50 protein-coding genes (1 of these 50 cut by a window edge) are annotated in these 57,133 nt (G+C 70.5%); 35 read left to right on the forward strand and 15 right to left on the reverse strand.

The window, feature by feature from the left end; translation table 11 throughout:
* Positions 1 to 173 precede the first annotated feature (173 nt).
* The 4 genes from ABZU72_RS22110 to ABZU72_RS22125 are packed head-to-tail and all read left to right on the forward strand — an operon-like array spanning position 174 to position 4,361.
* Positions 174 to 794, forward strand: coding sequence for a hypothetical protein (locus tag ABZU72_RS22110; RefSeq protein WP_355020954.1), 621 nt, complete (start codon positions 174 to 176; stop codon positions 792 to 794).
* Positions 795 to 821: 27 nt separating this feature from the next.
* Positions 822 to 1,760, forward strand: coding sequence for an LLM class F420-dependent oxidoreductase (locus tag ABZU72_RS22115; protein ID WP_355020955.1), 939 nt, complete (start codon positions 822 to 824; stop codon positions 1,758 to 1,760).
* 16 nt (positions 1,761 to 1,776) lie between these two features.
* Positions 1,777 to 2,664, forward strand: coding sequence for a 4-hydroxy-tetrahydrodipicolinate synthase (gene dapA, locus ABZU72_RS22120; protein ID WP_355020956.1), 888 nt, complete (start codon positions 1,777 to 1,779; stop codon positions 2,662 to 2,664).
* Between the two features lie 11 nt (positions 2,665 to 2,675).
* Positions 2,676 to 4,361, forward strand: a complete 1,686-nt coding sequence (locus ABZU72_RS22125; RefSeq protein WP_355020957.1) for a ribonuclease J — start codon at positions 2,676 to 2,678, stop codon at positions 4,359 to 4,361.
* Here ABZU72_RS22125 and ABZU72_RS22130 read toward each other — a convergent pair.
* A complete protein-coding gene (locus tag ABZU72_RS22130) occupies positions 4,358 to 5,014 on the reverse strand; it encodes a lysoplasmalogenase (protein WP_355020958.1) in 657 nt (218 codons plus the stop codon). The two genes, ABZU72_RS22125 and ABZU72_RS22130, sit on opposite strands and share 4 nt — an antisense overlap.
* A 76-nt stretch (positions 5,015 to 5,090) precedes the next feature.
* On the opposite strand from ABZU72_RS22130, the gene ABZU72_RS22135 reads away from it, so the two are divergent.
* From ABZU72_RS22135 to ABZU72_RS22150, 4 genes are all read left to right on the forward strand, one after another.
* Positions 5,091 to 7,763: a DNA translocase FtsK 4TM domain-containing protein gene (locus tag ABZU72_RS22135; protein ID WP_355020959.1), complete on the forward strand. Its 2,673-nt coding sequence runs from the start codon at positions 5,091 to 5,093 to the stop codon at positions 7,761 to 7,763.
* Positions 7,760 to 9,634 (forward strand): helix-turn-helix domain-containing protein, encoded by a 1,875-nt coding sequence (locus ABZU72_RS22140; RefSeq protein ID WP_355020960.1) that lies wholly within the window; start codon positions 7,760 to 7,762, stop codon positions 9,632 to 9,634. Before ABZU72_RS22135 ends, ABZU72_RS22140 begins: the two co-directional genes overlap by 4 nt.
* 199 nt (positions 9,635 to 9,833) lie before the next feature.
* Positions 9,834 to 11,204 (forward strand): glycoside hydrolase family 16 protein, encoded by a 1,371-nt coding sequence (locus ABZU72_RS22145; RefSeq protein ID WP_355020961.1) that lies wholly within the window; start codon positions 9,834 to 9,836, stop codon positions 11,202 to 11,204.
* Positions 11,205 to 11,227: 23 nt separating this feature from the next.
* Positions 11,228 to 12,244 carry a LacI family DNA-binding transcriptional regulator gene (locus tag ABZU72_RS22150; protein ID WP_355020962.1) on the forward strand — a complete coding sequence of 339 codons (1,017 nt, stop codon included), beginning with the start codon at positions 11,228 to 11,230 and terminating at the stop codon, positions 12,242 to 12,244.
* 10 nt (positions 12,245 to 12,254) lie between these two features.
* Here the strand turns inward: ABZU72_RS22150 and ABZU72_RS22155 are convergent, their stop codons facing one another.
* Positions 12,255 to 12,980, reverse strand: a complete 726-nt coding sequence (locus tag ABZU72_RS22155) for a response regulator (protein WP_355020963.1) — start codon at positions 12,978 to 12,980, stop codon at positions 12,255 to 12,257.
* Entirely contained in the window at positions 12,977 to 14,647 is a 1,671-nt protein-coding gene (locus ABZU72_RS22160) for an ATP-binding protein (RefSeq protein WP_355020964.1), read from the reverse strand. Before ABZU72_RS22160 ends, ABZU72_RS22155 begins: the two co-directional genes overlap by 4 nt.
* Before the next feature lie 101 nt (positions 14,648 to 14,748).
* Here ABZU72_RS22160 and ABZU72_RS22165 point away from each other — a divergent pair, with 101 nt between their 5' ends.
* The 10 genes from ABZU72_RS22165 to ABZU72_RS22210 all read left to right on the forward strand — a co-directional run bounded on the left by ABZU72_RS22165 (position 14,749) and on the right by ABZU72_RS22210 (position 26,621).
* The gene (locus ABZU72_RS22165; protein WP_355020965.1) at positions 14,749 to 15,798 is read left to right on the forward strand and encodes a tripartite tricarboxylate transporter substrate-binding protein; all 1,050 of its coding nucleotides are present in this window, start codon (positions 14,749 to 14,751) and stop codon (positions 15,796 to 15,798) included.
* Positions 15,795 to 16,325, forward strand: coding sequence for a tripartite tricarboxylate transporter TctB family protein (locus ABZU72_RS22170; RefSeq protein ID WP_355020966.1), 531 nt, complete (start codon positions 15,795 to 15,797; stop codon positions 16,323 to 16,325). The genes ABZU72_RS22165 and ABZU72_RS22170 overlap by 4 nt, the downstream gene beginning before the upstream one ends.
* A 10-nt stretch (positions 16,326 to 16,335) precedes the next feature.
* On the forward strand, positions 16,336 to 17,859 hold the full coding sequence (locus ABZU72_RS22175) for a tripartite tricarboxylate transporter permease (RefSeq protein ID WP_355020967.1): 1,524 nt from the start codon (positions 16,336 to 16,338) through the stop codon (positions 17,857 to 17,859).
* A complete protein-coding gene (locus tag ABZU72_RS22180) occupies positions 17,859 to 18,281 on the forward strand; it encodes a universal stress protein (protein ID WP_355020968.1) in 423 nt (140 codons plus the stop codon). The genes ABZU72_RS22175 and ABZU72_RS22180 overlap by 1 nt, the downstream gene beginning before the upstream one ends.
* 106 nt (positions 18,282 to 18,387) lie before the next feature.
* Positions 18,388 to 19,791: a 30S ribosomal protein S12 methylthiotransferase RimO gene (rimO, locus tag ABZU72_RS22185; protein ID WP_355021003.1), complete on the forward strand. Its 1,404-nt coding sequence runs from the start codon at positions 18,388 to 18,390 to the stop codon at positions 19,789 to 19,791.
* A 10-nt stretch (positions 19,792 to 19,801) separates the two neighbouring features.
* Complete coding sequence (gene pgsA / locus ABZU72_RS22190; RefSeq protein ID WP_355020969.1) at positions 19,802 to 20,449, forward strand: CDP-diacylglycerol--glycerol-3-phosphate 3-phosphatidyltransferase; 648 nt, start codon at positions 19,802 to 19,804, stop codon at positions 20,447 to 20,449.
* Between the two features lie 186 nt (positions 20,450 to 20,635).
* Positions 20,636 to 25,369 (forward strand): ExeM/NucH family extracellular endonuclease, encoded by a 4,734-nt coding sequence (locus ABZU72_RS22195; RefSeq protein ID WP_355020970.1) that lies wholly within the window; start codon positions 20,636 to 20,638, stop codon positions 25,367 to 25,369.
* Between the two features lie 62 nt (positions 25,370 to 25,431).
* Positions 25,432 to 25,917 carry a CinA family protein gene (locus ABZU72_RS22200; RefSeq protein WP_355020971.1) on the forward strand — a complete coding sequence of 162 codons (486 nt, stop codon included), beginning with the start codon at positions 25,432 to 25,434 and terminating at the stop codon, positions 25,915 to 25,917.
* 60 nt (positions 25,918 to 25,977) lie between these two features.
* The gene (locus tag ABZU72_RS22205) at positions 25,978 to 26,265 is read left to right on the forward strand and encodes a helix-turn-helix transcriptional regulator (protein ID WP_040754988.1); all 288 of its coding nucleotides are present in this window, start codon (positions 25,978 to 25,980) and stop codon (positions 26,263 to 26,265) included.
* A 113-nt stretch (positions 26,266 to 26,378) separates the two neighbouring features.
* Positions 26,379 to 26,621, forward strand: coding sequence for a hypothetical protein (locus tag ABZU72_RS22210; RefSeq protein ID WP_355020972.1), 243 nt, complete (start codon positions 26,379 to 26,381; stop codon positions 26,619 to 26,621).
* Positions 26,622 to 26,624: 3 nt separating this feature from the next.
* Here ABZU72_RS22210 and ABZU72_RS22215 read toward each other — a convergent pair whose 3' ends face one another.
* Together ABZU72_RS22215 and ABZU72_RS22220 are read right to left on the reverse strand one after the other, a co-directional pair.
* Complete coding sequence (locus ABZU72_RS22215; RefSeq protein ID WP_355020973.1) at positions 26,625 to 27,377, reverse strand: DNA-formamidopyrimidine glycosylase family protein; 753 nt, start codon at positions 27,375 to 27,377, stop codon at positions 26,625 to 26,627.
* 4 nt (positions 27,378 to 27,381) lie between these two features.
* The gene (locus ABZU72_RS22220; protein WP_355020974.1) at positions 27,382 to 32,019 is read right to left on the reverse strand and encodes a DEAD/DEAH box helicase; all 4,638 of its coding nucleotides are present in this window, start codon (positions 32,017 to 32,019) and stop codon (positions 27,382 to 27,384) included.
* Positions 32,020 to 32,069: 50 nt separating this feature from the next.
* Here ABZU72_RS22220 and ABZU72_RS22225 point away from each other — a divergent pair, with 50 nt between their 5' ends.
* Positions 32,070 to 32,648, forward strand: coding sequence for an AAA family ATPase (locus ABZU72_RS22225; RefSeq protein ID WP_355020975.1), 579 nt, complete (start codon positions 32,070 to 32,072; stop codon positions 32,646 to 32,648).
* A gap of 62 nt (positions 32,649 to 32,710) precedes the next feature.
* Complete coding sequence (locus tag ABZU72_RS22230; RefSeq protein ID WP_355020976.1) at positions 32,711 to 34,102, forward strand: PLP-dependent aminotransferase family protein; 1,392 nt, start codon at positions 32,711 to 32,713, stop codon at positions 34,100 to 34,102.
* Here ABZU72_RS22230 and ABZU72_RS22235 read toward each other — a convergent pair.
* The 5 genes from ABZU72_RS22235 to ABZU72_RS22255 all read right to left on the reverse strand — a co-directional run bounded on the left by ABZU72_RS22235 (position 34,025) and on the right by ABZU72_RS22255 (position 40,722).
* Positions 34,025 to 35,335: an amino acid permease gene (locus ABZU72_RS22235; RefSeq protein WP_355020977.1), complete on the reverse strand. Its 1,311-nt coding sequence runs from the start codon at positions 35,333 to 35,335 to the stop codon at positions 34,025 to 34,027. The genes ABZU72_RS22230 and ABZU72_RS22235 overlap by 78 nt on opposite strands.
* 86 nt (positions 35,336 to 35,421) lie before the next feature.
* The gene (locus tag ABZU72_RS22240; protein WP_355020978.1) at positions 35,422 to 36,252 is read right to left on the reverse strand and encodes an SDR family oxidoreductase; all 831 of its coding nucleotides are present in this window, start codon (positions 36,250 to 36,252) and stop codon (positions 35,422 to 35,424) included.
* On the reverse strand, positions 36,249 to 37,787 hold the full coding sequence (locus tag ABZU72_RS22245; RefSeq protein ID WP_355020979.1) for an AMP-binding protein: 1,539 nt from the start codon (positions 37,785 to 37,787) through the stop codon (positions 36,249 to 36,251). The genes ABZU72_RS22240 and ABZU72_RS22245 overlap by 4 nt, the downstream gene beginning before the upstream one ends.
* Positions 37,784 to 39,373 carry a succinic semialdehyde dehydrogenase gene (locus ABZU72_RS22250; protein ID WP_355020980.1) on the reverse strand — a complete coding sequence of 530 codons (1,590 nt, stop codon included), beginning with the start codon at positions 39,371 to 39,373 and terminating at the stop codon, positions 37,784 to 37,786. Before ABZU72_RS22250 ends, ABZU72_RS22245 begins: the two co-directional genes overlap by 4 nt.
* A gap of 8 nt (positions 39,374 to 39,381) precedes the next feature.
* A complete protein-coding gene (locus ABZU72_RS22255) occupies positions 39,382 to 40,722 on the reverse strand; it encodes a cytochrome P450 (protein ID WP_355020981.1) in 1,341 nt (446 codons plus the stop codon).
* A 124-nt stretch (positions 40,723 to 40,846) separates the two neighbouring features.
* Between ABZU72_RS22255 and ABZU72_RS22260 the strand changes: the two genes are divergently transcribed.
* The gene (locus ABZU72_RS22260) at positions 40,847 to 41,926 is read left to right on the forward strand and encodes an NAD(P)-binding domain-containing protein (protein ID WP_355020982.1); all 1,080 of its coding nucleotides are present in this window, start codon (positions 40,847 to 40,849) and stop codon (positions 41,924 to 41,926) included.
* Between the two features lie 18 nt (positions 41,927 to 41,944).
* Here ABZU72_RS22260 and ABZU72_RS22265 read toward each other — a convergent pair whose 3' ends face one another.
* A complete protein-coding gene (locus ABZU72_RS22265; protein WP_355020983.1) occupies positions 41,945 to 42,364 on the reverse strand; it encodes a pyridoxamine 5'-phosphate oxidase family protein in 420 nt (139 codons plus the stop codon).
* Positions 42,365 to 42,596: 232 nt separating this feature from the next.
* Between ABZU72_RS22265 and ABZU72_RS22270 the strand changes: the two genes are divergently transcribed.
* Positions 42,597 to 43,331: an aspartate/glutamate racemase family protein gene (locus tag ABZU72_RS22270; protein WP_355020984.1), complete on the forward strand. Its 735-nt coding sequence runs from the start codon at positions 42,597 to 42,599 to the stop codon at positions 43,329 to 43,331.
* Here ABZU72_RS22270 and ABZU72_RS22275 read toward each other — a convergent pair.
* Positions 43,295 to 43,879 (reverse strand): GNAT family N-acetyltransferase, encoded by a 585-nt coding sequence (locus ABZU72_RS22275; RefSeq protein WP_355020985.1) that lies wholly within the window; start codon positions 43,877 to 43,879, stop codon positions 43,295 to 43,297. The genes ABZU72_RS22270 and ABZU72_RS22275 overlap by 37 nt on opposite strands.
* On the reverse strand, positions 43,876 to 45,927 hold the full coding sequence (locus tag ABZU72_RS22280) for an AAA family ATPase (RefSeq protein WP_355020986.1): 2,052 nt from the start codon (positions 45,925 to 45,927) through the stop codon (positions 43,876 to 43,878). The genes ABZU72_RS22275 and ABZU72_RS22280 overlap by 4 nt, the downstream gene beginning before the upstream one ends.
* Before the next feature lie 177 nt (positions 45,928 to 46,104).
* On the opposite strand from ABZU72_RS22280, the gene ABZU72_RS22285 reads away from it, so the two are divergent.
* From ABZU72_RS22285 to ABZU72_RS22315, 7 genes are all read left to right on the forward strand, one after another.
* A complete protein-coding gene (locus ABZU72_RS22285) occupies positions 46,105 to 46,422 on the forward strand; it encodes a hypothetical protein (protein ID WP_355020987.1) in 318 nt (105 codons plus the stop codon).
* Positions 46,423 to 46,453: 31 nt separating this feature from the next.
* Positions 46,454 to 47,368: an ABC transporter ATP-binding protein gene (locus ABZU72_RS22290; protein ID WP_091042336.1), complete on the forward strand. Its 915-nt coding sequence runs from the start codon at positions 46,454 to 46,456 to the stop codon at positions 47,366 to 47,368.
* Positions 47,368 to 48,198 carry an ABC transporter permease gene (locus tag ABZU72_RS22295; RefSeq protein WP_355020988.1) on the forward strand — a complete coding sequence of 277 codons (831 nt, stop codon included), beginning with the start codon at positions 47,368 to 47,370 and terminating at the stop codon, positions 48,196 to 48,198. The genes ABZU72_RS22290 and ABZU72_RS22295 overlap by 1 nt, the downstream gene beginning before the upstream one ends.
* Before the next feature lies 1 nt (position 48,199).
* A complete protein-coding gene (locus tag ABZU72_RS22300) occupies positions 48,200 to 49,012 on the forward strand; it encodes an ABC transporter permease (RefSeq protein WP_355020989.1) in 813 nt (270 codons plus the stop codon).
* A 72-nt stretch (positions 49,013 to 49,084) separates the two neighbouring features.
* Positions 49,085 to 50,227 carry a methyltransferase domain-containing protein gene (locus tag ABZU72_RS22305; protein ID WP_355020990.1) on the forward strand — a complete coding sequence of 381 codons (1,143 nt, stop codon included), beginning with the start codon at positions 49,085 to 49,087 and terminating at the stop codon, positions 50,225 to 50,227.
* Between the two features lie 15 nt (positions 50,228 to 50,242).
* On the forward strand, positions 50,243 to 50,437 hold the full coding sequence (locus ABZU72_RS22310; protein ID WP_355020991.1) for a DUF3046 domain-containing protein: 195 nt from the start codon (positions 50,243 to 50,245) through the stop codon (positions 50,435 to 50,437).
* Positions 50,434 to 51,672: an MFS transporter gene (locus tag ABZU72_RS22315; protein ID WP_355020992.1), complete on the forward strand. Its 1,239-nt coding sequence runs from the start codon at positions 50,434 to 50,436 to the stop codon at positions 51,670 to 51,672. Before ABZU72_RS22310 ends, ABZU72_RS22315 begins: the two co-directional genes overlap by 4 nt.
* Before the next feature lie 41 nt (positions 51,673 to 51,713).
* Here the strand turns inward: ABZU72_RS22315 and ABZU72_RS22320 are convergent, their stop codons facing one another.
* Together ABZU72_RS22320 and ABZU72_RS22325 are read right to left on the reverse strand one after the other, a co-directional pair.
* Positions 51,714 to 52,364 carry a DUF305 domain-containing protein gene (locus tag ABZU72_RS22320; protein ID WP_355020993.1) on the reverse strand — a complete coding sequence of 217 codons (651 nt, stop codon included), beginning with the start codon at positions 52,362 to 52,364 and terminating at the stop codon, positions 51,714 to 51,716.
* A gap of 95 nt (positions 52,365 to 52,459) precedes the next feature.
* Entirely contained in the window at positions 52,460 to 52,903 is a 444-nt protein-coding gene (locus ABZU72_RS22325; RefSeq protein WP_355020994.1) for a DUF6153 family protein, read from the reverse strand.
* A 132-nt stretch (positions 52,904 to 53,035) separates the two neighbouring features.
* Between ABZU72_RS22325 and ABZU72_RS22330 the strand changes: the two genes are divergently transcribed.
* The 6 genes from ABZU72_RS22330 to ABZU72_RS22355 form a co-directional block, all read left to right on the forward strand.
* Positions 53,036 to 53,746 carry a DUF4396 domain-containing protein gene (locus tag ABZU72_RS22330; RefSeq protein WP_355020995.1) on the forward strand — a complete coding sequence of 237 codons (711 nt, stop codon included), beginning with the start codon at positions 53,036 to 53,038 and terminating at the stop codon, positions 53,744 to 53,746.
* Positions 53,747 to 53,835: 89 nt separating this feature from the next.
* Entirely contained in the window at positions 53,836 to 54,297 is a 462-nt protein-coding gene (locus tag ABZU72_RS22335; protein WP_355020996.1) for a VOC family protein, read from the forward strand.
* A 257-nt stretch (positions 54,298 to 54,554) separates the two neighbouring features.
* Positions 54,555 to 55,613 (forward strand): recombinase RecA, encoded by a 1,059-nt coding sequence (gene recA / locus ABZU72_RS22340; RefSeq protein ID WP_350659050.1) that lies wholly within the window; start codon positions 54,555 to 54,557, stop codon positions 55,611 to 55,613.
* Positions 55,614 to 55,818: 205 nt separating this feature from the next.
* Positions 55,819 to 56,400: a regulatory protein RecX gene (locus ABZU72_RS22345; protein ID WP_355020997.1), complete on the forward strand. Its 582-nt coding sequence runs from the start codon at positions 55,819 to 55,821 to the stop codon at positions 56,398 to 56,400.
* Positions 56,397 to 56,897 (forward strand): phosphoribosyltransferase, encoded by a 501-nt coding sequence (locus ABZU72_RS22350; RefSeq protein ID WP_355020998.1) that lies wholly within the window; start codon positions 56,397 to 56,399, stop codon positions 56,895 to 56,897. Before ABZU72_RS22345 ends, ABZU72_RS22350 begins: the two co-directional genes overlap by 4 nt.
* Positions 56,898 to 56,920: 23 nt before the next feature.
* On the forward strand, positions 56,921 to 57,133 hold the 5' end (the start) of the coding sequence (locus tag ABZU72_RS22355; protein ID WP_355020999.1) for a GNAT family N-acetyltransferase. Its footprint extends 483 nt past the window's final position; the window shows 213 of its 696 coding nt (coding positions 1–213); it begins with the start codon at positions 56,921 to 56,923; the stop codon falls past the right edge of the window.

A 57,133-nucleotide genomic window follows, 5' to 3' on the forward strand; every position in this document is an offset into this window, starting at 1 on the left:
GCTCGACCGACTCTGGCAGGAAGAGGAAGAGGCGGGCTTCCCTATGGCCGTCACGCTCGGCCGCTTCCACACCGACCCCGCCGTACTCGGACCCTCTGTCATAGCGAAGATCGGCGAGCTTTCGTCGAGCTCCACCACCCAGAACTGTCGGTGCTCACGCATACGTTCGTTCCATGTGGCTCTCCACTCCCGACGCCGTGGCCCGGCTCGCCGAGGTTCATCTTCTCGGCGAGAACCAGGCGAAGCGCGTGCTGCGCGCCGGGCTGGCCGGACCCCGCCATCGGGTCGGGTCAGCGTACTTCTATGACGCCGAGCTGCTCGAGGAGCTGCTGGCCCGGCCGCGGTGCGCGGAGGAGTCGCTGAACCGCTGGCAGCCGTTCATCGCCCGTGTCGGGAGGCAGCGAGCGCTCGATCTGAGCGCCACGTGGGAGGAGCAGGCCGCTGTGATCGCGACCGGCTGGCACCTGCCGCTGCTGACCGCGTTCCAGATCGGTGCCCGCAGACCTCTTCCCATGGTGGCCACACTCGGCGCCTGGGCGGTCTTCACCGCCGACCTCGTCGGCCTCGACAGGGCCGACCTACGCCTCGAACCGCCCAGGGACTGGGCAGCCGACTTCGCCGACACCTGGCTCCCGATCGAGAACGGCCCGACCTGGACGATCTGGGGAGCGCCGGTGACGACATCGCCGCGCGCCGACCCGTTGAGCGTCCACTATCAGGCGCAGGTGGCAGCAGATCGCGAGCGTCGCGAACTGGGCTCCATGGCCCTGCTCCGCTCCCTGACGCGCGAGTAGGTGTCTCGCCCCTCTAAGGTAAACGGCATGGAGCTACGCATCTTCACCGAGCCCCAGCAGGGGGCGTCCTACGCCGACATCCTCGCTGTCGCCCAGAAGGCCGAGGAGCTGGGGTTCGGGGCGTTCTTCCGCTCCGACCACTACCTGAAGATGGGCTCGGTCGACGGACTGCCCGGTCCGAGCGACGCGTGGACGACGCTCGCCGGCCTGGCCCGCGACACGAGCACGATCCGGCTCGGCACACTGGTCACCTCGGCGACCTTCCGCCTCCCGGGCGTGCTGGCCATCCAGGCCGCCAACGTGGACGACATGTCCGAGGGCCGGGTCGAGCTCGGCCTGGGGGCGGGCTGGTTCGAGCAGGAGCACGAGGCGTACGGGATCCCGTTCCCCGCCCTGGGGGAGCGGTTCGACCGGCTGGAGGAGCAGCTCGAGATCATCACCGGGCTGTGGGCGACCGAGCCGGGGGAGACCTTCGACTTCAACGGGAAGCACTACACGATCAAGGAGAGCCCGGGCCTGCCGAAGCCGATCCAGACCCGTGGCCACGCCGGCTCGATCCCGGTGATCGTGGGCGGCGGCGGCAAGAAGCGTACGCCGACGCTGGCCGCGACGTTCGCCGACGAGTTCAACGCCGCCTTCGTCTCCGTCGAGGAGTCCCTGGCGCTGTTCGAGAACGTCGGGCGCTTCGTGGAGGCGGCCGGCCGGGACGACTCGATCATCTACTCCGCCGCCCAGGTGCTCTGCGTCGGCCGCGACGAGGACGAGATCGCCCGCCGTGCGCGGGCGATCGGCCGCGAGCCCGCCGAGCTGCGTGAGAACGGTCTGGCGGGCACTCCGGACGAGGTGGTCGCCAAGATCAAGCGGTTCGAGGACGTCGGCGCGGCCCGCATCTACCTTCAGGTGCTCGACCTGAGCGATCTCGACCATCTCGCACTCGTAGCCGACGAGGTCATGCCGCGCGTCTGACGATAGTCTGTACGCCATGACTGATGCTCCCTTCGGCACCGTGCTCTCAGCACTCGTCACGATGTTCAACGACGATGGCTCGGTCGACCTGGAGCAGACCCAGAAAGTCGCCAAGCACCTGGTCGACCACGGCCACGACGGCATCGTCGTCTCCGGCACCACCGGCGAGTCGCCGACCACCACTCCGGCCGAGGACGGCGAGATCCTGGCCGCGGTCAAGGACGCCGTCGGCGACCGCGCCAAGATCGTGGCCGGCATCGGCACCAACGACACCCGCAACACCGTCGAGCTCGCCAAGCAGGCGGCGTCGATCGGCGCCGACGGCCTGCTGCTGGTGACGCCCTATTACAACAAGCCGGGCGAGCGCGGCATCCGCGAGCACTTCCGCACCGTCGTCTCCGCGACCGACACCCCGGTCATCCTCTACGACGTTCCCGGCCGCACCGGCTCCCCGATCACCCTCGACACCTACCGCGAGGCGATCACCTGGGACACCGTCGTCGCGGTCAAGGAGGCCGCCGGCGACTTCCCGCGCGGCACCAGGCTGCTCGACCTCGGCTACTCGATCTACTCCGGTGACGACGCGCTCACCCTCGCCTGGCTGGCGCACGGCGCCGTCGGCGTGATCAGCGTCGCCGCCCACGTGCTTGGCGACCAGACGCGGACGATGATCGACGCCTTCGCGGCGAGCGACATCGAGACCGCCCGCAAGACTTATGCGCGGATGCTCCCCGCGATCGACGCCATCATGGGCGTCCCGAACTACGGAGCCACCACTGCCAAGGCCGCTCTCGAGCTGACCGGCGTGATCGACAACCGCAACGTACGAGGGCCCCTGGTGGCTCTCGACGATGACGAGGTCGAAGCGCTGCGAGCCGGGCTGGAGGCCTCTGGCCTTCTCTAGAAGGAATGCCTTTGTCTCACCCACACCCGGAGCTGACCGAACCCGGCAAGCTCCCCAAGGGCGGCCTGCGGGTCACCCCTCTCGGCGGCCTCGGCGAGGTCGGCCGCAACATGACCGTCTTCGAGTACGACGGCCGGCTGCTGATCGTCGACTGCGGCGTGCTCTTCCCCGAAGAGCAGCAGCCCGGGGTCGACCTGATCCTGCCCGACTTCGGACCGATCCGTGACCGGCTCGGCGACATCGAGGCGCTGGTCCTGACCCACGGTCACGAGGACCACATCGGCGCGACGCCCTACCTCCTCAGGGAGCGCCAGAACATCCCGCTGGTCGGCTCCGAGCTGACCCTGGCCTTTTTGAGTTCCAAGCTGCGCGAGCACCGCCTGCGCGAGACCGTCCAGCACAAGGTTAGCGAGGGCGACACGATCTCCTTCGGGCCGTTCGAGCTCGAGTTCGTCGCCGTCAACCACTCCATCCCCGACGCGCTCGCGGTCGCGATCCGCACCGGGGCCGGGCTCGTGCTCCACACCGGCGACTTCAAGATGGACCAGCTGCCGCTGGACGGCCGGATCACCGACCTGCGCGCGTTCGCCCGGCTCGGCGAGGAGGGTGTGGACCTGTTCCTCACCGACTCCACCAACGCCGAGGTCCCCGGCTTCACGACCGCCGAGAAGAAGATCGCGCCGGCGATCGAGCAGGTCTTCCGCGAGTCCGACCAGCGCATCATCGTGGCCTGCTTCGCCTCCCACGTGCACCGCGTCCAGCAGGTGCTCGACAGCGCTGTTGCGCACGGCCGCAAGGTGGCGTACGTCGGTCGGTCGATGGTCCGCAACATGCAGATCGCCTCCGACCTGGGCTACCTGCACGTGCCCGAGGACGTCATCGTGGACGCCAAGGAGCTCGCCGACCTGCCGCCGGAGAAGGTCGTCATGGTCTCGACCGGCTCCCAGGGCGAGCCGATGTCGGCGCTGTCCCGCATCGCCAACGGCACCCACAACTTCGTGCACATCGAGCCGGGCGACACCGTCCTGCTGGCCAGCAGCCTGATCCCGGGCAACGAGAACTCGATCTACCGGGTGATCAACGGGCTCGCCCGTCTGGGCGCCAACGTGGTCCACAAGGGCAACGCCCTCGTGCACGTCTCGGGCCACGCGAGCGCCGGCGAGCTGCTCTACTGCTACAACATCGTCCGCCCACGCAACGTGATGCCCGTCCACGGCGAGGTGCGTCACCTGCTCGCCAACGGTGACCTGGCCCGCCAGACCGGCGTCGAGAGCGTCGTCTACGCCGAGGACGGCGTCGTCGTCGACCTCATCGACGGCAAGGCCGAGATCGCGGGCAAGGTCGAGTGCGGCTACGTCTTCGTCGACGGCACCACCGTCGGGGACGTCACCGAGTCCGAGCTCAAGGACCGCCGGATCCTGTCCGAGGAGGGCTTCGTCTCGATCGTCGTCGTGGTCGACTCGGTCAAGGGCACCGTCGCCAGCGGCCCCGAGATCCACGCCCGCGGCCATGTGTGGCCCGACAACGCCTTCGAGCCGATCAAGCAGCCGATCGTCAAGGCGGTCAACCGGGCCATCTCGGAGGGTGCGACCGACACCTACCAGCTGCAGCAGGCCATCCGGCGTACGTTCGGGCGCTGGGTCTCCAGCACCCACCGTCGCCGTCCGATGATCGTTCCCGTAGTCATTGAGGCCTAGGCGAGCGCTAGAAGCACGCCAGCCGTGATCAGCGCCTGGCCGACGTGGTAGGTCACCATGATCTGCACGTTGGTCAGGCGCGGCGGCTCGTTGCCGTGCTCGGCGAGGTTGAGGCCGATCAGGGTGTCGCTGACGACGAAGATCGTCGCGCCCGCCGCGATCCACACGCTCCCGGTCAGCCAGCCCAGAACGAGCATGGTGGCGATCACCAGGGAGTACGCAGTCAGGGCCGCCGCCATCGGCGCGCCGCCCATCTCCCGGGCGCCCCGGAGCACTCGGCCCATCGGGATCGCCAGCACGACCGCGACCGCGATCCCGGCCCAGGACCACGCGGGGGTCTCCAGGCCGAGGGCGAGGAAGGTCACGGCGTACGCCAGGTGGCCGACGAAGAAGAGCGCCACGCCGCCGAGGAACCGCCGCGCCGAGGACCCGATCATCGAGATGTCGCCGAGCATCCCGAAGAAGAGCGCGACGATCAGCCACCACGCTGCCGGCTCGCCGTCGCCGACGAGTCCCACCAACACCATCAGCCCCACCATCACCAGGGGCTTGGTGACGTAGTGGATCCGCCTCCAACCGAACCACACACAGGTCCAGTCCGCCACGGCATCGGCGGCGGCGAGAAGGGCGATGAGGACTGCGAGGCTCTGCATGGCGGCAAACTACACCGATGCAACACACCCCCATGGGGTCCCGGAGCCAGGCCGCTCGGTCAAATACCCTGCTTGTATGGCGACCCGTACGTCTTCCCCGCCGGGTTCGCGGAGCTCGACCACCACCAAGAGCACCCGTCCCCGGAGTACGACCACGACAAAGCGAGCAACGGCCACGAGCCGGGCCCGCTCAAAGGCAGCGCCGAACAAGGGCCAGAACAAGCGCCGTCCCGCCGCAAAATCGACCAACCGGAAGACGACGAACCGTACGCCACCTCGTGCCGTACGCAACGGGCCCAGCCCGATCGCGGTCCTCTTCGACGCCATCTTCTCGACCATCGCGAGCCTGTGGCTGGCGATCGCCGGGGGAGTGGCGGCCATCTTCCGCGTCGGTGGCCAGGCCGCCAGTGACCTCGAGCCGGAGCACCGGCGTGACGGCGTCGGCCTGTTCCTGATCGGCCTCTCCGTCCTCGTCGCCGCCGGCGTCTGGTTCCAGCTCGGCGGGCAGTTCTTCGACGTGGTACGCATCGCCGTGGCCGGCGTCGTCGGCAAGGTCGGCTGGCTGGTGCCGGTCGCGCTCGTCGTCGCCGGTGCCCGGCTGATGCGCGACCCGGTCAACGCCGCCCCGGTCGGCCGGCTCGCGATCGGCTGGGCCGCGTTCCTGATGGCCACGCTCGGCATCATCCAGATCGCCAACGGCAACCCGCAGCCCACCTCGGGCGACAGCACCGAGCTGCAGTGGGCCGGTGGCGCGATCGGCTACGTCGTGGCCAGCCTGCTGCTCGACGTCATGCGCTCGACGGCCGTGGTCGTCGTACTCCTGTCCCTTCTCGTCGTCTTCGGGATCCTGGTGATCACCGGGACCCCGCTCTACCAGGTCCCGAGCCGCCTGGTGGGGCTGCGCGACCGGGCGCTGGGCCTGACCCCGGCCGAGGAGATGAGCGAGAGCGGCACCAACCTCCGGCGGGTGCGCCGGGGCAACAAGCTCTTCGCCGACGACGACACCTTCGACCCGGAGGGCTTCGAGCCCTACGAGACGCCGCTCCTCGAGGAGGAGAAGCCGAAGAAGAAGCGCAAGAAGGACGGGCTCGACATCGCGCTCGCCCTCGACGAGGACCCGGACGCCGACACCCAGCCCGACGAGGCAGTGCCCAGCGACGCGGCGGGCCTCATGCCCGCGGTCGCGGACACGGCCCCGAAGCCCGGCAAGCGGCGCGACCTCGAGCCGCCGCCGCACGCCGAGCTGCCCCAGCGCGTCGAGCAGCTGATGCTCGCGGGCGACGTGACCTACACGCTCCCGGGCAGCGACCTGCTCAAGCCCGGCTCGCCGCACAAGGCCCGGTCCAAGGCCTCCGACGACATCGTCAACCGGCTCCAGGCGGTGCTGGAGGAGTTCAACATCGACGCCGCGGTCACCGGCTACACCCGCGGCCCGACGGTCACCCGCTACATCGTGGAGCTCGGCTCCGGCGTGAAGGTCGAGAAGATCACCGGGATCCAGAAGAACATCGCCTACGCGGTGGCCTCCGCGGACGTACGCATCCTCTCGCCGATCCCCGGCAAGTCCGCCGTCGGCGTGGAGATCCCCAACAGCGACAAGGAGATCGTCACCCTCGGTGACGTGCTGCGCTCCAACGCCGCGCGTGGCGACCATCACCCGATGATCACCGGTGTCGGCAAGGACGTCGAGGGCGGCTTCGTGGTCGCCAACCTGGCCAAGATGCCCCACCTGCTGGTCGCGGGTGCGACCGGTTCGGGTAAGTCGTCCTTCATCAACTCGATGATCACCTCGGTGCTGATGCGGGCCACGCCCGACGAGGTGCGGATGATCATGGTCGACCCCAAGCGGGTCGAGCTCAACTCCTACGAGGGCGTGCCGCACCTGATCACGCCGATCATCACCAACCCGAAGAAGGCCGCCGAGGCGCTGGCCTGGGTCGTACGCGAGATGGACATGCGCTACGACGACCTGGCCAACTTCGGCTTCCGTCACGTCGACGACTTCAACAAGGCCGTACGCGCCGGGAAGGTGCAGCTTCCGCCCGACTCCGAGCGGGTCCTGTCGCCCTACCCCTACCTGCTGGTCATCGTCGACGAGCTCGCCGACCTGATGATGGTCGCCCCGCGCGACGTCGAGGACGCGGTCGTACGTATCACCCAGCTCGCCCGTGCCGCCGGCATCCACCTGGTGCTGGCCACGCAGCGGCCCTCGGTCGACGTGGTCACGGGTCTGATCAAGGCCAACGTGCCCTCGCGGCTCGCCTTCGCGACCTCGTCGCTGGCCGACTCGCGCGTCATCCTCGACCAGCCGGGTGCGGAGAAGCTGGTCGGCCAGGGTGACGGGCTGTTCCTGCCGATGGGCTCCTCCAAGCCGATCCGTGTGCAGGGCTCGTGGGTCTCGGAGAGCGAGATCAACGCGGTCGTGAAGTCGGTCAAGGGCCAGCTCGAACCGTCCTACCGCGAGGACGTGACCGCCCCGGCGGAATCCAAGCGGGTGCTGGACGATGACATCGGCGACGACATGGACCTGGTGATCCAGGCGATCGAGCTGATCGTCTCGACCCAGTTCGGGTCGACCTCGATGCTGCAGCGCAAGCTCCGCGTCGGGTTCGCCAAGGCCGGCCGCCTGATGGACATCCTCGAGTCGCGCGGCGTGGTCGGTCCCTCCGAGGGCTCCAAGGCACGCGACGTACTCGTCAAGCCGGACGAGATCGACGGCGTCATCGCAACGATCCAGGGGGAGATGTGAGCGAGAATTCACCGGCGGTCGAGACCGCCGACCCTGCCGAGACAGTCGACTCTGCCGAGACCGTCGAGACCCATGATGTCGACGTCGTCGAGGTACGCCGCAACGGCCGCCTCGCGCTGGTGGTGGCGCTCGCGTCGCTGCTCGTCGGCATCGCCTTCGTGCTGCGCGGCGGCATCGAGGGCTACCTGGTCGGCCTGATCCTGCTCGCCGTCGCGGCGGTGCAGGGCTGGACCGCCTGGGACTCCCGGATGCCGCTGCTGCTCGTCGACGAGCAGGGCGTACGCCTCCGCTTCGGCCAGACCTGGCAGGGCATCCCGTGGTCGAAGATCGAGTCCGTCGAGCACACCCCGCGTCCGGACGGTATCGAGCGGTTCTGGAAGGACGGCCGCATCGGCGTGCTGCTGCACGACGAGGACGAGGTGCTCGATGAGCTCTCGCCGACCGCCCGGCGCCAGGCGATGCTGACCGAGCGCCTCTACGGCCTCCCGTTCTCGCTTCCGCTCGGCCTCTCCACCCGCGTCCTGGGCGCCGGTGACGACGTCACCGAGGCGATCGCGATCGTCGCCGCCGACGGCGTCGAGGTCGTCGAGATCGACCCTGCGCTCGAGGCGGACGAGCCGGAGTCGGACACCGACGAGAGCACCGAAGACCACACTGCCGATGCCGCCTCGGACGACGGTGACACCGCGGTCCGCCCGCCCCTCTCCGAGCAGGCCGGAGACACCAACCCCCGGATGCTCCGGGTCTTGGACGAGCCTGATATCAATGCCGCAGACGTGGTGGACGAGGCGGAGCAGGACCAGGTGGACCGGGACACGAACCAGGACGAGACGACGCCGAAGACCGACCCCGAGCCCGAGGTGAAGGCGGAGCCGGTCGCACCGCTGCGCGAGCCCTCGACGGCGGTCCGGGTGGATGTGCGCTACGTGCCCGAGGAGCCGCAGGAGACCATCGCCGTCCACGGTGCGAACGCGCTCCAGCTGGACCTGGCAGAGGCCGCGTTCGCCGACGCGGACATCGAGGACGCGGATGTCGACGAGGACGTCGAGGACTCCGAGCCCGAGGGCGTACGTCCGATCCCGGTGCCCGACGAGGGGGTCAAGGCGCTCGCGATCGATGGTGTCGACGACGAGCCCACAGAGGTGGTGCCGACCAAGGTCCCCGAGATCGGTGCCGAGATCGCCGCGGCCCGCCGCCGGCTGGCCCTGGACATGGACGGCCTGGCCGAGTGGACCCGGATCCGTCCGCACGTCATCGAGGCGATCGAGGTCGACGACTTCGGCCCCTGCGGCGGCGACTTCTACGCCCGTGGCCACCTGCGCACGCTGGCCCGGGTCCTCGGCATCGAGGTCGCGCCGCTGCTGCGCACCTATGACGAGAAGTACGCCTCCGGCCCGGTCAGCCCGCGCGCCGTCTTCGAGGCCGAGCTCGCCCACAGCGCGGCGATCCGCCCTGTCCGGCGGATGCGTGGCGGTCCGTCCTGGTCGGTCCTGGTCGCCGCGGTGATGGCGGTCATCCTGGTCTGGTCGGTCGCGCGCCTGGTCATCGACGGCACCCAGCACGAGCCCGAGGCTGGAGCGATCCAGCTTGACGGCTCCGCCGGCACCGACAGCCCCTACGGCAAGTCCTCGCCCGTAGCGGTGACCGTCTCCGCCGCAGGTGGCGGTGCCCACGTGGTCGTCCGCGACTCGCGCGGCAAGGTCGTCTTCAGCGGTGACCTCGCCTTCGGCGAGTCCAAGTCGCTCCAGGTCACCCCGCCCCTGCGCGTACAGACCTCCGACGGTTCTCTCAAGGTCGCCGTCGGCGACGGCAAGGCCAAGGCCCTCGGCAAGACCGGCGAAGCCGCTCAGCGCACCTACACCGCCAACTAGCACGCCACGCACCCCGAGTCGGCTCGTCATGACGAGCCGACTCGGCGCTGTTTTCGGTCAGAACGCGCCGACTCGGCGGGTTGTTAAAGAGATCGGGATTTGGTGACGCGGGTCACATCCGCTTTGGGACCATGACACTCGAGAGAGCGCTCTCACGAGTCGCCAGACTCATCGCTCATTCATCGGGAAGCGAGTCATCATGAGAAGTCTCAAGGCATTAGGAGCCGCTGTGATCGCGGCCGGCGTGGTCGCGGTGGCGATCCCGCTGACATCGTTCGGGCAGGCGTCGGAGGCGTCGGAGCCGGGCACCCCGGCCGGCTGGACGAAGGTGTGGAGCGACGACTTCACCGGCGCTGCCGGGTCGCGGATCAACACCAACAACTGGATGTACGACATCGGCCACTCCTACCCCGGCGGCGCCGCCAACTGGGGCACCGGCGAGATCGCCTACCACAGCGACAGCACCCAGAACGTCTACCAGGATGGCAACGGCAACCTCGTCATCAAGCCGATCCGCGACGGCGCCGGCAACTGGACCTCCGGGCGCATCGAGACCACCCGTACCGACTTCCAGCCGCCTTCCGGCGGCGTGCTCCGCGTCGAGGGTCGCATCCAGATGCCGAACATCACCGGCGCGGCCGCCCAGGGCATCTGGCCTGCGTTCTGGATGCTGGGAGAGCCCTTCCGCGGCAACTACTGGAACTGGCCGGGCATCGGCGAGATCGACATCATGGAGAACGTCAACGGCGCCAACCAGGTGTGGGGCACGCTGCACTGCGGCACCTCGCCCGGCGGCCCGTGCAACGAGACCACCGGCCTCGGCGGGACCCTCCAGGGCTGCCCGGGCTCGACCTGCCAGTCGTCGTTCCACACCTACGCGATGGAGTGGGACCGCAGCACCAGCCCGCAGCAGATCCGGTTCTACGTCGACAACACGCTCTACCACACGGTCCGCTCGGACCAGGTCGACGCGACGACCTGGAACAACGCCACCAACCACGGCTTCTTCATCATCCTCAACGTCGCGATCGGCGGCGGCTGGCCCGGCAACCCGACCTCGGCGACCGCCTCCGGCGTGCCGATGCTGGTCGACTACGTCGCGGTCTACTCCAAGGGCGGTGGCACCACCGAGCCGACCGACCCGCCCGCCCCGGGCAACCGGGACGCCTACTCGACCATCCAGGCCGAGTCCTACAACGCCCAGAGCGGCACCCAGACCGAGGCGACCACCGACACCGGTGGCGGTCAGAACGTCGGCTACCTCGGCAACGGCGACTGGCTCCGCTACGACGGCGTGAACTTCGGCTCGAGCGCCGCCCGTACGTTCTCCGCGCGGGTCGCCTCCGGCGCGCCCGCGGGGGTCAGCGGCCTGGTCGAGGTACGCCTCGACAACGTGAACAACGCCCCGATCGGCAGCTTCTCGGTGGCCAACACCGGAGGCTGGCAGAGCTGGCGTACGGTCCCGGGCAGCATCAGCGGGGTGACTGGCACGCACACGGTGTTCCTGCGGTTCACCAGCGGCCAGCCGGCCGACTTCGTCAACCTCAACTGGTTCACGTTCTCCCGGTGAGCGGGAGGCGATAGGTTCCACTCATGAACGAGACCCCGGCCGGCCGGCCGACGCTGGAGACGGTGGCGCGGGCGGCCGGGGCCTCGCGAGCGACGGTCTCGCGCGTCGTCAACGGCTCCACGACCGTGCGCCCCGACGTCGCCGAGAGCATCCGCCGGGCCATCGCCGACCTCGGCTACGTGCCGAACCCGGCGGCGCGGAGCCTGGTGACGCAGCGTACGGACTCCATCGCCCTGATCCTGCCGGAGTCCGCGACCCGGGTCTTCTCCGACGACGCCTTCTTCCCCGGCGTGATCCGGGGTGTCGGGGAGGCGCTGGAGAAGGCGGACAAGCAGCTGGTGCTGCTGCTCGCCTCGACGCAGTCGAGCCACGACCGGATCCTGCGCTACGTGCACGGCCGCACCGTCGACGGTGTCGTGCTGGCCTCGATGCACGGCGCCGACACCCTGCCCGAGGAGCTACGGGCGGCGGGCGTCCCGGTCGTCACCAGCGGGCGGCCGCTGGGTGAGGCGACGGTGCCGTTCATCGACGTCGAGCACGCCAGCGGCGTCGAAGCGGCGATGAACCACCTCGTCGGTCTCGGCCGGCGCCGGATCGCGACCATCGCCGGGCCGCAGGACATGGTCGCCGGGCGCGAGCGCCTGGCGGGCTACCTCACCGGTCTCCGAGCTCTGTCCGGGGCGGTCCCGCTGGTCGAGGAGGGCGACTTCATGCGCCAGTCGGGCATCGACGCGATGGAGCGGCTGCTGCAGCGCGATCCCGGCATCGACGCCGTCTTCGCGGCCTCCGACCTGATGGCCGACGGCGCCCTGCGTACGCTGCGCCGGGTCGGCCGCCGGGTGCCCGACGACGTGGCGGTGATCGGGTTCGACGACGTCGAGGCGGCGCGGTTCACCGACCCGCCGCTGACGACGGTGCACCAGCCGATCCATGAGATCGGCACCCGCCTCGCCGAGCAGATCCTCCGCCTGGTGGCGGGGGAGGAGGTCGAGGCCTCGGTCGTGCTCCCGACGAGGCTGGTGATCCGCGAGTCCGCCTGAGGCAGGAGCCTCAGGCGTCGCCCGCGCGGTAGCGCCGCTCGGGTCGCCCGGCGGTGCCGTAGTTGAGACGTACGCCGATCCGGCCCGTGCTCGCGAAGTGCTCGAGATAGCGGCGCGCGCTCACTCGGGAGACTCCGATCGCGTCGGCGCACTCGGTGGCACTGAGCTCACCGGACTCGGTCAGCGCGGCCAGCACCGCCCGAGCGGTCTCGGCACTGAGCCCCTTCGGCAGCCGCTCACGAGTCTCGCGTGTGCCCTGGTGGCTGAAGACCTCGTCGATGCCGGCCTGGACCTCGTCGCGGTGCTCGGCACCCTCGGCTCCCTCCGCCCGCTGCCCGATCCGGGCGAGCGCCTCGCGGGAGCGGCGTACGTCGTCGAGGCGGGCGGCGAGGTCCTCGAACGGGAACGGCTTGACCACGTAGTGGGCGGCGCCACCGGCCGCGGCGGCCCGCACCGTGTCGGCCTCGCGGGCGGCGGTGATGACGATGACGTCGGCGTCGTCGCCGCGTCCGCGCAGCCGGCGCAGCAGCTCGATGCCGCTGAAGTCGGGAAGGTGCACGTCGAGCAGCAGCACGTCGGGGGAGAGGCGGGCGGTCTCCTCGAGCGCCTGGGAGCCGGTCGCGGCCACGCCGACGACGCGGAACCCGTCGACGCGCTCCACGAAGCGGGTGTGGATCGAGGCCACCATGAAGTCGTCCTCGACGACGAGCACGGTGAGCTCCGGTGCGGACGTCATCGGGCCTCCTCGGGGGCAGCGGTGGTGGGTGGGGCGAGCGGCGCGGCGCCCGGCAGGGTCGCGATGAAGACCGCTCCGGGGCGCTCCGCCGACCCGCTATTCTCCACCTCGACCTCGCCGCCGCGTGCGCGGCACACCAGCTGCACCAGCGCGAGCCCGACACCGCGGCCGCTGGCGTCGCGCGGCTTGGTGCTGAATCCGCGCCGGAAGATCTCGGGCAGCCGCTCGGCCGGCACACCGCCGCCGGTGTCGGAGACGCGGACGGTCACGGTCTCGCCCTCGGTCGTCAGGCGTACGCCGACCCGACCGTCGAGCGGCCCGACCAGCGCAGCGGCGTCGACGGCGTTGTCGACCAGGTTGCCGAGGACGGTGACCACGTCGGCCGACCCGTCGGGGGTGAGCCGCGGCAGCGCGCTCGACGTCTCCAGATCGATGCTGACCCGTCGTTCGGCGGCCAGGCTGGCCTTGGCGATGAGCAGCGCGGCCACCGCGGGGTCGTCGATCCGGGAGGTGATGTGGTCGCTCAGTGCCGCCCGGCGTGCGGTCAGCCCGGTGACGAACTGGCCCACCTCGGCGTACTCCTCCAGCTCGAGGAGCCCGGTGATGGTGTGCAGCTGGTTGCTGAACTCATGGGTCTGCGCCCGCAGGGTCTCGGTGACGCTCTCGCGGGCGTTGAGCTCGCTCTGCAGCGCCACCAGCTCGGTGCGGTCGCGCAGCGTGGTGACGGTGCCGGCGGGTCGGCCGTCGTGGTGGACTCGGTTGCGGTTGAGCACCAGCACCCGCTCACCGGCGACCAGCGGCGCGTCGTGCACCTCCTCTGGCCCGCTCAGCAGGGCGAGCGTCTCGGCGGGCAGGTCGAGCTCGTCGAGCCGGTGTCCGGTCGGGTCCGAGGTCAGCCCGAGCAGCTCGCGGGCGCTGTCGCTCATCAGGCTGACCCGCCCGTCGGCGCCGACGGCCAGCACCCCCTCGCGGATCGAGCGCAGCAGGCCCTCGCGGTGGTCGGCGAGGGCGGCGATGTCGCGCGGCTCCAGCCCACGCGTACGCCGCTTGATCAGCCGCGCCAGCAGCCACGACCCCAGCACGCCGAGCGCAAGACCGGCCAGGAGCACCGTGAGGGCATCGGCCCAGGTGCGGGCGAGGCGCTCGGTCAGCGGCGGGTAGTCCTCGGTCACGACGACCACGCCGACCGGACGCGGCGCCTCGGCGTCCGCACCCGTCGAGCCTCCGCCGTACACCGGGACCTGGGCGGCGATCGCCCGGCGGCCGGCGTCGTCGATGTCGCCGGACCAGGCGCGGCTCGTCTCGCGCCTGCCCAGGTCGAGGGTCTCGCCGACCCGGGTCGGGTCGGTGGCCACGAGGACCGTGCCGTCGAGCGCGGTGAGGTAGGCCGTGTCGGCGCCCGCGTCGGCAGCCCGGGTCTGCAGGTAGAAGCCCAGGGCCTGCCGGTCGGGGGTGCTGCTGGTCAGTCCGTCCTGGATCGCCGCGATCCCGGCCAGGCTCTCCGCGGCGGCGCGCAGCCGGTCCTCGCGGGAGTCACGGAAGTCGGCGTCGCTCTGCCGCAGGGAGACGATGCTGGTCGCCACGACGACGAGCAGCAGCACCGAGAGCTGCAGCAGCAGTACCTGCCCGGCCAGCGTCAGGTGGCGGCGCGGTCCCTGTGGCCACAAGTTACACAACCTCCTTTGGTTGCCGAATGGTGACGGCGGTCACTCCGGGCTGTGACCATCGCCACTGACCGTTTCATCCCCTTGAGTCTGGAGGCCAGCCGTTGTCGACGCCGACATCGCAGTCCCCGCCCCGACCGCCGCTGCCGCTGCAGCGGGTCCGGGCAGCGAGCATACGCCGTACCCGTGCCCTCGCCGTCGTGCTCGTGACCTGCCTGCTCGCCGCGGCATCGGCCTGCGGCGTGACCCGTGGCGCGGAGTCCAAAGACCTCGACATGTGGATCCCGAACAGCCCCGGCGGCGGCTATGACCAGACCGGCCGGGCGGCCGTGGGTGTCCTCGATCGCGGCGACATGACCGGTGGCGACATCCAGGTGACCAACATCCTGGGCGCCGGCGGCTCCGTCGCGATGTCCCGCCTGATGAGCGAGGAGGGCAACGGCAACCTGCTCATGACCATCGGCCTGGGCGTCGTCGGCTCCACCTACTCCTTCGGTGTGGACGCCCGTCCCCAGGACGCCACCCCGATCGCCCAGCTCATCGAGGAGCAGGAGGGCGTGCTGGTTCCGGCCGACTCGCCGTTCAAGACCATCGACGACCTGGTGAAGGCCTGGGCCGAGGACCCCGAGTCCATCGTGGCCGGCGGCGGCTCCTCGCCCGGTGGCCCCGACCACCTCTTCCCGATGCAGCTGGCCGAAGCCGCCGGCATCGACCCGAAGAAGGTCAAGTACGTCCCGTACGACGGCGGTGGCCCGCTCACCAGTGCGCTGCTTGGTCAGAAGATCGACGTCGGCTTCTCCGGACTCGCCGAGTTCGAGGGCCAGGTGGAGGCCGGTGAGCTGCGGGTCCTGGCCGTCTCGGGCGACGAGCGCGGCACCGGCGTCTTCGCCGACGCACCCACGCTGACCGAGAGCGGCATCGACCTGGTCTTCCTCAACTGGCGCGGCGTACTCGCCCCGCCGGGCATCAGCGACGAGCGCCGGCAGGAGCTGATCGACCTGCTCACCCGGATGCATGACTCGAAGCAGTGGCAGCAGGCGCTGAAGGACAACGGATGGACCGACGCCTTCATCACCGGCGACGACTTCGACGACCTGCTGGTCGAGCAGGACCAGCGCGTCGCCTCGACCCTGAAGGAGCTGGATCTGCTGTGAGCGTCCACGAAACCGAAACCCAACCTCCCGAGCCCGAGAGCCCCGCGCGCCGGGTCGACGTCGCCCAGTACGGCCTGGCCCTGTTCCTGGTCGTCGTCGGGATCTACACCGTCATCGACGCCACCGGCCTGGAGGTCGGCTTCGCCGACCCGGTCGGCCCCCGCGTCTTCCCGTACATCATCGGCACCGGCCTCGTCGTCGTCGGTGTGCTGCTGGCGGTCGCCACCGCCCGCGGCTCCCAGCCTGAGCCCGAGGAGGGCGAGGACGTCGACCTGAGCTCGTCTGCCGACTGGCTGACGGTCCTCAAGCTCGTCGCGGTCCTGCTGTTCACGGTCGCGACCGTGAACCTGCTCGGCTGGGCGATCTCGGGCGCGGCGCTGTTCGCCGGCGCAGCCTGGTGCCTCGGCAGCCGAACGATCGTGCGGGACGTGATAGTCGGGCTCGTCCTCTCGGTCGCCAGCTGGTACGCCTTCTACGTCGGTCTGGGCATCCCGCTCACCCCTGGCGTACTCGACGGGATCCTGTGAGGACTGACTGATGGAGAACCTCGAACTTCTCATGGGTGGACTCGAGTCCGCCCTGACCCCGATGAACCTGCTCTACGCCGCCATCGGCGTGCTGCTGGGAACATTCGTCGGCGTACTGCCCGGCATCGGGCCGGCGATGGCCATCGCGCTGCTGCTGCCGGTGACGTACCGGCTCGAGCCGACCAGCGCGTTCATCATGTTCGCCGGCCTCTACTACGGCGGCATGTACGGCGGCTCCACCACCTCGATCCTGCTGAACACACCGGGGGAGTCCGCCTCGGTGATGACCGCGCTGGAAGGCAACCGGATGGCCAGAGCGGGGCGTGGCGCGCAGGCGCTGGCCACCGCTGCGGTCGGCTCGTTCGTTGCCGGCACCATCGGCACCATCCTGGTGGCCTTCTTCTCGCCGGCCCTGGCCGACGTGGCCGTCAACCTGGGTGCGCCCTCGTACTTCGCACTGATGGTCCTGGCCCTGGTGATGACCACGACGGTGCTCGGCACCTCGGCCCTGCGTGGCTTCGCCGCGCTGTTCCTCGGCCTGACGATCGGCCTGGTCGGTCTCGACCTCAACACCGGCCAGCCGCGGCTCACCTTCGGTGTTACCCAGCTCGTCGACCGGCTCGACATCGTCGTCGTCGCGGTCGGCATCTTCGCCCTCGGCGAGGCCCTGTGGGTGGCCGCCCACCTGCGCCGGCGCCCGGCGCACGTGGTTCCGGTCGGCCGGCCCTGGATGGGGCGCGACGACTGGGGCCGCTCCTGGAAGCCGTGGCTGCGCGGCACCGCCTTCGGGTTCCCGTTCGGCGCGCTTCCCGCCGGTGGCGCGGAGATCCCGACGTTCCTCTCGTACCTGACCGAGCGGAAGCTCTCCAAGCGCGGCGACTTCGGCCGGGGCGCGATCGAGGGTGTCGCCGGGCCGGAGGCGGCCAACAACGCCTCGGCCGCCGGCATGTTCGTGCCGATGCTGGCTCTCGGCCTGCCGGTGACGGCCACGGCCGCGGTGATGCTCTCCGCGCTCCAGGGTTACGGCATCACCCCGGGCCCGCAGCTGATGACCGAGCACGCCGATCTGGTGTGGACGCTGCTGGCCAGCCTGCTGATCGGCAACACCCTGCTGCTGGTGCTCAACCTGCCGCTGGCGCCGCTGTGGGCCCGGCTGCTGCGGATCCCGAGGCCGCAGCTCTACGCAGGCATCCTGTTCTTCGCCTGCCTGGGTGCGTACGCCACCAACCTGGACCCGTTCGACATCGCGCTGCTGGTCGCCTTCGGTCTGCTCGGGCTGATGATGCGCCGCTTCGGCCTGCCCGTGCTGCCGCTGATCCTGGGCGTCATCCTGGGGCCGCTGATGGAGAGCAAGCTGCGTGAGGCGCTCACGATCTCGGGCGGTGACTACGGTGTGTTGCTGAGCGAGCCGCTCGCGGTGGTCATCTACATCCTGATCGCGTTGTTCATCCTGGGCCGGCCGTTCATCGCCCGGGTCCGGGCACGGGCCGAGCAGTCGGCCGACGTCGAGGACGAGAAGGAGCTGGTGGACTGATGAGTGAGACTCCCGCAGGTGGCTGGGTGGTCGTGGCGTGGGCGCCCGACGTCTACGGCTCGGTCGCGCTGGACTGGGCGCTCGCCGACGCCGAGCGTCGCGACCGCGGCGTCGTGGTCGTCAACGCCTCCCGGGGCGACACCCTGGTCGACGACCGCTACGCCCTCGAGGAGCAGGTCGCCGAGCTCGAGCGCCGGCTCACCGAGTCGGGCCGGCCGCACGAGATCCGGCAGTCGATCGACCCGGACGTCGCCGGCGCCGTCCTCGACGCCGCCGAGCAGCTCGACGCCAAGCTGGTCGTGGTCGGTCTGCGGCGGCGTACGCCGGTCGGCAAGCTGCTGATGGGCAGCGTCGCGCAGCGGATCCTGCTCGGCGCGTCCTGCCCGGTCCTCTCGGTGAAGCCGGGCTCCGTGCCCGAGTGATCGACGCTCCACGGCGCGAGGGTTCGGTGTCCGGGGCGTGTGCCCGTCATACTTCACGGTGATGAGCACTGCCACCGAACCCTCCGCCGAGACCGACCAGCCACTCCTGTCGGTCGCCATGGTGACCCTCGGGTGCACCCGCAACGAGGTGGACTCCGAGGAGCTCGCCGGCCGGCTGACGGCCGGAGGCTTCCGGCTGGTCGCCGACCCGGACGAGGCCGACACCGTGGTCGTCAACACCTGCGGCTTCGTCGAGCAGGCGAAGAAGGACTCGGTCGACACGCTGCTGGAGGCCGCCGATCTCAAGGAGACGGGCAAGGCGCAGGCCGTCGTCGCCGTCGGCTGCATGGCCGAGCGCTACGGCAAGGACCTGGCCGCCGAGCTCCCCGAGGCCGATGCGGTGCTCGGTTTCGACGACTACCCCGACATCGCCGCCAAGCTCCGCTCCATCCTCAGCGGCGAGGCCCACCACCCGCACACGCCCCAGGACCGGCGTCTGCTGCTCCCGATCTCCCCGGTCGAGCGCGATGCCTCCGCCATCTCGGTCCCCGGCATGGCCGCCGTAGACCAGGTGCCCGGTTTCGCGGGACGTACGCGGCTCGACGACGCCCCGTGGGCGCCGCTGAAGCTGGCCAGCGGCTGCGACCGGCGCTGCACCTTCTGCGCGATCCCGCAGTTCCGCGGCTCGTTCGTGTCGCGGCGCCCCTCCGACGTGCTCCACGAGGGCCAGTGGCTGGCCGAGCAGGGCGTCAAGGAGCTCTTCCTGGTCTCGGAGAACTCCACCTCCTACGGCAAGGACCTTGGCGACATCCGGTTGCTCGAGACGCTCCTGCCGGAGCTGGCCGCCATCGACGGCATCGAGCGCGTACGCGTCTCCTACCTGCAGCCCGCCGAGACCCGGCCCGACCTGCTGAAGGTCATCGCCACCACGCCGGGTGTGACGCCCTACTTCGACCTGAGCTTCCAGCACGCCTCCAACGCCGTCTTGCGGCGGATGAAGCGGTTCGGTGACCCGGAGAGCTTCCTGGGCCTGCTCGAGCAGATCCGCGGCTACGCGCCCGAGGCCGGGGTGCGGTCCAACGTCATCGTCGGTTTCCCCGGTGAGACCGAGGAGGACCTCGAGATCCTGACCGACTTCCTGGTCGCCGCGCGCATGGACGTCACCGGCGTCTTCGGTTACTCCGACGAGGAGGGCACCGAGGCCGCCGGCTTCGACGAGTCGCTCAAGCTGGACGCCGACGAGATCCGCGCCCGCGTCGAGCACGTCAACGAGCTCGTCGAGGAGCTCACCGCCCAGCGCGCCGAGGAGCGGATCGGCGAGCAGGTCGTCGTGCTCGTCGAGGAGGTCGCGGACGGCGAGATCCTCGGCCGGGCCGCCCATCAGGGGCCCGAGGTCGACGGCATGACCTCCCTCGAAGGGGACGTCGAGGGCGTACGTCCGGGTGATCTCGTGAACGCGACCGTCATCGCCTCCGAAGGCGTTGACCTGGTCGCCGAAGTGAACGGATAGGGTTCGCCGCGTGAACGACGAGAGCACTGCCCCCGAGGAATCGGTGCAGAAGACGAGCAACTGGAACGTACCCAACGCGCTGACCACGCTGCGGATCCTCGCGGTGCCGTTCTTCGCCTGGGCGCTGCTCGCCGACGGCGGTGACAACCCGACGCTTCGCTGGGTCGCCTTCGTGATCTTCGTGCTGGCCATGATCACCGACAAGATCGACGGCGACCTGGCTCGCAAGCACAACCTGATCACCGACTTCGGCAAGATCGCCGACCCGATCGCCGACAAGGCGGTCACCGGGATGGCCTTCATCGGCCTCTCGATCGTCGGCGACATCTGGTGGTGGGTGACCATCATCGTGCTGCTGCGCGAGTGGAGCGTCACGCTGCTGCGCCTCTCGGTGCTCAAGAAGATCGTGATCGCCGCCGACCAGCTCGGCAAGATCAAGACCACGGTGCAGGCGGTCGCCCTCGGCGGCCTGCTGCTGCCGCTGCCGCACGGTTCGGCCCACGGTGGCGCCTTCGGTGACGCCCTGGTCTGGGAGCTGCTCTTCTACGCCTTCCAGATCTGCCTGGCGGTCGCGGTCGCACTGACGATGTGGTCGGGCGCCCAGTTCTTCCACGGCGTGTGGAAGCAGCGGGCATCGCTGCGCGGCGGCGCCGAGTAGCGACGAGTGGTCTGGACCATTTCCACTAGTTGTAACTCCGTTACCTGACGTTCACCCCAAGGCGCCCCCACCGAGGCGTACGCCGGGTTAGAGTCACGTCGTTTCGGTCGGTCCTCAGCGATCGCACTGATCGGGCAGGCCGGCTGGCGCACTCACTCTTTCACCTCACGCGGGGAGTCGTCTTTCATGCTGTCAGCACGCACGCTGCTCGGCTCGGCGGTGGGCCTCACGGTCGCCACCGCCGGTCTGTACGCAGTGGCTGTCCCGGTCGCGCAGGCCTCGCCTGCGGGGGACAACCTGGTCATCTCCGAGGTCTACGGCGCCGGAGGCAACTCCGGCGCGGCCTATAACGCGGACTTCGTCGAGCTCTTCAACCCGAGCGCCGAGGCGATCGGCCTCGACGGTCTGGCCGTCCACTACCGCTCCGCCGCCGGTGGCAGCGGTGGCGCCCCGCAGGCGCTGTCCGGCTCGGTGCCGGCCGGTGCGCACTACCTGATCCAGATGTCGGCGACCGGTGCGACCGGCGAGGCACTCCCCACCCCCGACCACACCGCGTCGCCGGCCTTCTCGATGGCTGCGGCAGGTGGGCAGGTCTCCCTCCAGGAGGGCATCGCGGTGATCGCGACCTCCGGGTCGACCGTCGGTGTGGAGGGCGTGGTCGACTTCTTCGGTACGTCGGGCGCCACCTCCTTCGAGGGCGCACCCGCGGGTGCCACCGCCACCGCCACCCAGTCGCTGAGCCGCACCGACGGTGCGGACACCGACGACAACTCCGCCGACTTCACCCGCACCGCGCCGACCCCGACCCCGTCGGGCGGCGGCGAGGACCCCGAGGAGCCCGGCGACCCCACCGAGGCTTCCCCGGCGGAGATCCAGGGCGAAGGGACGACCAGCCCGCTGGTCGGCGAGACCGTCACCACCGTCGGCGTCGTCACCGCGGCGTACCCCTCCGGTGGCCTCTCGGGCTTCTACCTCCAGACCGCCGGCACCGGCGGCGAGCGCTCGCTCGCGGACCACCCGGCCTCCGACGCGGTCTTCGTCTACCAGACGCAGGCTGCCGGCCCCGTCACCGTCGCGCCCGGCGACAAGGTCACCGTGACCGGCCTGGTCAAGGAGTACGCCGGTCTGACCGAGGTCGAGGTCAGCGCCGCCGCGGCCATCGTCGTCGACGGCACCGACGCGGTCGAGCCGGTCACTACCGAGTGGCCGCGTACGTCCGCGCAGAAGGAGTCGCTGGAGGGCATGCTCTTCGCGCCCGGCGAGCTCACCGTGGCCGACACCTACACCGGCTCCACCGTCTATGGCGAGCTGGGTCTCGCCGCCGGCGACAAGCCGCTGACCCAGCCGACCGAGGTCGCCCGTCCGGGCTCGGCGGAGGCCGCCGCTGTCGAGGCCGACAACGCCGCCCGCCGGATCATCCTCGACGACGGCCGCTCCACCTCCTGGCGGGTGCCGACCGACGCCGACCTTCCCTGGCTCTCCAACGACGCCCCGATCCTCGTCGGTGCCTCCGCCGACCTGGACCCGGTCATCCTCACCGAGGGCGGCTCGCCCTCGGCCCCGACCTATCGGCTCCAGCCGACCGCCCCGATCGACGCCGACCCGTCGACGTGGCCGGGCGAGTTCGAGAACCGCCGCACCGAGGCCCCCGACGCCGCCAAGCTCGGCGACGCCGATCTGAAGATCGCCTCGTTCAACGTGCTCAACTACTTCACCACCCTCGGCGACGCCGACGACGACAACGTCGGTGACGGCGGCTGCGAGGCGTACGTCGACCGTGCCGGCGACGGCAACAACGTCTCCGGCGGCTGCGACCAGCGCGGCGCCTGGGACCCGGAGGACTTCGAGCGGCAGCAGACCAAGATCGTCTCCGCGATCAATGCGCTCGACGCCGACGTCGTCGGCCTGATGGAGATCGAGAACTCCACCACTCTCGGCGAGACCCCTGGCGAGGCGACAGAGTCGCTGGTCGCCGCGCTGAACGCCGATGCCGGGGAGGGCACCTGGGCCGCGAACCCGGTCTCCGAGCAGCTCCCGGACGGCGGCATGGACGTGATCACCAACGCGATCATCTACAAGCCGGGCTCGGTCGAGAGGGTCGGAGAGTCCCTCGCGCTGGGCGACCAGAGCAACGACGACCAGGCCTTCGGCAACGCCCGCGAGCCGATCGGGCAGGTCTTCGAGGCGGCCGATGGCGGCGCGCCGTTCCTCTTCGTGGTCAACCACTTCAAGTCCAAGGGCTCGGCCGGCCCGTGGCCGGGCGACGGCGACACCGGGGACGGCCAGGGTGCCTCGAACGAGTCCCGGGTGCGCCAGGCCACCGCGCTGCGCGACTGGGTCACCTCGGTGCAGGAGGAGGCGGATGTCTCCGACGTCGCGCTGGCTGGTGACTTCAACTCCTACACCGCCGAGGATCCGCTGCAGGTGCTCTACGAGGCCGGCTACGCCGACTCCGAGCAGGTCTCGGGCAACGAGGAGTACAGCTACCTCTTCTCCGGCCTGGTCGGCTCCCTCGACCACGTGCTCCTCAACGGGTCGTTCCAGGCCCGGGTGACCGGCACCGACATCTGGAACGTGAACTCCGGTGAGCCGATCCTGAAGGAGTACAGCCGCTACAACTACACCGGCACCGACCTGCATCAGGCCGGCCCGTGGCGCTCCTCCGACCATGACCCCGTGGTAGTCGGGATCTCCGCGGACGCGGCACCGGTCGACGTACAGCTGCTGGCCACCAACGACTTCCACGGCCGGATCCAGGCCAACGGGGCCGAGGCGGGCGCCGCAGTCCTCTCCGGGGCGGTCAAGCAGATGCGTGCGGAGAACCCCAACACGGTCTTCGCCGCTGCCGGTGACCTGATCGGCGCCTCCACCTTCGAGTCGTTCATCCAGCACGACAAGCCGACCATCGACGCGCTCAACGAGGCGGGCCTGGAGGTCAGCGCGGTGGGCAACCACGAGTTCGACGCGGGCTACGACGACCTGGTCAACCGGGTGATGGCGGAGTACGACGCCGAGACCAACCCCGAGGGCGGTGCCGAGTGGGCCTACATCGGGGCCAACGTCACCCTCAAGGAGACCGGCGACCCGGCCGTCCCGGCGACCTGGATCAAGGAGATGTCCGGGGTCAAGGTCGGCTTCGTCGGAGCGGTCACCGAGGAGCTCCCGGCCCTGGTGTCGCCGGCCGGCATCGCGGATCTCGAGGTCGGTGACATCGTCGCGTCGACGAATACGTACGCCGACGAGCTCAAGGAGCAGGGCGCCGACCTGGTCGTCATGCTCGTCCACGAGGGCGCCCCGTCGATCAACTGTGCCGCGATGGACGACCCGGGCACGACCTGGGGGAACATCGTCACCGGCGTCAACGCCAACGTGGACGCCATCGTCTCGGGGCACACCCACCTGGCGTACGACTGCTCCTTCCCGGTCACCGAGTGGTCCGACCGCGAGGTCAAGGAGCGTCCGGTGGTCTCCGCCGGGCAGTACGGCGTCAACCTGAACCGGCTCGTCTACACCGTCGACCCGTCCACCGGCGAGGTCGAGGGGCTCTCCACGAGCCTGGTCGCGCTGGCCGGAGGCGGTTTCGAACCCGACGAGGCGACCGAGCAGATCGTCTCCGAGGCGGTCGCCAAGGCCGACGAGCTCGGTGCCGAGGTGCTCGGCCAGATCGAGGCGCCGCTCAACCGTGCCAAGCTCGCCAACGGCACCACCGAGAACCGAGGTGGCGAGTCGACTCTCGGCAACACGGTGGCAGAGGTGCAGCGCTGGGCGACCTCGGCGCCGGAGTCGGGCGAGGCCCAGATCGCGTTCATGAACCCCGGCGGTCTGAGGGCCGACATGGCCGGCACCGCGGCGGGCGATGCCCGGGACATCACCTACAAGCAGGCCGCGCTCGTGCAGCCGTTCGCCAACACGCTGGTCAACATGGACCTCACCGGCGAGCAGATCAAGACGGTTCTGGAGCAGCAGTGGCAGCGGGACGCGTCCGGCGGCGTGCCGTCGCGGCCCTTCCTGAGGCTCGGCGTCTCCGACGGGTTCACCTACACCTACACCCAGTCCGACGACCCGGCTCGTCCAGGGACGCCGCTGGGCACGGTGACGGGGATGTGGCTGGACGGTTCGCCGCTGGACCTGGAGGAGACCTACTCGGTCACGGTGAACTCGTTCCTCGCCTCCGGCGGTGACAACTTCCACGAGCTCGCCAACGGTGTCGACAAGCGCGACACCGGCAAGATCGACCTGTCCGCGATGGTCGACTACCTCGCCGAGCAGACCGCCGAGGCACCCCTCCCGGTCGACTACGGCCAGCGGGCCGTCGAGGTCGCCTTCCCGGCCGACGCTCCCGAGGAGTACGCCCCGGGCGACACGGTCACCTTCGACCTCGCCTCCCTGGCGATGACGGGCCAGGACCTCACCGACCCGTCGGTCGAGATCAGGCTCGGTGACACCGTCCTCGGCACCGCCGAGGTCGACAACACCGTCGGCACGGCTGTCTATGACGACCACGGCACCGCCACCGTCTCGGTCACCCTGCCCTCGACGGCGCTGCCAGGTGCGACCCAGCTCACCGTCGTCGGCTCGACGACCGGGACGAGCGTGCTGGTGCCGATCACGGTCGGCGAGGCGGCGCCGCAGGCCCCGGCCTGGGACGCGCGCACCATCTACGGTGCGGGTGACGAGGTGACCTACGCCGGTTCGCTGTGGCGGGCGCTGTGGTGGACGACCAACCAGAAGCCCGGCAACCCCTACGGCCCATGGCAGGAGATCCTCACGGCCGCGGACGGCACCGCCATCTGGACGCCGTCGCGGATCTTCACCGCCGGTGACGTGGTGGTCCATCAGGGCAAGCGCTACGAGGCCAAGTGGTGGACCCGCAACCAGCGGCCGGGTGCTCCGTACGGTCCCTGGAAGCCGCTGAGCTGAGCAGGGCTCGCCGCTAGCGGTCCGGTCGTCACTGCGACGACCGGACCGCTACCGTCATCGCCATGAGTGCCGTCGAGGAGCTGAACGCCGCGCTGCGTGAGATCGGAGCGACAGTGGCCACCGCCGAGTCCCTGACTGCCGGACGCCTGGCCGCGATGCTCACCGAGCCTCCGGGAGCGTCGAAGACGTTTCGCGGAGGCTTCGTGACGTACGCGACGGAGCTGAAGCACACCCTGTTGGGTGTCCCCGTCTCGGTGATCGAGACCGTCGGGGTGGTCTCCGCGGAGTGCGCGGCGGCGATGGCCGCGGGGGCACGGGAGCGGTCGGGGGCGACGTACGGACTCTCGACTACGGGCGTGGCCGGGCCCGAGGAGCAGGAGGGAAAGCCCGTCGGGACGGTCTATCTGGGCGTTTCCGGTCCGCACGGTGAAACAACGACGCTTCTCGGGCTGTCGGGCTCGCGCGCAGAGATCCAGCGTGATACGTGTTTGTTCGCTGTTGATGAACTACTCGGACTACTTCGGCGGGAACATCGAAGGGTCAGGTAGCGTTGGAGCCAGACGTCACCCAGATGTCGGTGACTTGTGAACTGTAGGAGGCTGACCGCAATGGTGCTCTTCCGTCGACTTCTCGGCGAGGTGCTTCGTGCCCAGCGGCTGGAGCGTGGGATGACCCTGCGTGAAGTCTCCGCGGAGGCGCGAGTCAGCCTCGGCTACATCTCCGAGGTCGAGCGTGGCCAGAAGGAAGCCTCCTCCGAGCTCCTCGCCTCGCTCTGCAGCGCCCTCGACGTCGCCCTCTCCGACGTACTTCGCGACGTCTCCGACGCGGTCGCCCTCGAAGAGGCCACCATCCTCCGGATGCCGGTCCGCGCCGCGGCCGACGCCGCAGCCGCCTGATTCTCTACCCAATCTGGGGGAGTTTCTCGCGTCCGTGTCTCAACGCGGACCGTTCCGTCTCCTTGCCGATGTGAGCCCACCACGGGCTCGCGCATTCATGGGGAGATGGTGCGATGACCATGGCAGTCGAGAACGAGCTTCCAGACCTGACGGTGCCGTCACCGTTTCTCGAGGGCGACGTGCATTCACCCGACCTGCTCGAGGCCGAGCTCTTCGGGCTGGAGGAGACCTTGAACATCCTTCGCGACGAGTTCACCTCGGTCGCTCCCGGCGAGCGGACGCATGTCGCCCGCCACATGCGTGACACCCGCGTCCGGATCGCCCAGATCCGGTTGCGCCTGCTCCACGGCTGCTAGCCGCTAGGCCTGACAGTTCGCGCAGTAGTAGGCCGGGCGCTCCTTGCCCGGCGGGCCGACCTTGGCGACGGTCACGGTGCCGCCGCAGCGCCGGCAGGCCCGGCGGCCGTAGACCCACATCTGCCGGGAGAGTGACCAGTCGGCCTGCATCAGGTCGCGGGTGCGCTGAAGGAGCCGGGGGAGTCGGTCGCCGGCATCCGCGACCGTATGCAGCGGGTTGATCCCGGCGATGAAGCAGGTCTCAGCGGCGTAGATCGTGCCGATCCCGGCCAGGTTGGTCTGGTCGCGCAGCGCGTCGAAGAGTGGCCGCTCGGGTTGCCGGGCGAGGCGTTCGAGGGCTGCGTCGGGGTCCCAGTCGTCGGCCAGGATGTCCGGGCCGAGGTGGGCGACCAGTCGCTCCTCCTGGTCGCGGGGGACGAGCTCGACGATGCCGAGGAGGAAGCCGACGGCCTCGGTCTTCTCGGTGCGGAGCACCACGCGCGCCTGGAAGCCGGGCTTCGGCCAGCGCCGGCCCGCCTCGAGGACCCGCCACGATCCCTCCATCTTCAGATGGGTGTGCAGCGTCCATTCGCCGGTGCGGTGGTCGATCCGGGTGAGCAGGTGCTTGCCGCGGGTCAGCGTCGCTCGCACGGTGCCGCCGGACAGGTCCGCCGTGGCCAGCTGCGGCACCCGGAAGTCCGTACGCCTGAGCACCTGCCCCGCCAGCCCCTTGTCGAGCCTGCGGGCGGTCCGGAGCACCGCGTCACCCTCGGGCACGACCTCACCTGCTCGGCGAGGTCAGGCGCAGGCCGCGCGGGGTGGCGACGAAGCCGGCGTACTGGAGCGCCTGGCGCAGCGGGGTGTCTCCCGAGCCGAGCAGCGGGGCGCCGTCGGCCTTCTCGACGGTGAGCCGTCCCAGCGCCCCTCTCCGGACCGCCTCGGCGAGCGCCTCGGCGCCGGGCTCGAGGAGGTTGGGGTCCTCCGACCAGGTCAGCAGGGTGCGGCCGCCTCGCTCGACGTACATCGCCAGCTCGCCGTCGACCAGCACCACGATCGCGCCCGCCTTGCGGCCGGGCCGGTGGCCCTCCTCCGCGGCCGGCCAGGGGAGCGCTGCGCCGTAGGGGTTCGCGGGGTCGGTCGCGGCGAGCGCTAGGGCGACCGGCTTGTCGGCCGGCTCGACCCGCGAGAACGTACGCAGCCGGTCGACCGAGCCCGCGGTGCCGAACTGGGCCGCGCCCAGGCCCTCGACGAAGTAGCCCCGGCGGGCCCTGCCGGAGTCCTCGAATGCGCTGAGCACCTTGTAGACGGCGGCGAACCCTCCGGGGGTGCGCTCGGACTGGACCGCCCCGCGGGTGACCACACCGTGGCGGTCCAGGAGCCGCTCGGCCGCCGCGTGGGCGCGCTTGGTCGGGTCGGAATCGGGCTCGGGCAGGATCGTCCATCGCCCGGCCGTCTCCGGAAGACCGGCCCGGGCCGGCATCCGCGCACCGCCGGTGTAGCGCCCGCCCCGGGCGCGCGGCGGTGGCCGGCGGGAGCGGTGCGACGGCGTGCCGGAACGGGTCAGCGCCCGCAACGGCAGCAGGGTGTCGTTGCTGACCCGCCCCGACCAGACCAGCTCCCACAGCGCCGCGCTCAGATCGGCGTCGCTCGGAGTCTCCTCGCTGTCGGCCGCCATGGTCCGGGCGAGCTGGTGGAAGAACCAGGCACCGCCGGGCGCCAGGGCTTCGAGGAGCCGCTCGGCGAGCGGTCCTGGCGGCATCTCAGCGGGCGACGGCAGCGTCAGCTCGGCGGTGTCGGCCGGGTGCAGCGAGACCCAGCCGTCGGTGCCGGGCAGGGTGCCGTGGCCGGCCCAGAGCACTTCGCCGCCGGAGGTCAGCTCGTCGAGGAACGCGGGCTCGTAGTCCACCACCCGGGCCGGCAGGATCAGGCTCTCCAGCGCGCTGGCCGGGACCGGGCAGCCGGCGAGTTGGTCGACCACGCTCAGCACCCCGTCGACCCCGCGCAGCGCGCCCTTGCGTACGGACGTCTTCTGCCACGCCGGCAGGAACCTGCCCAGCGCTGCCGGCTCGACGGGCTCGACCTCCTTGCGCAGCCGGGCCAGCGAGCGTCGGCGCAGCATGCGGAGAACGTCGGCGTCACACCACTCCAGCCCGCTCCCGCCCGGCCGGAACTCCCCGTCGAGTACCCGCCCGCGCGCCGAGAGCCGCGCCAGGGTGTGCCGGACGACCGCCTCGCCCAGCCCCAGCCGCGAGGCCACGTCGGCGGCCGTGAACGGACCGTGCGAGCGCGCGTACCGCGACACGAGGTCGCCGACCGGGTCCTCGACGGGCTCGGTGAAGGCCGACGGTACGCCCGGAGGTACCGCCACCCCCAGCCCGTCCCTGAGCCTGGCCACATCCTCGACCACCGCCCACCGAGCCTCCCCGGCAACCCGCACCTCGACGACCCGCCGCGTCGTGGCGAGATCCTCCAGCATCGCCGAGACGTCACCCCGGTCGGCCGAGGCGTCACTCGCGCTGGCCGAGGCGTCAGTCGGTGACGTCTCGGCCGACGTACGTGACGTCTCGGCCGACGCGCCCGACGCCTCGGCAGGGGTGGTTCGGGCGGCGATCTCCTCGAGGGTCAGGGGGCCGATGGTGCGGATCAGGTCGGTGATGCCTTCGGCGCCGCGGGCGCGCCGGCCGGGGGCGAGGCGCTGGAGCTCGGACTCGACCTCGGTCAGGACCTCAGGGTCGAGGAGCTCGCGGAGCTCGGCGCGGCCGAGCAGCTCGGCGAGGAGGCCCTGATCGAGGGTGAGGGCGGCGGCGCGGCGCTCGGCGAGGGGCGAGTCGCCCTCGTAGAGGAACTGGGCGACGTAGCCGAAGAGGAGCGACTGGGCGTAGGGGGACGGGGTCGGGGTGGCGACGTCGACGATCGAGATCTCGCGCCGCTCGATGCGGCGGAGAAGGCCGACGAGGGAAGGGAGGTCGTAGACGTCGCGGAGGCACTCGCGTACGGCTTCGAGGATGATCGGGAAGCTCGGGTACTGCGAGGCGACCTCGAGCAGGGCGGCGGAGCGCTGGCGCTGCTGCCACAGCGGCGAGCGCCGGCCGGGGTCGCGGCGGGGTAGGAGCAGGGCCCGCGCCGCGCACTCGCGGAAGCGGCTGGCGAACAGCGCCGAGCCACCGACCTCGGTGGTCACGAGGTCCTCGATCTCGTCGGGCTCGAAGACGATGATCTCGCCGGTCGGCGCCTCGGCATCGGTGTCGGGGAGCCGGATCACGATGCCGTCGTCGCTGTCGATCGCCTGCCCGTCGACGCCGTAGCGCTCCCGGATCCGCGCGTTGATCGCCAACGCCCACGGTGCGTGGACGGGGCGGCCGTAGGGGGAGTGGACCACCAGCCGCCAGTCGCCCAGCTCGTCGCGGAAGCGCTCGACGACGATGTTGCTGTCGGAGGGGAGGACGTTGGTGGCCTCGGCCTGTTCGTGCAGGTAGGTGACCAGGTTGGCGGCGGCGTAGGCGTCGAGGCCGTCCTCCTGCGCTCGCGCCTCGGCCTTCTTCGCAGGCAGCGCGGCGAGCTCGCGGGTGTAGGCGCCGACGGCCTCGCCGAGCTCCGCGGGCCGGCCCAGCGAGTCGCCCTTCCAGAACGGCAGGCGTCCCGGGATGCCGGGAGCCGGGGTCACCAGCACCCGGTCGTGGGTGATGTCCTCGATCCGCCAGCTCGTCGCGCCGAGGGCGAAGACGTCGCCGACCCGGGACTCGTAGACCATCTCCTCGTCGAGCTCGCCGACGCGCCTTCCGGTGCCCTCGCCGACCAGGTAGACCCCGAAGAGCCCGCGGTCGGGGATGGTGCCGCCGCTGGTGACGGCCAGCCGCTGCGCTCCCGGTCGCCCGGTCACGGTCCCGGCGACCCGGTCCCACACGATGCGCGGACGCAGCTCGGCGAACTCCTCGCTCGGATAGCGCCCGGCGAGCAGGTCGAGGGTGGCGTCGTAGGCGGAGCGGGGGAGGGTGGCGTACGACGCCGTCCTTCTGACGAGCGTGAACAGCTCGTCGACGTCCCAGGTGTCCAGCGCCGTGGCGGCGACGATCTGCTGGGCGAGTACGTCGAGCGGGTTGGCCGGGAGGCTCATCGACTCGATCAGGCCCTGCCGCATCCGCTGCACGCTGACCGCGGTCTGAGCGAGGTCACCGCGGTGCTTCGGGAAGAGCACGCCGCGGGAGACCTCGCCGACCTGGTGACCGGCGCGCCCGACGCGCTGGAGAGCGGAGGCGACGCTGGGTGGCGACTCGATCTGGACGACGAGGTCGACGGCACCCATGTCGATGCCGAGCTCGAGGCTGGAGGTCGCGACCACGGCCGGCAGCCGGCCGGACTTGAGGTCGTCCTCGATCAGCGCGCGCTGCTCCTTGGACACGCTGCCGTGGTGAGCCTTCGCGATCACCTGGGCCGCGCCGTGGGACTGCCCCGACTGCGCCATCACCTGCGCGGGAGGCGGCCCGGCCTGGAAGACCCGGTCGGAGGCGATCTCGTTGAGCCGCGCGGTCAGCCGCTCCGCGATCCGGCGCGAGTTGGCGAAGACGATGGTGGAGCGGTGGGCGGTGACCAGGTCGGCGACGTGCTCCTCGACGTGGGGCCAGATCGAGGAGGCCCGCTGCGGATCGTCGTCGTCCTCATCCTCGCCGTAGGCGCTCGGCGCGGTCATGTCCTCGACCGGCACGACGACGCTGAGGTCCCAGCGCTTCTCGGCAGGAGGGGCGACGATCTCGACGGGCTGGGCGCCGCCGAGGTAGCGCGCGACCTCCTCCAGCGGGCGCACGGTCGCCGACAGCCCGATCCGCTGGGCAGGCTTGTCCAGGAGCGCGTCGAGGCGCTCCAGCGTCAGCGCCAGATGGGAGCCGCGCTTGGTCGCAGCGACCGCATGGACCTCGTCGACGATCACCGTCTCGACGCTCCGCAGCGTCTCGCGGGCCTGGCTGGTGAGCATCAGGAAGAGCGACTCGGGCGTGGTGATCAGGATGTCCGGGGGAGCGGTGGTCAGCTTGCGCCGGTCGGCCGCTGTCGTGTCGCCGGACCGCACCCCGACACGCACCTCAGGCGCTTCCACGCCCAGCCGCTCGGCGGTCTGCCGGATCCCGACCAGGGGGCTGCGCAGGTTGCGCTCCACGTCCACGCCGAGCGCCTTGAGCGGGGAGATGTAGAGCACCCGGCAGCGCTGCTTCTTCTCGGGCACCGGCTCGCTCAGCAGCTTGTCGATCGACCACAGGAACGCGCTCAGCGTCTTCCCCGACCCGGTGGGCGCCACCACCAGCGCGTTGCGGCCCGCCCCGATCGCCTCCCAGGCGCCGGCCTGAGCCGCGGTCGGCGCCGCGAAGGCGGCCGCGAACCACGTGCGTGTCGGGTCGCTGAACCGCGCCAACGCCTGGGACGTGCTCATGAGGACAAACCTAGTCGCGACCACCGACACTCAGCGGCCACACTGACCCCATGCATCTCATCAACCTCTTCGGCCCACCGGCGGTCGGCAAGATGAGCGTGGGCCGGGAGATCGCGGCACGTACGCCGTACCGCCTCTTCCACAACCACGCCACGATCGAGCCGCTGCTGGAGGTATTCGACTGGGAGATGCCGTCGTTCGGCGTGCTCAAGGACGAGTTTCGGCGAAGGGTGATCGAGGAGGCGGTGGCCTCCGGGCTCCCCGGCCTCATCGTCACCTATGTCTGGGCGCTCGAGCTTCCCGAGGACGCGCAGGCCGTCACCAGGCTGGTTGCTCCCGTGGTCGAGGCGGGAGGGAAGGTCGACTGCGTCGAGCTGTACGCCGACATGTCGACCCGTCTGAGCCGCGAGGGCACCCCGGAGCGGCTGGCCGCGAAGCCGTCCAAGCGCGACACCGAGTGGGCGAGGGCCAACGCCGTGGACTGGAACGAGCGCCATGTGCTCTCGACCGGCCCGGAGATGCCATTTCCGCTGCACTTCCCGCACACCGTGGTCGACAACACCCGCCTGTCCGCGGCTGAGACCGCCGAGGAGATCATCACCCGCCTCGGACTGCCGACCGATCCCTGAGTTGCGCAGGCTGTCCTTGAAACCATCGCGCGCTCGGCGCCCGGGTGTGGTCAAATCCCGCTGTGGACCTAGCGCTTGACCTGACCGACCGCGCAGTACGATCCGCGTCGCTCTATCAGGCGCTGCGCGACGCGCTCGGCGAGGGCAGGTTGAAGGCGGGCGATCGGCTCCCGGCGAGCCGGGCGCTGGCCAAGGACCTCGGCATCTCCCGGAACACGGTCGCCACGGTCTATGAGCGGCTGGTCGCGGAGGGGTTCCTGGAGTCGCGCGTGGGCGCGGGGACGTACGTCGCCGAGACCACGCGGCAGCTAAAGGACCGCGCCCCCGGGTCGCTGACCCCGCGCCCGGGCTGGCGCTGGGCGCCGCGGCCGACGAGCGCGGAGGCGGCGGTCCCGGCGTACGACCTGCGGGTGGGGATCCCCGACGCCGAGCTCTTCCCGTTCGACACCTGGCGGCGGATCCTCGCGGCCGAGTCGCGGCTGCGCGGCCACAATCCCGGCACCTACGCCTCGCCGGCCGGTCTGCCGAGGCTCCGTGAGGCGCTGGCGCACACGGTCGCCTACCACCGCGGGGTGCGGGCCGACCCGGGGCAGATCGTGGTCACCAGCGGCACCCAGCAGGCGCTCGATCTCGTCGCCCGTGTGCTGCTGGAGCCGGGTGACGTCGTCGCCGTCGAGGATCCCGGCTACCCGTCCGCGATCGACCTCTTCGCCTCTCACGGCGCCCGGGTCGTGCCGGTCCCGGTCGACGAGGAAGGGCTGGTCGTCGCGGAGATCCCGGAGCAGGCCCGGCTCGTCTACACGACCCCGAGCCACCAGTTCCCGCTCGGCGTACGCCTCTCCCTCCCACGCCGCCGAGCCCTCCTCGCCTTCGCGAACACGCATGACGCGGGCATCGTCGAGGACGACTATGACAGCGAGTTCCGGTTCACCGAGCGGCCCCTGGAACCCCTGCACGCCCTCGACGACCAGGGCCGGGTGATCTATGTCGGCACCTTCTCCAAGTCGCTGCTGCCGAGCCTGCGCACCGGCTATCTGGTTGCCCCGGGCTCGCTGGTCGATGCGCTGCTCGCCGCCAAGCAACTCACTGACGGCTTCGGCTCCGTCCAGCCCCAGGCCGCCCTGGCCCGCTTTCTGGAGGAGGGCCTCCTCGCCCGTCACGTGCGCAAGGCGTCCAAGACGTACGCCGAGCGCCGCTCGGTTCTCCTCGAAACCCTCTCCACCTGGCCGGTCGAGGTGCTCCCGTCGGCCGCCGGGCTGCACCTGTCCGCCTACGCGGAGCTCCCCGCCGACCTGCCCGAGCGTGCCGCTGCCGAGGGGCTGGCGCTGGACACGATCGCGGCTCATCGCCTGCTGCCTGGACGCGACGGGCTCTTCCTAGGCTACGGAGCCGTCCGGACAGAGAGCCTGCCCCGCGGGCTCGAGCTGCTGGCCACCCTCGCGGACTGGGCGTGACCGCTGTCGGCGTGACGCGATCAGCGACCAGGCCAGACCGGCCCCGCCGCAGAGCACCGGGCCGAGCAGATGGGCGCCGGTGAGACCCAGAAGGATCAGCGCCGCGACAAGCGAGCAGACCGCAGCCCACCACGACCGCCCACCCCGCGGCAGCAGCCGCAGCGCGGCGGCCGCGCCCACCACGTACAGCAGCGAGAACGTCCCCGAGGCCATCAGCAGCGCCGCGTCCGTGGAGGCGTTCGCGGCCCAGGTCACGGCGAGGGTGCCGAGCGCGACGGCACAGATCGTGAGGAGCGAGCGACGCGGGATCGCGGACGCCGGAGCGGCCAGGACCCGCGGCAGACCGCCCTCACGGGCCAGCGACGCCCCGAGCCGGGATCCGCCGGCGAAGTAGGCGTTGATCGCCCCGATGGTCAGCAGCACGGCGACCACGGCCGTGACCGGCCGCGCGGGCTCCCCGAAGCCGAGCACGAGCAGGTCCGCCAGAGGCGCGGCTCCGGAGGTGGACTCGAGCGCCGCGACCGTGGCGAAGGCGATCCCGAGGTAGAGCACCGTGACGACCACCAACGCGATGACGGTCGCCCGGCGGATGTCGCGCGCCGGGTCGCGATAGTCGGCCGAGAGGGAGGAGAGGATCTCCCACCCCGCGAACGCCCACACCAGCATCGCCGCCGCGGTGCCGACCGAACCCCACCCGTGCGGCGCGAACGGCGTCAGCCGCTCCAGCTCGGCATGCGGCAGCGCCACCAGGACCGCTACCGCGAGCAGCACCGCGATCGCCCCGGCGATCCCCAGCTGAACGCCTCCGGACACCTTGATCCCGAACCAGTTCATCGCGGTGACCAGCACGATGATCGCCGCCGTCGCCGCCAGCGACATGCTCTGGCCGCCGCCGAAGGCGTCGGCGACGTACGCCCCGCCGAACCCCGCCGCGACCGGCGCCCCCACGCCGATCGTCAGGTAGAACGCCCAGCCGACCATCGTCGCGACGTGCTGGTTGAAGGCGAGCCGTGCGTACGTCGCCACCCCGCCGCCGTCCGGATGCCGCGCCCCCAGCGCGGCGAAGGTCGCCGCCAGCGGCACCGAGAGCACGATCAGCGCCAGCCAGGCCACGAGCGAGGCCGGTCCGGCCTCGCTCGCCGCCAGCGCGGGCAGGGAGATGACACCGGTGCCGAGCACCGCACCGAGGGTGAGAGCCGCGCCCTGGGGCACGGAGAGTCCGTCGTTCTTCACAAGCGTGACGCTAGTGAGCGCAGAGCCCTCCGCGCCCGGCCAATCAGGCCCTCGTCTCCTGGGCCAATCTTGGGCCAATCCGGGCCCTAACGTACGTTGCGCCGCACCCGCTTCTCGTACGCCGCCCGCGCCGCCGGATCCACGCCGGCGAGCAGCTGCGAGGCGTTGGTGGCACGGTCGACGAAGTCCTGGAACCGGCGCGGCATCGCCTGGGTGATCTTGGTCAGGGCCTGGGTCCAGTTGGGCACCCAGACCTCGGGCCGCGGTTCGCGGATGACCGACTCGATCGCGGCCGCGACGTCCTCGGGAGTGACCGGCTTCATCCCCTTCGCCTGGGGAACCCCGTCGGCCAGCTCGGTCTGCACCACCGCCGGCAGGATGAGCGAGACGTCGACGCCGGAGGGCGCCAGCTCCATCCGCAGCGCCTCCGAGAAGCCGACCACGGCGAACTTCGAGGCCGAATAGGTCGCCGCGTCCGGCACCGGCACCCGCCCGACCGCCGAGGCGACGTTGACGATGTGGCCCGTGCCCCGCTCGACCATCGCCGGCGCGACCGCCTTGATCCCGTTGATCGGGCCGTGCACGTTGACCTCGAAGATCGCCCGGGTGAGTGCGTCCTCCTCCTTCAGCACCGACCCGAGCGGCATGATCCCGGCGTTGTTGACCAGCACGTCCCACGGCCCCATGTCCTCGACCGAGTCGAGGAACGTACGCCAGGAGGCGGGGTCGGTGACGTCGAGATGTGCGGCCTTCACCCGCGACCCGAACTCGGCGGTCAGATCGTCGAGCAGGCCCGGGTCCAGGTCGCCGACGGCCACCGACGCCCCGGCGCGGGCCAGCCGCTCGACCGTGGCGCGGCCGATCCCGCGGGCGCCTCCGGTGACGATGACGGCGGTTCCCTCGATCTGGCGTGTCATGACTCTCCTTCGGTGGTGCGGACCAAGCTGCGTACGGCTTTTCTGTCGGTCTTGCCCACGCTGGTGACGGGGACGGCGTCGAGGATGAGCACCTCGCGGGGGTACTTGTGCGGCGCGAGCCGCGTCTTGACGAAGGCGATCAGCCCCTCGGGGGTGGTGCGTGCGCCGGGATGGAGGGCGACGGCCGCGACCACCTCCTCGCCCTTGTGAGCGTCCGGGCGCCCGACCACCGCGGCGGCGGTGACCGCCTCGTGGGCGAGGAGCGCGTCCTCGACGTCGCGGGGGAAGACGTTGAACCCGCCCCGGATGATCAGGTCCTTGATCCGGTCGTCGACGTAGAGGTAGCCGTCGGCGTCGAAGTGGCCGATGTCGCCGGTGTGCAGCCAGCCGTCGACGACGGTGGCGGCGGTCTGCGCCGGGTCGTTCCAGTAGCCCTGCATGACTCCGGGGCCACGCACCCAGATCTCGCCCTCCTCGCCGGTCGGGACCGGCTCACCGGACGGCCCGGCGATGATCACCTCGGCGTGCGAGAGCGGCTTGCCGACGCTGCCGGGCCGCGACTCCTCGACGGTCGAGGCGGCGATGACCGCGCTCGACTCCGTACAGCCGTAGCCCTCCAGGATGGTCACGCCGAAGGCCTCCTCGGCCTTCTCCCGCAGCGCCGGCAGCAGCGGCGCGCCACCGCTGCCGAAGGAGCGCAGCGAGCTCAGGTCGTAGTCCTGGTAGGGCTGGTCGAGCAGCATCTGCAGCATCGACGGGACCACGGTGCTCGACTCGACCCGGTGCTCCTGGGCGAGCTCGAGCCATCCCTTGGCGTCGAACCACCGCTGCAGCACCGAGCTCTGCGGCCGCGACGAGTGCATGCCGCTGATCACCACGATCAGGCCGTACGCGTGGGAGAGCGGCAGCGGCAGCAGCCACCGTGTCGTGCCCTGGCTCTCCCCGACCCGGTGGAGGGCGTGCCCGGACTCCCACAGCCCGCGGTGGCTGAGCATCACGCCCTTGGCACGTCCGGTGGTGCCGCCGGTGTAGAGCAGCGCCGCGAGATCGTCGTCACCGCGCGGGGCGATGTCGATCGGGTCGGCGCTCTCCAGGCTCTCGTACGCCACCGCATCCGTTCCCTCAGGCACGTCCCCGGCCACGACGACGGTGAGCTCGAGACCTTCGCCGGCAGCCTGCACCAGCGGCAGCAGCTCGGGCGTGACGATGGCCGCCGTGGCTCCGGAGTCCTCCAGGATGTGCCGCAGCTCGGGCGGGGTCTGCAGGAAGATCACCGGGGTCACCACCGCGCCGAGGCGCCACAGGGCGCGGTAGCTGACGAAGACCTCCGGGGTGTTCATGGTGAGCACCACGACCCGGTCGCCGGGCTCGATCCCGAGCCCGCGCAGGCCGCCGGCGACCCGCGCGGACCGCTCGGCGATCTCCTTGGACGAGTGCCAGGTGCCCTCGAAGAAGACCATCGGGTGGTCACCGTGGCGGGCATAGGACTCCTCGGCCAGGACCGCCAGGTTGTGCTCGCCGGGCTGCGCGCTCATCGGGCACCCAGCTTCCGCAGCGCCTTGAGCTGCCCGTTGCCGAGCGCCACGAACTTCTCGACCGTCTGGCCCTTGAACGGCCCGATCGGGCCCATCCGGGAGGCCGCGACGGTCTGGGCGTCGGTGAACTTCCGGATCCCGTCGGCGCCGTGCCGTCGGCCCAGTCCGCTCGATCCCATGCCACCCATACCTGCCTCGATGCTCCCGGCCGCCAGGGCGGCGCCGTCATTGATGTTCACCGCGCCCGCGCGGATGCGCCGAGCGATCATGTCGGCCTCGCGTACGTTCTTGCTGAACACGCTCGCCGAGAGCCCGGCCTCGCCCTGGTTGGCGATCCGGACCGCCTCCTCGTCGCTGTCGGCGCGGTAGAGCGCGAGGACCGGGCCGAAGGTCTCACCGAGACACAGATCCATCTCGTCGGTCACGCCCTCCAGGATCGTCGGGGCGAAGGCGTACGGACCGACCTCGGCCAGCGGCTCGCCGCCGGCCAGCACCGTCGCGCCCTTCGCGACCGCGTCGGAGACGTGGGCGGTGACCTTGTCGAGCTGCGCCTGCGAGGCCAGCGACCCGACGTCGGCGGAGTAGTCGAAGGTCTGTCCGACGACCTGGCTCTCCGTCTCGGCGACCAGCGCCTGGCGGAAGGCGTCGTAGACGTCCTCGTGCACCACCACGCGCTCGATGTGGACGCACATCTGACCGGTGTTGGCGAAGGCCGCCATCACCGTGCCACGAGCCGCCTGGGCGAGGTCGGCGTCGCGGCGGACGATGAGCGGGTTCTTCCCGCCGAGCTCGAGAGAGGCGCCGATCAGCCGGCCCGCGGCGCGCCGGGCCACGATCCGCCCGGTGGCCGTCGAGCCAGTGAAGGCGATGTAGTCGACGTTGTCGATGACCGCCTCACCGGTGGCCGCTCCCGGCCCGGTGACGACCTGCCAGACGTGCTCGGGGAGCCCGGCCTCGGCCATCAGCGCCCTCGCCCACAGCAGCGTCAGCGGCGCCTGCGGGTCGGCCTTGCTGATCACGGCCGCGCCCGCGAGCAGCGCCGGGATGGCGTCGCCGACCCCGAGATAGAGCGGGTAGTTCCACGGCGAGATGATCCCGACGACCTGCTTCGGCACCCGCACCTCCTTCACGGAGGTGATGCCGGGGATGGCCCCGCGGACCCGCTTGTCGGCCAGGTACGTCGGGCCGCGCCGGGCGTAGTGGCGGGCGATCGTGCCGACCTGGAGGATCTCCTGCCAGGCATGGAAGCGGGCCTTGCCCATCTCCCACTGGATCAGGTCGAGCACCTCCTCCTGGCGCTCGACGAGCAGGTCGTGGAAGCGGAGCATGACCTCGGCGCGGTCCTGGAAGGCCAGCGTGGCCCAGTCGGGCTGGGCTGCCCGCGCTGCCGCCGCGGCCTCGGCGACGTCCGCGGCGGTCACCGACGGGACCGGGGCGGTCGGCTGGGCGTCATAGGGTGCGACTGCGGTCAGCGTGCCGTCGCCACCCGAGACCGGAGCCGAAACCCATCGGGTCCAGGAGGCGAGCCGTGCCTCGTCGACCCATCCGGGACGTACGCTTTCGGCCTCCGTTGTCTTCGTGGTCATCGATCTCCTCAGATCCGGGTCAGTTGGATGGGGTTGCCGTCCTTCGGGAACGGCAGCGAGCTGTTGTCCAGGGGCGCGCGGTAGCCGGGGGAGACGCTCCATCGGTAGTTGCGCAGGAGCCGGTGCAGGATCGACTTGACCTCGAGACCGGCGAAGTAGAGCCCGATGCACTTGTGCACCCCGCCGCCGAACGGCTCCCACGCCATCCGGTGGCTCTTGTCCTCGCGCCGATGCGGCGCGAAGCGCTCGGGGTCGAAGACGCTCGGGTTGGTCCAGTACTCCTCCATCATGTGGCTGAACTGGACCCCGACCATCACGCCCATGTCGGCCGGGATGCGGACCCCGAGGAGGCTGGTCTCCTTGACCGTACGCCGGATCAGCGCCGGCACCGGGGCGCGCAGCCGCAGCGCCTCCCGCATCACCAGGTCGAGGCTGCTGAGGTCGTCGATCTCTTGCATCGTCGGCGCCTCGCCGAGCGCGAGGGACTCCTCGCGGCAGCGCTGCTGCCACTGCGGATGCTGGCCGAGGTACTGGAGCATGGTCGAGGAGGTGATGGTCGAGGTGTCGTGCGCGGCCATCATCAGGAAGATCATGTGGTTGACGACGTCCTCGTCGCTGAACCGCTCGCCGTCGTCGGTCTCGATGTGGCACAGCACCGAGAAGATGTCGTCGCTCGCGGTGGCCCGTTTGGCGGGCAGGTAGTGGCGCAGGAAGCCCTCCAGCACCTTGCGGCCGCGGAACGCCCTGCCCCAGCGAGTCATCGGCACATCGCCACGTACGACACCGGCGGCCGCCTGCACGCAGGCGATGAACGCCTTGTTGACCCGGTCCATCTCGGCTCGGCTGGTCTCGGCCGCACCACCCATGAAGATGTCCGCGGCGATGTCGAGGGTGAGCTGCTTGAGCCGCGGATAGGCCTGGAACGCGGGCGCGTTGGCCCAGCCGCGCATGCCCTGCGCGATCGCCGGGTGCATCGCGGTCGTGTAGGTGGCGAGCCGGTCCCGGGTGAAGGCCTCCTGCATGATGCGGCGATGGGCGTGGTGCTCCTCGAAGTCGAGCAGCATCAGGCCGCGGTCGAAGAAGGGGCCGACGATCTGCCCCCAGGCCGGCCCGTTGGCGAAGGCCTTGTCCTTGTTGCGCAGAACCGCCTCGCACGCGTCCGGTCCGAGCGCGACCACCCCGGCCTCGCCGGCACGGAAGAACGGCGAGACCGGACCGTACGTCTCCCACTGGTGTCGATAGAAGCCGACCGGGTCGCGGGAGTAGTCGAGCAGCCGGCCGATCCAGGGGAGGCCGCGGTCGCCGGGCGCGAGTCGTGGGATCTCGCGTAGCGCCTCGGTCGCTGTCATGGTGCCTGATCCATCGTGTCCGACCTCCCGGTCCCGAGTGACTCTGCCGAGGGTAGTCAAGTAGAACGTGTTCCCGCAGTATTTCGCGGGGCATGGATGCGCCTCGTGCGTTGTTGAGGTGTCCGTGGAGAGCTACGAATCAGTGGTGATCGGTGCCGGTCAGGCCGGTCTGTCGGCGTCCTACCACCTCAGCCGTCTGGGCGTACGCCACGTCGTCCTCGACGCCGAGCGGCGTCCCGGTGGCGCCTGGCAGCACCGCTGGGACTCGCTGACCATGCACGACGTCCACGGGGTCGCAGATCTGCCGGACGGGCGGGCGCCGGGGGAGTCGGGGGAGCGGGCCAACGTCGCCGTGCCGGGATGGTTCGGGACCTATGAGACCTTGCACGACCTGCCGGTCGAGCGCCCGGTGAAGGTCACCTCGGTGACCTCGGTCGGCGACCTGCTCGCGGTGCACTCGGCCGACGGTCGCACTTGGTTCACCCGGACGCTGGTCAACGCGACGGGGACCTGGACTCGGCCGTTCGTCCCGCACTACCCCGGGGCCTCGACGTTCCTCGGGGAGCAGGTGCACACCCATGACTATCCGGGCGCCTCGCATTTTCGGGGCTCACGGGTCGCGGTGGTCGGCGGGGGAGCCTCGGCGGTGCAGTTCCTCGGCGAGCTCGCGCCGATCACCTCGGTGCTGTGGGTGACCCGGCGGGAGCCGGTCTGGCGCTCCGACTTCGACGCCGAGCGTGGACGCGAGGCGGTGACGTTGGTGGCCGAGCGGGTCGAGGCCGGCCTGCCGCCGGCCAGCGTCGTCAGCGTCACCGGTCTCTCGCTGCGACCGCAGGAGCAGGAGGCCGCGCGGCTCGGGGTCTACGAGCGCCGGCTGCCGATGTTTGCGCGGATCGAGCCTGACGGGCTCCGATGGGACTCGGGGGCTTTCGAGCGTGTCGACGCGATCCTGTGGGCCACCGGGTTCCGGCCTGCCGTCACCCATCTCGCTCCGCTTCACCTGCGCAGCTCTCATGGCGGGATCCCGCTGCTGCGCGGCTCGGCCGACGTCCAGACCGCCGTCACCGCTGCGTACGACCCGCGTGTCCAGCTCGTCGGCTACGGTCCCTCCGCGAGCACCATCGGGGCCAGCCGTGCCGGCCGGGCCGCAGCGCTCGCGGTCCGGCGACAGCTGGCCGAGGAGGGTCGGCTCGCGGCTCGGTGAGCCTCCTTCACAGCGAGGTCACAGCGAGCCCAGGTCGGCCGAGATCCAGTGCTCCGGCGTGAGCCGGATCGTCACCTCGGGCGGAAAGTTCGCCGCCTGCGCCAGGTAGGCGTCGGCTGCCTCGGGAGGCAGGTACCGTCGGGCCATCGCCTCCGCCTCGCCCTCGGCGGCATCGGCTATCTGTACCGGCCCTTCGACCGAGACGTACCTGACCGTCGGCTCGAGGCGCTCGACCATCAGCGTGCAGCGTCCTGCTGCGCGGATCAGTCTCGTCTTCAGCGAGTCCTTTCCCGTGACGAACCATGCGTCGCCGCCGGGGGTGTAGTCGTACCAGATCGGGACTGTCAGGGGTGCTCGTCCGTCTTCTCGGCTTACCGAGAGGGCTGCGATCAGCGGTTGGGTCAGGAGGTCTTGGCGGTCTGTGAGTGGGATACCCATGCCTTCGACCGTACTTCTTGGTTGGTGTGGCCACGGAACACTCCCCGACGGCAGGTGAACGCTCCACCCTTAAGCCAGACAAGGGGCCTCCGCGTGGAAGAAAAATTTCTTCCACCGGTCGGACCGACCGTCCAGCTCCCAAGCCCCCGCCAAACCAAATCTCCGCGGCAAACAGCCCACCGAAGCCATCAGCTGCAAGGTGGAAGTTGGTCGCCCAGGGACACTAGGTGGCATGCGACGGATCGGCGTACTGGGCGGGATGAGCTGGGAGTCGACGGCGGAGTACTACCGCCTGCTCAACGAGATCACCGCGAAGCGGCTCGGCGGGCTGCACTCGGCGGACCTGCTCGTACGGTCGGTGGACTTCGCGGAGATCGAGGAGATGCAGGCATCCGGCGAGTGGGAGCGAGCGGGGGAGCGCCTTGCCGCGGAGGCGGCGACGCTCAGCGACGCCGGGGCCGAGGTGATCGTGCTGGCCACGAACACGATGCACAAGGTGGCCGGGGCGTTGGAGGAGACGTACGGGGATCGTTTCCTGCACCTCGGCGACACGACGGCGGCTGCGGTCGAGGCGGCGGGGGTCGGGCGGGTCGGACTTCTCGGCACCGGGTTCACGATGTCGCAGCCGTTCTACGCCGACCGGCTCCGCGGCCACGGCCTCGAGGTCACCGTCCCCACCGAGCCGGACCAGGAGACCGTCCACCGGATCATCTACGAGGAGCTGTGCCTGGGGACGTTCCTGGACAGCTCCCGGCAGGCGTACCTCGAGATCATCGACCGCCTGGTCGCCGCCGGCTGCGAGGGCGTCATCCTGGGGTGCACCGAGATCGAGCTGCTGCTACCGATCGAGACGTACGCGGGTGTGCCGCTGTTCCCGACGACCAGGCTGCACTGCGAGGCCGCGATCGAAGCGGCGCTCAGCCCCCGGGGTCAGCGCCGCGCCCACTCCTCGGCGAGGATCGCGTAGGAGAGGCCGTCGAGCCAGCCGCGGGTGCGGTGCAGGGAGTCCTTGACGGTGTGCGACTCGCGCCGCATGCCGAGGCGCTCCATGAGTCGCCAGGAGGCCTCATTATCGGCGAAGCACTCCGCGACGATGCGGCGTAGACCCAGGGAACCGAAACAGACATCGAGCACGGCGCGTACGGCCTCGGTGGCATAGCCGTTGCCCTGGTGGGCCGGGTCGATCGTCCAGCCGAGCTCGGCCTGGGTGCCGTTGCCGTGCTCGCGCACCTCGGTCTGCGACCACGGGTCGCTGATCCGCAGCATGAGGTCGCCGACGACGACGCCGTCGTGCTCGATCACCAGGGCGGAGCCGATGATGTCGGGGTTCTCGAAGACCTTGCGGTAGGCCTCGAGGTCCGCGAACGCTGTCGTCACCCATTCGGCCACCTCGGGAAGCGCTCGGAAGGCCCAGGTCGGCTCGATGTCGGCGGGCGTCATCCGGCGGATCACGAGGCGCTCCGTGAGTAGCGGCCAGTCGGCCTTCTCCAGCGGATCAGGTCGGGCGTCGATCATGCGCCCACCTTGGCATCAACCCGCTCCGGGACGCCACCGAGTTCTTCGGGAAGGCCGTCATGTCGTACGACCAGGGAGGTCACTGCGCGGGTGAGGCAGACGTAGAGGCGCCGGAGGCCGGTGTCGCGGTCAGGCTCGCCGGCGACGATCCCGGTGGGGTCGGAGACGACGACGTGGTCGAACTCGAGCCCCTTCGCGAGCGAGGCGGGAACCAGATCGAGATGGGCGTCGAACTCGGTCTCCTCGTCGCCGGCCACGCCTATCTCGGCGAAGGAGAGCCCGGCGTCGGCCAGCTCGGCGCGCACCGTCGCGAGCGAGGCGTCGGGCACGATCAGCCCCACCGACCCGGGGCGCTCCAGGGCAGCCCCGAGCGCCTCCACCATCGACGACGTGGTGAAGGTCAGGTCGCCGCGCGCACGGCGTACCGCGACCGGCGGCTCCAGGTCGGGGGCGATGTGGGGGAGGAGGCGGGCCGCGTAGGCGATCACATCGGCTGGGACCCGGAACCCACGCGTCAGCTGCTCGACATGGCCGTCGGGCTTGCCGAGGTGTGCCAGGGCATCGGCCCACGACGAGGAGGCCCACGGGGTGGTCGCCTGGGCGAGGTCGCCGAGGATCGTCAGCGAGCCCGTGGTCGAACGGCGGCCGAGCGCGCGCAGCATCATCGCGGACAGGTCCTGGGCCTCGTCGGCGACGATGTGGGCCACCGACGGCGTGCGGTCGAGCAGGTCGGCGATCTCGTCGAGGAGCACCAGGTCGGCCAGCGACCAGCGCGCCGCGGCTGCCGAGCGCGGCGGCTTCTGCCAGAGCAGGCTCGCCTGCTCCGCCTCCGAGAGGAGCCCGTCGGCGACCTCGGCCAGCCAGGCCGCGTCGGTGAACAGCCGGAACAGGACCCGGGCGGGCTTGAGGTCGGGCCAGAGCGCGGCGGCGTAGTCCTTGACCGGCTTCGCCCGCGCCACCGCGTCGTGCACCCTGTCGTCAGGTGAGTCGCCCGAGCGCTCCATCTGCACCAGCACCCGGTGGGCCAGGGCGCGCGGGAGCAGCGCCCGGCCCGCCGCGTACCGCAGATCGTTGGCGCGCAGCCCCTCCAGCGCCTCCCGTGCCTCGTATGACGGCACCCGCCAGCGTCGCGAGCCGCGCGGGACGACCAGCGCCTCCTCCGGGTCGCCGACGTGGGACCAGACCGCCCGGCGGAGCACCTCGGCCATGCGTACGTCGCCCTTCAGCGTCGCCACCGGCGCGGGCTCCTCAGCGCGGACGGCGCCGTGGCTCTGCCCATTTTCGGCGACCAGCTCCGCGATCGTCGCCTGCTTGGCCTCGATCTCACCCAGCGCGGGGAGTACGTCGCGGATGTAGCGCAGGAACGAGGCGTTGGGGCCGATGATCAGGACGCCGCGCCGGGTCAGCTGGTCGCGGTGCGCGTAGAGGAGGTACGCCGCCCGGTGCAGTCCCACGGCGGTCTTTCCCGTCCCCGGCGCACCCTGCACGACGATCGTCTGGGACAGGTCGGCGCGGACCAGCACGTCCTGCTCGGGCTGGATGGTCGCGACGATGTCCCGCATCGGTCCCACGCGCGGCCGCTCGATCTCGGCCTCGAGGATCGCCGAGTGCTCCGGCCCGGCCCCGGCGTCGGTCAGCGACTCGTCCTCGAACGCGGTCAGGTCCCCGTGGGAGAAGCCGTAGCGCCGCCTCCGCGCCAGTCCCATCGGCTCGGTCCGGGACGCCCGGTAGAACGGGACGCTGACCGGAGCCCGCCAGTCGACCACCATCGGGTCGCCTGCGCTGTCGGAGATGTGGCGCCGGCCGATGTGGAACGATTCGGCTCCCATATCAGCGGTCCGGTCGATGCGTCCGAAGAAGAGCGGCACGTCAGGATCGTCGGCGAGCTGTTCCAGGCGGCGCGCGAGGGTGGCGTCGAGGATCTCGACGCTGACCCAGTTGCCGGCCGTGGATGAGTCCAGCGACTCCACCTTCTTCCGCATCCGGGCCAGATCCTGCCGGGAGGCGGCCAGATGGGCCCGCTCGGCGTCGAGGTCGTCTATGGGCATGGCTGGTTCATCGCTTCTCCGTCGGCGGCAGGGTTCGATGGGGGCGCGGGGTCAAAGGCCCCAACATAGGCGACCACAGAGTGGGCGCCCAACAGGTTTATCCGGGCGTACGTTGGGCATTGGATGCACAATTGCACCGTGAGCCTGTTCGATCGTTTCCGACGCCGCGGGACGCGCATGAGCCGTCCGACAGGCGAGAGCTACACCGGATCCACAAGAGTTCGCGCCGCGGACTCCACCGACCAACAGCATCTCGAGCAGTTCGTGAAGACCCGGCGCGGTGTCGAGGGGTTCGTCGAGCCGCGCACCGTCGTCAGCGAGGTGACCCTGCTGCTGGTCGCGCATGACGGCGAGTGGACCCGGCGGCGGGTGCCGTCGGCGCAGTGGGCGCACAAGTTCGCCAACAAGAACGGAGTCCCGTCGTACGACGCCGCGGTGGTCGGCGTACCGCAGCGGATGCGCGACTACAACCGGCGCAAGCGTCAACAGGGTTGATCTAGTCTTTGCCGACGTGGGTGAGGACCTGATGATCTCGGCGCGCGGCTTGCGCAAGTCCTTCGGCGACTTCGAGGCGGTGCGCGGGATCGACGTGTCGGTGCGCCCCGGTGTGGCCTTCGGTTTCCTGGGGCCGAACGGCGCCGGCAAGTCCTCGACGATGCGGATGATCTGCTGCGTCTCGCCGCCGAGCGGGGGAGAGCTGCGGGTCTTCGGGATGGATCCGGCCAAGGACGGGCCGAAGATCAAGGCCCGGCTCGGGGTGTGCCCGCAGGAGGACACCCTCGACGTCGAGCTCAACGTCTACGACAACCTCTTCGTCTACGGCCGCTACTTCGGGCTGCCGAGGGCCGAGGTGAAGGGTCGGATCGAGGAGCTGCTCGACTTCGTCCAGCTCACCGACAAGGCCAAGGCGAAGGTCGACGACCTCTCCGGCGGTATGAAGCGACGGCTGACGATCGCCCGGAGCCTGATCAACCGACCCGAGATCCTGGTGCTCGACGAGCCGACCACCGGTCTGGACCCGCAGGCCCGCCACGTCATCTGGGACCGGCTCTTCCGGCTCAAGCAGGCGGGCGTGACGCTGCTGCTGACCACCCACTACATGGACGAGGCCGAGCAGCTGTGCGATGAGCTCGTGGTCATGGACCAGGGCCGGATCGTGGCCCACGGGACGCCGCTGGGACTCATCCAGCAGCACTCGACCCGCGAGGTCGCCGAGCTGCGCTTCGGCGTCGGCGAGCACGAGGCGCTGGCCGCCAAGGTCGAGGACCTCGCCGAGCGGGTCGAGGTGCTGCCCGACCGGCTGCTGCTCTACAGCGACGACGGCGAGGCGGTCATCGAGGCCGTCCACAGCCGAGACCTGTCCCCGGTCGCGACCCTGGTGCGGCGCTCCTCGCTGGAGGATGTCTTCCTGCACCTGACCGGCCGGACCCTGGTGGACTGATGACCGACTACGCCGACTCCGGACCGGCGACCCCGCCGACGGCGCCCGCGGGGCTGGTCTCCGGCGCGCTCCGGATGGGCGACTACTGGCTCACCGTCCTCGCGCGCACCTGGAAGGGCGGGGTGATCACGACCTTCGTGACGCCGTTCTTCTACGTGCTGGCGCTGGGCGTGCTGCTCGGCGGCTTCGTGGAGGCCGATCCGGCCACGCTGGAGGGCGCCGACTCCTATCTGGCCTTCGTCGCGCCGGGCATGGTCGCGGCCCACGCGATGACGATCGCCTTCTCCGAGATGACCTATCCGGTCTACGGGATGGTCAAGTGGCAGCGGATCTACTTCTCGATGATCGCCTCGCCGCTGACCGCCTCCCACATCGTGCTGGCCCAGCTGGGCTTCCTGATGCTGCGTACGTTGTTCGCCTGTGGGGTCTTCCTGCTGGTCCTGGCCCCCTTCGGGGTCTTCGAGACGTGGTGGGGCCTGCTGATGGCGTGGCTGGTGCAGGGTCTGGTCGTGCTGGCCTTCGGGACGCCGGTGCTGCTGTTCTCGCTCTCGATCAAGGGCGAGGAGTCGTTCGCGCTGATCTTCCGGCTGGGGATGATCCCGCTGACGCTCTTCTCCGGCACGTTCTTCCCCGTCGCCAACCTCGGGCCGGTGCTGGAGAAGGTCGCGATGGCCTCGCCGCTGTGGCAGGGCGTCAACCTGACCCGGATGCTCGCGCTGGGCGAGATCGACTGGGCGCTGGCCGCGGTCCACGTCGGCTATCTCGGACTGCTCGCGGGCGTCTGCTGGTGGCTCGCGGTGCGCAAGCTGGACGAGAGGCTGGTCTCCTGAGATGGCCCTCTTCACCGCTGCCGTGAGCGCCACCGTCGCCCGTCCGCTACGAGGCGGCGAGGCCGCCCGGCTGCTGCTGTGGCGCAACATCCTGGTCTATCGGCGCGCCTGGCTGGTGTTCATCACCGGCTTCCTGGAGCCGGTCTTCTACCTGTTCTCGATCGGCATCGGCGTGGGTGCGATGGTGGTCGGCTTCGAGTACGCCGGCAAGCCGGTCGACTACCGCGAGTTCGTCGCCCCCGGGATGATCGCGGCCTCGGCGATGAACGGGTCGCTGCTCGATGCGACGTTCAACTTCTTCTTCAAGTTGAAGTACAACAAGCTCTACGACCAGATGCTGGCCACCCCGCTGCGTACGGTCGACATCGCGGTCGGCGAGATCCTCTGGAACCAGCTGCGCAGCGGGATCTACGTGACCGCGTTCCTGTTGATCATGGTCGCGATGGACCTGGTCCACTCCTGGTGGGCGCTCCTGGTGGTGCCGGCGGCGCTGCTCATCGGGTCGGCCTTCGGGGCCGTGGGCATGGCGCTGACGACCTACATGACCTCCTGGCAGGACTTCGAGAAGGTCACCCTCGCGATGATGCCGATGTTCCTGTTCAGTGCCACGTTCTTCCCGGTGACGGCCTATCCGGAGTGGCTGCGCTGGATAGTGGAGGTCACGCCCCTCTACCGCGGTGTCGTGCTGTGTCGCGAGCTGACGCTCGGGGTGCCGTCGTGGGGCTCGCTGGTCTCGGTGGTCTACCTGCTGGCGTTCGGGGCGGTCGGCCTCGTCGTCGTGCGGCGCCGGCTCGACTCCCTACTCCTCACCTGAGCGGCAGCAACTCGCGTCTCACAGGCAGGATCTCGCTCGTGACGTCCTCGGTGGGCCGTCAAGATGGATCCCATGACCTATGACGCGATCGAGCCGGACACCAAGGACTGGACGTGGGTGCTCGACCGGCCCTGCCCGGAGTGTGGCTTCATCGCCGGTGCCGTGACCGCGGACCAGCTCCCCGAGATCGTGCGGGACAACGCGACCTACTGGGAGATCTACCTCGCCGCCGACAACGCCAGCGACCGCCCCCAGCCCGGGGTGTGGTCGGCGCTGGAGTACGGAGCGCACGTACGCGACGTCCACCGCATCTTCGGCGAGCGGCTGCAGCTGATGCTGACCGAGGACGAGCCGCGCTTCGCCAACTGGGACCAGGACGTGGCCGCCCGCGAGGGTGACTACGCGGCCCAGGACCCGGCGGTCGTCGCCGAGCAGCTGATGGACGCCGCCGACGAGATCGCCACGATCTACGAGAAGGTCCCGCCGGACGCGTGGGGCCGTCGTGGGACCCGGTCCAACGGCGACGTGTTCAGCGTCGAGTCGCTGGGCCGCTACCACCTCCACGACGTCGTCCACCACCTGTGGGACGTACGCGCGGCCGCCAAGCAGGCGACCGTCGCCGCCTACGACGCCAGCGTCGCGACGTACGTCCAGGGCAGCTCGTTCTCCGAGGAGAACCGTTCGGTCCTGGACCGATTCCTGGCCGCGCTCGAGCCAGGCGACCACGTGCTCGAGATCGGCACCGGACCCGGCCACGACGCGAAGGCGCTCGAGAACGGGGGAGTGCGGGTTCGGCGCACCGACATCAGCGAGGGGTTCGTGGCGCACCTGCGCAAGCAGGGGTACGCCGCTGCCTGCCTGGACCCGCTGACCGACGATCTGCGCGACCCGGTCCACCCCGATGTCCCCTATGCCGCGGTCTGGGCCTCGGCGACGCTGCTGCACGTGGCTCGCGACGACTTCGGGTCGGTGCTCGCCCGGCTCGCCGAGGTGACCCGTCCCGGCGGTGCGCTGCACGTGTCGTTGAAGGAGGGTGACGGCGAGGAGTGGACCAACCGTGGTCGCGTCGAGGCTCCCCGCCTCTTCGTCTACTGGCGCGAGCCCGCGCTCCGGGCGGCGCTGGACGAGGCTGGCTGGGAGGTGCTCGAGGTCGGGCACGCCGACGGACGCCTCGGCGAGGTCTGGCTGGACGTCCTCGCCCGTCGGCGCGCCTGAGTAGCATTCGGGGCGATGAGACACACGGAGTTCTGGTCCCGGATGGACGAGGCGCTGGGCGCGGGTTACGCGCGAGCGTGGGCCCGCCAGTTCGTCATGGGCGACCTGGGCGGGCGCACCGCCCAGGAGGCCCTCGACGACGGCGTCCCGCCCAAGGAGGTCTGGGCCGCGGTCTGGACGGCCCTGGAGCTGCCGGCGCGTGAGCGGTGACGCTGGTCGCACCGGCCTCGGTGGCCACGGTCCAGAAGCGCACCATCCTCACCCTGGTCGCCACCCAGGCGGTCGGGGCGATGGGCATCACGATCGGCATCGCGACCGCCTCCCTGCTGGCGCGCGACCTGTCCGGCTCGGAGTCGATGGCAGGTCTCTCGCAGACGACCCAGGTGCTCGGCGCCGCCGTCGCTGCGTACGTCCTGGGGCGGGTGATGGACGCGCGCGGGCGCCGGTTCGGGCTGGTGGCGGGCTACCTGCTCGGGGCGGCCGGTGGGCTGCTGGCGGTGCTGGCCGGCGTGGTCGGGTCGATGACGCTGCTGCTGGTCGGTGCGGTGCTGCTGGGCGCGACCACGGCGGCCAACAACGGAGCACGGTACGCGGCGACCGACCTGGCACCTGCCAGGAGCCGTGCGCGGGCACTGTCGGTCGTCGTGTGGGCCACGACGTTCGGTGCGGTGATCGGCCCGAACCTGACCGGCGTCGCCGAGATCTTCTCCGACTCCGTCGGGATCCCGGTGCTCACCGGGCCGTTCGCGATCGGGTCGATGGCGATGCTGGCCGCCGCGCTGGTGGTCGGGGTCTTCCTGCGACCTGACCCGCTGCTGGTCGCCCGGGAGAGTGCTCCGGTCACGGAGAAGGCCAAGGGAACGAGCTGGCGTCGGGCGATCGCGGTGATCCGAGAGCGCCCCGCGCTGGAGGCGGCGGTCGTCGGGCAGGCCGCGGCCCACGCCACGATGGTGGCGGTGATGGTGATGACGCCGCTCCACATGGAGCACGGCGGCGCCGGCCTGGAGGTCATCGGGCTGGTGATCAGCGGGCACGTCCTGGGCATGTTCGCCTTCGCGCCGGTCGCCGGCTGGCTCGCCGACCGCGTCGGCCGGGCCGACGTGATGGCGCTCGGCGGCGGGGTGCTCCTGGTGTCCCTGGTCCTGTGCGCCGCGGCGCCGGAGGGCAGCTCGGGGCGGATCTTCGTCGGGCTCTTCCTGCTCGGCCTCGGCTGGTCGCTGGCCACGATCGCCGCGGCCACGTCGGTCGCGGACCACACTCCGCTCGAGGTGCGTGCCGACGTGCAGGGCACCGCCGACCTGATCATGGGCGTCGCCGCTGCCGCCGCCGGCGCGGTGTCGGGCGTCGTCGTCGACCTGGCCGGATATCCGGCGCTCGCGCTCGGCACGATCCTGCTGGTCACGGTGCTGTTCGGGGCTGCGTACGTGGCCCGTCGGTCGGCCTGAAGGGGGCAGGGCCGCTGGGCGGCCCTGCCCGTGAGGCATCCTCAGCCGAGGAGCTTCTCCATGGTGTCGATCTCGGTCGACTGCGACTCGATGATCGTCCCGGCCAGGTCGACGGCGGGCTTGAACTCGCCCTCGTCCTGCTCGGTCTCGGCCATCTTGATCGCGCCTTCGTGGTGCTCGATCATCATCTTCAGCCACATGTCGCTGAACTCGGCGTCGGAGGCGTTCTCGAGGGCGTCCATGTCCTCGCCCGACATCATCCCCGGCATGTCGTCCTCCATGCCCTCCATCGAGTCGGACATGCTGCTGTCCTCGTCCTCGTCGTCGCCGTGGCCCTCGTGGCCGCCGTTGACGTGATCACGCATCGTCGACGGCACCTCCTCGCCCCACTCCTGGAGCCAGCCGGACATGGTCTCGATCTCGGGGCTCTGGGCCGCCCGGATCGAATCCGCCAGCTCCTGAACCTCGGGCTCGAGGTCGCGGTCCATGGTCAGGTCGACCATCGACAGGGCCTGGGCGTGGTGCTGGATCATGTCGGTCGCGAAGGCGACATCGGCCTTGTTGTTCTCGGTCTCCGAGAGCTTCTGAGGAGCCGCGGCCTCCTCGCTGCCGCCACAGGCGGACAGGGTGAGCAGCACGGCCAGGCCGGCTGCCGCCCAGGTCGCGCGGAAGAGGGGACGTTGCGTACGCATCTGTTGTTTCTCCTTGTCAAGTGCTGATTACGGGCATCGCTGACCCACCTGCGGACCGCGGGCGTGGCCCGGGTCGCGGGTGGGGTCAGGGCCGCTCAGCACCTGATGACGGAGTAGGCCCAGACGGAGGGCGGGCCGGTCGCCGGATAGGTGAGCAAGGGCGCGAATCCGGGGGTCCGGGACCAGCCGCGGGCCCGCGAGAACCACCAGGCAGGAGTACGCCGCCACAGCCCGCTCAGGAGCAGCGCGCCGGCGGCGAGCAGGAACGCCGCGCACAGCATCATCGCCGTGTGCCCGGCGTCGCCCGGGTGTCCGGCGTCCTCGGCCGCGCCATGGCCGAAGTGTTCGAGCGCGTGCGTGTGCTCGACGTGGGCGGCGGGCAGGCTCAGCGCGCCGTGCTCACCATCGGAGTCGGTGCCGTGGAGGCTAAGCCCATGCATGGCCAGCAGACCGGCGACCGTGACCACGACCGCTGCCAGCAGACCGGCGCGCGCGACCGCACGGGTCGTGCGCTGTCGTCGTCGCGCTGCCGTCCACACACCGCACACCCTAAGGAGTCCTTCGCGGTTGGACAAAGTGGGCTATCTGGCCGGACTTCGCTTGCGATCACATACCCCCATGGGGTATGAATGAGGGGTAGGTACACCGAACGATCGATCAAGGGGAGCGACATGACGTCGCATGACGAGCACGTGCACGCCGGACATCAGCACGCGATGCACGAGGGTCACGAGGGCCATGGCGACCACTCGGCTCATGACGCGCATGGTGCGCACGGGGGCGGGGTGAACGCGATGGCGGCCAGCGCCACGCTGCACTGCCTCACCGGCTGTGCGATCGGTGAGATCGCCGGACTGATGATCGGCACCGCGATCGGCCTCAGCACGGGGTGGACGATCGCCCTGGCCGTCACGCTCGCGTTCGCCTTCGGCTACGCCCTCTCGACCCTGCCGCTGCTCAAGTCGGGCCTGGCCGTCGGTGCGGCGTTCAGCGTCGTGCTCGCCGCCGACACCCTCTCGATCGCGACGATGGAGCTGGTCGACAACCTGGTCATGGCGCTCATCCCCGGGGCCATGGAGGCCGGGCTGGTCAACGTCGTGTTCTGGATCGGGATGATGATCGCCCTCTCGGTGGCCTTCGTGGCGGCCTTCCCGGTCAACCGATACCTGCTCCAGCGGGGCAAGGGGCATGCGCTCACCCACCAGTACCACGGCGCGGAGCCGGTCCAGGAGGGCGTACGCCGCTTCATCCCGTCCTTCTCCAGCGGTGCCCTGGCCGCAGTGATCATCGCCTTCATGCTCGGTGGCCTGTCGGTCGCCGTCGCCGACGAGATGGGTGGCGGCTCGGCCCCCGCCGAACAGGTCGAGATGCAGGGCCACTGAGGCGGGCCTCGGTTCACCCTTGACCTCAAGTTCAGTTGAGCTCCTAGGTTCGTGAACATCCGAGCAACCGCCTGAGGAGACATGCCCGTATGACTGCCACCGCCATCCCGGAGACGTACCGCAATGCCGTCGTCGCCCACATCATGATCGACGGCGCCGCCGGAGCGATCGACTTCTACGCCCGCGCGTTCGGCGCCGAGGAACTGTTCCGTATCGAAGGCCCGGGTGGGCGGATCGTTCACGCCGAGGTCAAGATCCACGGGTCCGCGATCATGCTCGGCGATGCCGAGGGTCCGCTCTTCGGCGCGCCGACCACTGTCGGCAGCACCACGGTGGGGCTGCATGTCTTCGTGGACGACGTCGACGCGCTGGTGGAGCGTGCGACGGTGGCAGGCGCGGAGTTGCTGCAGGCGCCGGCCGACCAGTTCCACGGTGATCGCACGGCCATTCTCAGGGACCCGTACGGCCATGTCTGGGTCTTCCTCACCCACCTGGAGGATCTCACGTTGGAAGAGGTGGCTCGCCGGGCCGAGGAACGCTTCTCGGCATGACGATCCGCTGAGGCCACCGCTTCCGACACGCCCGAACAGGTGTTCACATCGAACGCTTGTTCGGGCTAGTGTGTGGTAGTAGGTGGAGCGTGGTTCGTGCTATCGGCCAGGCAAAAACAGGGTCGTGAAACACCGTGCCAGAGGGTCCCGTTCAAAACTGTCGGTGGTCCCGTCTAGCGTCTGCCTTGATGACGACGAAGACACGTGGACAAGCGGCAGGCAAGGGGAAGAAGTCTGCCCCTCAGGAAGGAAAGAACATGGCGGCAGGTGATCGCGAGAAGGCATTGGACGCCGCTCTCGCCAACATCGAGAGGCAGTTCGGCAAGGGCTCGGTCATGCGGCTGGGCGATGAGACCCGGGCTCCGCTGGAAGTGATCCCGACCGGCTCGATCGCGCTCGACGTGGCGCTGGGTCTGGGCGGTCTGCCCCGCGGGCGGGTCGTGGAGATCTACGGTCCGGAGTCCTCGGGTAAGACGACGGTGGCCCTCCACGCGGTCGCCAGCGCGCAGCGCGCCGGCGGCATCGTGGCCTTCATCGACGCCGAGCACGCGCTCGACCCGGAATACGCGAAGAACCTCGGCGTCGACACCGACGCCCTGCTGGTCTCCCAGCCCGACTCGGGTGAGCAGGCCCTGGAGATCGCCGACATGCTGATCCGCTCGGGCGCGCTCGACCTGATCGTCATCGACTCCGTCGCGGCGCTGGTGCCGCGGGCCGAGATCGAGGGCGAGATGGGCGACAGCCACGTCGGTCTGCAGGCTCGACTGATGAGCCAGGCGCTGCGAAAGATGACCGGTGCGCTCAACAACTCCGGCACGACCGCGATCTTCATCAACCAGCTGCGCGAGAAGATCGGCGTGATGTTCGGCTCGCCCGAGACCACGACCGGTGGTCGCGCACTGAAGTTCTACTCCTCGGTGCGACTCGACGTGCGCCGGATCGAGACGCTCAAGGACGGCACCGACATGGTCGGCAACCGCACCCGCGTCAAGGTCGTGAAGAACAAGGTGGCCCCGCCGTTCAAGCAGGCGGAGTTCGACATCATGTACGGGAAGGGCATCTCCCGCGAGGGCGGCCTGATCGACGTCGGGGTCGAGGCGGGCCTGGTGCGCAAGGCCGGCGCTTGGTACACCTACGAGGGCGATCAGCTCGGCCAGGGCAAGGAGAACTCCCGCAACTTCCTCAAGGACAACCCCGACCTGGCCAACGAGCTGGAGAAGCGGATCCTGGAGAAGCTCGGGGTCGTGCCGACGGTCGACGCCCCGGCCGACGGCGAGGCGCCCGTGGCCGAGCCCGCCGGCGTCGAGGACTTCTAGGTCCATAGGCACCGGCTGACTCGTGGCTTCGTCAAGGCCTGACCGTTCGTCCACCCAGGATCCCTGGGTGGACGAACGGCCCGCGCCCGACTGGCTCGGCGACGTGAGCCTCGGCGTCGAAGCCTGGGCGGGGAAGCAACAACCACCGTTGGTCGAGCCTGCTGCCCCGTCGGTTGAGCCGTCGTCGCGACGAAGGAGCGACGACGTGTCGAAACCAACACGTTCCCGCCGAAAGCAGCCTCGCCCCGCAGACCCCGCGGACCCCAAGAACGACCCCGAGCCCGACCACGAGGCGATCGCCCGCAAGATCCTCCTCGACGCCCTGACCGGTCAGGCGCGCAGCCGCAAGGAGCTCGCCGACAAGCTGGAGAAGAAGGAGGTCCCCGCAGCCCTGGCGACGCGGCTGCTGGACCGCTTCGAAGAGGTCGGCCTGATCGACGACGAGGCCTTCGCCAGGGCCTGGATCGCCAGCCGGCAGCCCGGAAAGGGCCTGGCCCGACGAGCCCTGGCCCAAGAGCTGCGCCGCAAGGGCATCGACGACGACGTGGCCCGCGATGCGCTCGACGAGATCGACCCCGACGACGAGCGTGAGGCCGGCCGGCGGATGGTCCGGCGCAAGCTGCGCTCCCTGGGGCGCTTCGACGACCAGACCAAGACCCGGCGTCTGGTGGGGATGCTCGCCCGCAAGGGATACGGCGCCGGTGTGGCCTACGGCATCGTTCGCGAGGAGCTCGCTCTGGCCGATGACGATGGCGCCGGCGGTCTCGTGTCAGAATCCGATCTGTGAGTGAGCAGCAAGAGCGCGAGATCCTGACCTACGACCTCTTCGGCACCGCGGTGCGCGACATCGCCCAGAAGGTCGTCGACAGCGGCTACGAACCCGACATCGTGCTCTCCATCGCCCGTGGCGGCCTCGCCCTCGGGATGGGTCTGGGCTACGCCCTCGACGTGAAGAACCTGTCCGCGATCAACGTGGAGTTCTACACCGGCGTCAACGAGCGTCTCGACGTCCCGATCATGCTCCCGCCGACCCCCGCGGCCGTCGACCTGACCGGGATGAAGGTGCTCATCGCCGACGACGTCGCCGACACCGGCAAGACCCTGGAGATCGTCCACGACTTCTGCGAGGGCCACGTGGCCGAGGCCCGCACGGCGGTGATCTTCGAGAAGCCGTGGACGGTGATCAACGCCGACTACGTCTACAAGAAGACCGACCGCTGGATCGACTTCCCGTGGTCCTCCCAGCCGCCGCTCGTCGACCGCCGCGGTGGCCAGGCCCACTGACCCCACGCGGTTAACCTGGGTGCATGTTCACGCCGGTTGCGGTCCACACCGGGACACACCGTCTCGGCGGAGTGACGCGCCCGGGGGAGAGCTGGGCAGCGGCGGCGACGAGGATCGCCGGGCGGCCTGCGTACGCGGTCGACCTCTCCGGTGAGGTGAAGGAGTTCTCCTCCGACCCGATGCCGGTGGTGGCGCTGCGGCCGATGACCCGCGGAGACCTGCCTCACCTGATCCGT

This window comes from Nocardioides sp. NPDC004968 (genome assembly GCF_040608935.1).
In the GTDB taxonomy this organism is placed as follows: domain Bacteria; phylum Actinomycetota; class Actinomycetes; order Propionibacteriales; family Nocardioidaceae; genus Nocardioides.

Coding starts and splice junctions, on each gene's coding strand:
- recA (WP_350659050.1), top strand. CDS start 54,555: ATGGCGGCAGGTGATCGCGAGAAGGCATTGGACGCCGCTCTCGCCAAC.
- ABZU72_RS22290 (WP_091042336.1), top strand. CDS start 46,454: ATGATCTCGGCGCGCGGCTTGCGCAAGTCCTTCGGCGACTTCGAGGCG.
- ABZU72_RS22155 (WP_355020963.1), bottom strand. CDS start 12,980: ATGACGTCCGCACCGGAGCTCACCGTGCTCGTCGTCGAGGACGACTTC.
- ABZU72_RS22320 (WP_355020993.1), bottom strand. CDS start 52,364: ATGCGTACGCAACGTCCCCTCTTCCGCGCGACCTGGGCGGCAGCCGGC.
- ABZU72_RS22220 (WP_355020974.1), bottom strand. CDS start 32,019: ATGAGCACGTCCCAGGCGTTGGCGCGGTTCAGCGACCCGACACGCACG.
- ABZU72_RS22240 (WP_355020978.1), bottom strand. CDS start 36,252: ATGACACGCCAGATCGAGGGAACCGCCGTCATCGTCACCGGAGGCGCC.
- ABZU72_RS22300 (WP_355020989.1), top strand. CDS start 48,200: ATGGCCCTCTTCACCGCTGCCGTGAGCGCCACCGTCGCCCGTCCGCTA.
- ABZU72_RS22255 (WP_355020981.1), bottom strand. CDS start 40,722: ATGACAGCGACCGAGGCGCTACGCGAGATCCCACGACTCGCGCCCGGC.
- ABZU72_RS22250 (WP_355020980.1), bottom strand. CDS start 39,373: ATGACCACGAAGACAACGGAGGCCGAAAGCGTACGTCCCGGATGGGTC.
- ABZU72_RS22245 (WP_355020979.1), bottom strand. CDS start 37,787: ATGAGCGCGCAGCCCGGCGAGCACAACCTGGCGGTCCTGGCCGAGGAG.
- dapA (WP_355020956.1), top strand. CDS start 1,777: ATGACTGATGCTCCCTTCGGCACCGTGCTCTCAGCACTCGTCACGATG.
- ABZU72_RS22280 (WP_355020986.1), bottom strand. CDS start 45,927: ATGCCCATAGACGACCTCGACGCCGAGCGGGCCCATCTGGCCGCCTCC.
- ABZU72_RS22130 (WP_355020958.1), bottom strand. CDS start 5,014: ATGCAGAGCCTCGCAGTCCTCATCGCCCTTCTCGCCGCCGCCGATGCC.
- ABZU72_RS22310 (WP_355020991.1), top strand. CDS start 50,243: ATGAGACACACGGAGTTCTGGTCCCGGATGGACGAGGCGCTGGGCGCG.
- ABZU72_RS22285 (WP_355020987.1), top strand. CDS start 46,105: ATGAGCCGTCCGACAGGCGAGAGCTACACCGGATCCACAAGAGTTCGC.
- ABZU72_RS22205 (WP_040754988.1), top strand. CDS start 25,978: ATGGTGCTCTTCCGTCGACTTCTCGGCGAGGTGCTTCGTGCCCAGCGG.
- ABZU72_RS22225 (WP_355020975.1), top strand. CDS start 32,070: ATGCATCTCATCAACCTCTTCGGCCCACCGGCGGTCGGCAAGATGAGC.
- ABZU72_RS22135 (WP_355020959.1), top strand. CDS start 5,091: ATGGCGACCCGTACGTCTTCCCCGCCGGGTTCGCGGAGCTCGACCACC.
- ABZU72_RS22115 (WP_355020955.1), top strand. CDS start 822: ATGGAGCTACGCATCTTCACCGAGCCCCAGCAGGGGGCGTCCTACGCC.
- ABZU72_RS22275 (WP_355020985.1), bottom strand. CDS start 43,879: ATGATCGACGCCCGACCTGATCCGCTGGAGAAGGCCGACTGGCCGCTA.
- ABZU72_RS22265 (WP_355020983.1), bottom strand. CDS start 42,364: ATGGGTATCCCACTCACAGACCGCCAAGACCTCCTGACCCAACCGCTG.
- ABZU72_RS22180 (WP_355020968.1), top strand. CDS start 17,859: ATGAGTGAGACTCCCGCAGGTGGCTGGGTGGTCGTGGCGTGGGCGCCC.
- ABZU72_RS22195 (WP_355020970.1), top strand. CDS start 20,636: ATGCTGTCAGCACGCACGCTGCTCGGCTCGGCGGTGGGCCTCACGGTC.
- ABZU72_RS22200 (WP_355020971.1), top strand. CDS start 25,432: ATGAGTGCCGTCGAGGAGCTGAACGCCGCGCTGCGTGAGATCGGAGCG.
- ABZU72_RS22330 (WP_355020995.1), top strand. CDS start 53,036: ATGACGTCGCATGACGAGCACGTGCACGCCGGACATCAGCACGCGATG.
- ABZU72_RS22335 (WP_355020996.1), top strand. CDS start 53,836: ATGACTGCCACCGCCATCCCGGAGACGTACCGCAATGCCGTCGTCGCC.
- ABZU72_RS22270 (WP_355020984.1), top strand. CDS start 42,597: ATGCGACGGATCGGCGTACTGGGCGGGATGAGCTGGGAGTCGACGGCG.
- ABZU72_RS22210 (WP_355020972.1), top strand. CDS start 26,379: ATGACCATGGCAGTCGAGAACGAGCTTCCAGACCTGACGGTGCCGTCA.
- ABZU72_RS22305 (WP_355020990.1), top strand. CDS start 49,085: ATGACCTATGACGCGATCGAGCCGGACACCAAGGACTGGACGTGGGTG.
- ABZU72_RS22110 (WP_355020954.1), top strand. CDS start 174: ATGTGGCTCTCCACTCCCGACGCCGTGGCCCGGCTCGCCGAGGTTCAT.
- ABZU72_RS22175 (WP_355020967.1), top strand. CDS start 16,336: ATGGAGAACCTCGAACTTCTCATGGGTGGACTCGAGTCCGCCCTGACC.
- ABZU72_RS22150 (WP_355020962.1), top strand. CDS start 11,228: ATGAACGAGACCCCGGCCGGCCGGCCGACGCTGGAGACGGTGGCGCGG.
- ABZU72_RS22295 (WP_355020988.1), top strand. CDS start 47,368: ATGACCGACTACGCCGACTCCGGACCGGCGACCCCGCCGACGGCGCCC.
- ABZU72_RS22145 (WP_355020961.1), top strand. CDS start 9,834: ATGAGAAGTCTCAAGGCATTAGGAGCCGCTGTGATCGCGGCCGGCGTG.